Annotated in this window: 56 protein-coding genes, 1 riboswitch and 1 other annotated feature (2 of these 58 cut by a window edge); of the genes, 26 read left to right on the forward strand and 30 right to left on the reverse strand. The window is 46.3% G+C overall.

Translation table 11 applies throughout. The features are described from left to right. Positions 1-540: the 5' portion of a DUF2711 family protein gene (locus GYO_RS41720; RefSeq protein ID WP_014115637.1), read on the reverse strand. The gene continues 138 nt to the left of window position 1, outside the view; 540 of the gene's 678 nt are visible here — the first part of the coding sequence; its start codon is at positions 538-540; its stop codon lies off the left edge, out of view. Positions 541-620: 80 nt separating this feature from the next. Next, positions 621-1,943, reverse strand: a complete 1,323-nt coding sequence (gene celB / locus GYO_RS41725; RefSeq protein ID WP_014115638.1) for a PTS cellobiose transporter subunit IIC — start codon at positions 1,941-1,943, stop codon at positions 621-623. 227 nt (positions 1,944-2,170) lie between these two features. On the opposite strand from celB, the gene epr reads away from it, so the two are divergent. From epr to sacY, 3 genes are all read left to right on the forward strand, one after another. Then, complete coding sequence (epr, locus tag GYO_RS41735) at positions 2,171-4,108, forward strand: minor protease Epr (protein ID WP_014115640.1); 1,938 nt, start codon at positions 2,171-2,173, stop codon at positions 4,106-4,108. 447 nt (positions 4,109-4,555) lie between these two features. Then, positions 4,556-5,935, forward strand: coding sequence for a SacY negative regulator SacX (gene sacX / locus GYO_RS41740; protein ID WP_014115641.1), 1,380 nt, complete (start codon positions 4,556-4,558; stop codon positions 5,933-5,935). A gap of 53 nt (positions 5,936-5,988) precedes the next feature. Further along, positions 5,989-6,831, forward strand: a complete 843-nt coding sequence (gene sacY, locus GYO_RS41745; protein ID WP_014115642.1) for a transcription antiterminator SacY — start codon at positions 5,989-5,991, stop codon at positions 6,829-6,831. Positions 6,832-6,884: 53 nt separating this feature from the next. On the opposite strand, the gene GYO_RS41750 is transcribed toward sacY, so the two are convergent. Together GYO_RS41750 and GYO_RS41755 are read right to left on the reverse strand one after the other, a co-directional pair. Beyond that, the gene (locus GYO_RS41750; protein ID WP_014115643.1) at positions 6,885-7,745 is read right to left on the reverse strand and encodes a glycosyltransferase family 8 protein; all 861 of its coding nucleotides are present in this window, start codon (positions 7,743-7,745) and stop codon (positions 6,885-6,887) included. Positions 7,746-7,855: 110 nt separating this feature from the next. Next, the gene (locus tag GYO_RS41755; RefSeq protein WP_014115644.1) at positions 7,856-8,569 is read right to left on the reverse strand and encodes a YwaF family protein; all 714 of its coding nucleotides are present in this window, start codon (positions 8,567-8,569) and stop codon (positions 7,856-7,858) included. A gap of 151 nt (positions 8,570-8,720) precedes the next feature. Here GYO_RS41755 and ywaE point away from each other — a divergent pair, with 151 nt between their 5' ends. The 3 genes from ywaE to GYO_RS41770 all read left to right on the forward strand — a co-directional run bounded on the left by ywaE (position 8,721) and on the right by GYO_RS41770 (position 12,249). Continuing rightward, positions 8,721-9,236, forward strand: a complete 516-nt coding sequence (gene ywaE, locus GYO_RS41760; protein ID WP_014115645.1) for a tyrZ transcriptional regulator YwaE — start codon at positions 8,721-8,723, stop codon at positions 9,234-9,236. Continuing rightward, positions 9,231-9,443 (forward strand) — a binding site (T-box leader). (Overlaps the previous gene by 6 nt.) Before the next feature lie 44 nt (positions 9,444-9,487). Further along, entirely contained in the window at positions 9,488-10,726 is a 1,239-nt protein-coding gene (gene tyrS / locus GYO_RS41765; protein WP_014115646.1) for a tyrosine--tRNA ligase, read from the forward strand. A gap of 155 nt (positions 10,727-10,881) precedes the next feature. Then, positions 10,882-12,249 (forward strand): M28 family metallopeptidase, encoded by a 1,368-nt coding sequence (locus GYO_RS41770; protein ID WP_014115647.1) that lies wholly within the window; start codon positions 10,882-10,884, stop codon positions 12,247-12,249. A gap of 29 nt (positions 12,250-12,278) precedes the next feature. On the opposite strand, the gene ywaC is transcribed toward GYO_RS41770, so the two are convergent. Together ywaC and GYO_RS41780 are read right to left on the reverse strand one after the other, a co-directional pair. Next, a complete protein-coding gene (gene ywaC / locus GYO_RS41775) occupies positions 12,279-12,911 on the reverse strand; it encodes a GTP pyrophosphokinase YwaC (RefSeq protein WP_003222250.1) in 633 nt (210 codons plus the stop codon). Between the two features lie 141 nt (positions 12,912-13,052). Then, a complete protein-coding gene (locus tag GYO_RS41780) occupies positions 13,053-13,988 on the reverse strand; it encodes a 1,4-dihydroxy-2-naphthoate polyprenyltransferase (RefSeq protein WP_014115648.1) in 936 nt (311 codons plus the stop codon). A 431-nt stretch (positions 13,989-14,419) separates the two neighbouring features. Here GYO_RS41780 and GYO_RS41785 point away from each other — a divergent pair, with 431 nt between their 5' ends. From GYO_RS41785 to GYO_RS41815, 7 genes are all read left to right on the forward strand, one after another. Next, complete coding sequence (locus GYO_RS41785; protein WP_003227330.1) at positions 14,420-14,569, forward strand: teichoic acid D-Ala incorporation-associated protein DltX; 150 nt, start codon at positions 14,420-14,422, stop codon at positions 14,567-14,569. A 17-nt stretch (positions 14,570-14,586) separates the two neighbouring features. Then, entirely contained in the window at positions 14,587-16,098 is a 1,512-nt protein-coding gene (gene dltA / locus GYO_RS41790; protein ID WP_041521208.1) for a D-alanine--poly(phosphoribitol) ligase subunit DltA, read from the forward strand. Next, on the forward strand, positions 16,095-17,282 hold the full coding sequence (gene dltB / locus GYO_RS41795) for a D-alanyl-lipoteichoic acid biosynthesis protein DltB (protein WP_014115652.1): 1,188 nt from the start codon (positions 16,095-16,097) through the stop codon (positions 17,280-17,282). The genes dltA and dltB overlap by 4 nt, the downstream gene beginning before the upstream one ends. A gap of 16 nt (positions 17,283-17,298) precedes the next feature. Then, positions 17,299-17,535 carry a D-alanine--poly(phosphoribitol) ligase subunit 2 gene (dltC, locus tag GYO_RS41800; protein WP_003227325.1) on the forward strand — a complete coding sequence of 79 codons (237 nt, stop codon included), beginning with the start codon at positions 17,299-17,301 and terminating at the stop codon, positions 17,533-17,535. Further along, positions 17,535-18,713: a D-alanyl-lipoteichoic acid biosynthesis protein DltD gene (dltD, locus tag GYO_RS41805; RefSeq protein WP_014115653.1), complete on the forward strand. Its 1,179-nt coding sequence runs from the start codon at positions 17,535-17,537 to the stop codon at positions 18,711-18,713. Before dltC ends, dltD begins: the two co-directional genes overlap by 1 nt. Positions 18,714-18,800: 87 nt before the next feature. Beyond that, entirely contained in the window at positions 18,801-19,559 is a 759-nt protein-coding gene (locus GYO_RS41810; protein WP_014115654.1) for an SDR family oxidoreductase, read from the forward strand. Positions 19,560-19,700: 141 nt separating this feature from the next. After that, a complete protein-coding gene (locus GYO_RS41815) occupies positions 19,701-20,792 on the forward strand; it encodes a branched-chain amino acid aminotransferase (protein ID WP_014115655.1) in 1,092 nt (363 codons plus the stop codon). A 36-nt stretch (positions 20,793-20,828) separates the two neighbouring features. Here the strand turns inward: GYO_RS41815 and licH are convergent, their stop codons facing one another. The 7 genes from licH to GYO_RS41850 form a co-directional block, all read right to left on the reverse strand. Continuing rightward, positions 20,829-22,157: a 6-phospho-beta-glucosidase LicH gene (gene licH / locus GYO_RS41820; RefSeq protein WP_014115656.1), complete on the reverse strand. Its 1,329-nt coding sequence runs from the start codon at positions 22,155-22,157 to the stop codon at positions 20,829-20,831. Next, positions 22,154-22,486 (reverse strand): PTS lichenan transporter subunit IIA, encoded by a 333-nt coding sequence (gene licA, locus GYO_RS41825; protein ID WP_003218748.1) that lies wholly within the window; start codon positions 22,484-22,486, stop codon positions 22,154-22,156. Before licA ends, licH begins: the two co-directional genes overlap by 4 nt. Positions 22,487-22,504: 18 nt before the next feature. Continuing rightward, a complete protein-coding gene (licC, locus tag GYO_RS41830) occupies positions 22,505-23,863 on the reverse strand; it encodes a PTS lichenan transporter subunit IIC (RefSeq protein ID WP_014115657.1) in 1,359 nt (452 codons plus the stop codon). Between the two features lie 15 nt (positions 23,864-23,878). Further along, a complete protein-coding gene (gene licB / locus GYO_RS41835) occupies positions 23,879-24,187 on the reverse strand; it encodes a PTS lichenan transporter subunit IIB (protein ID WP_014115658.1) in 309 nt (102 codons plus the stop codon). A gap of 128 nt (positions 24,188-24,315) precedes the next feature. Then, entirely contained in the window at positions 24,316-26,241 is a 1,926-nt protein-coding gene (gene licR, locus GYO_RS41840; protein WP_014115659.1) for a transcriptional regulator LicR, read from the reverse strand. A gap of 160 nt (positions 26,242-26,401) precedes the next feature. Further along, a complete protein-coding gene (gene yxzF, locus GYO_RS41845) occupies positions 26,402-26,527 on the reverse strand; it encodes a small protein YxzF (protein ID WP_501040016.1) in 126 nt (41 codons plus the stop codon). A gap of 61 nt (positions 26,528-26,588) precedes the next feature. Continuing rightward, a complete protein-coding gene (locus tag GYO_RS41850; protein ID WP_014115661.1) occupies positions 26,589-27,179 on the reverse strand; it encodes a DNA-3-methyladenine glycosylase in 591 nt (196 codons plus the stop codon). A 128-nt stretch (positions 27,180-27,307) separates the two neighbouring features. Between GYO_RS41850 and katX the strand changes: the two genes are divergently transcribed. Beyond that, positions 27,308-28,951: a catalase KatX gene (gene katX, locus GYO_RS41855; protein WP_014115662.1), complete on the forward strand. Its 1,644-nt coding sequence runs from the start codon at positions 27,308-27,310 to the stop codon at positions 28,949-28,951. Between the two features lie 101 nt (positions 28,952-29,052). After that, positions 29,053-30,255 (forward strand): MFS transporter, encoded by a 1,203-nt coding sequence (locus GYO_RS41860; protein WP_014115663.1) that lies wholly within the window; start codon positions 29,053-29,055, stop codon positions 30,253-30,255. Here the strand turns inward: GYO_RS41860 and GYO_RS41865 are convergent. The 6 genes from GYO_RS41865 to sigY are packed head-to-tail and all read right to left on the reverse strand — an operon-like array spanning position 30,252 to position 33,156. Then, complete coding sequence (locus tag GYO_RS41865; RefSeq protein WP_014115664.1) at positions 30,252-31,028, reverse strand: ABC transporter permease; 777 nt, start codon at positions 31,026-31,028, stop codon at positions 30,252-30,254. The genes GYO_RS41860 and GYO_RS41865 overlap by 4 nt on opposite strands. Continuing rightward, positions 31,025-31,912, reverse strand: coding sequence for an ABC transporter ATP-binding protein (locus GYO_RS41870; protein WP_014115665.1), 888 nt, complete (start codon positions 31,910-31,912; stop codon positions 31,025-31,027). Before GYO_RS41870 ends, GYO_RS41865 begins: the two co-directional genes overlap by 4 nt. A gap of 6 nt (positions 31,913-31,918) precedes the next feature. After that, entirely contained in the window at positions 31,919-32,107 is a 189-nt protein-coding gene (gene yxlE / locus GYO_RS41875) for a sigma Y negative regulator YxlE (protein WP_003218770.1), read from the reverse strand. Next, positions 32,104-32,310, reverse strand: coding sequence for a sigma Y negative regulator YxlD (gene yxlD, locus GYO_RS41880; protein WP_014115666.1), 207 nt, complete (start codon positions 32,308-32,310; stop codon positions 32,104-32,106). The genes yxlE and yxlD overlap by 4 nt, the downstream gene beginning before the upstream one ends. After that, positions 32,307-32,627 carry a YxlC family protein gene (locus tag GYO_RS41885; RefSeq protein ID WP_014115667.1) on the reverse strand — a complete coding sequence of 107 codons (321 nt, stop codon included), beginning with the start codon at positions 32,625-32,627 and terminating at the stop codon, positions 32,307-32,309. The genes yxlD and GYO_RS41885 overlap by 4 nt, the downstream gene beginning before the upstream one ends. Further along, positions 32,620-33,156: an RNA polymerase sigma factor SigY gene (sigY, locus tag GYO_RS41890; RefSeq protein WP_014115668.1), complete on the reverse strand. Its 537-nt coding sequence runs from the start codon at positions 33,154-33,156 to the stop codon at positions 32,620-32,622. The genes GYO_RS41885 and sigY overlap by 8 nt, the downstream gene beginning before the upstream one ends. A gap of 211 nt (positions 33,157-33,367) precedes the next feature. Here sigY and GYO_RS41895 point away from each other — a divergent pair, with 211 nt between their 5' ends. After that, complete coding sequence (locus GYO_RS41895) at positions 33,368-34,738, forward strand: cytosine permease (RefSeq protein ID WP_014115669.1); 1,371 nt, start codon at positions 33,368-33,370, stop codon at positions 34,736-34,738. A gap of 13 nt (positions 34,739-34,751) precedes the next feature. On the opposite strand, the gene GYO_RS41900 is transcribed toward GYO_RS41895, so the two are convergent. From GYO_RS41900 to cydA, 5 genes are all read right to left on the reverse strand, one after another. Then, positions 34,752-35,582 (reverse strand): NAD(P)H-hydrate dehydratase, encoded by an 831-nt coding sequence (locus GYO_RS41900; protein WP_014115670.1) that lies wholly within the window; start codon positions 35,580-35,582, stop codon positions 34,752-34,754. Between the two features lie 85 nt (positions 35,583-35,667). Next, positions 35,668-37,395, reverse strand: a complete 1,728-nt coding sequence (gene cydC, locus GYO_RS41905) for a thiol reductant ABC exporter subunit CydC (RefSeq protein ID WP_014115671.1) — start codon at positions 37,393-37,395, stop codon at positions 35,668-35,670. Continuing rightward, entirely contained in the window at positions 37,392-39,095 is a 1,704-nt protein-coding gene (cydD, locus tag GYO_RS41910; RefSeq protein WP_014115672.1) for a thiol reductant ABC exporter subunit CydD, read from the reverse strand. The genes cydC and cydD overlap by 4 nt, the downstream gene beginning before the upstream one ends. Then, positions 39,095-40,111: a cytochrome d ubiquinol oxidase subunit II gene (gene cydB / locus GYO_RS41915; RefSeq protein ID WP_014115673.1), complete on the reverse strand. Its 1,017-nt coding sequence runs from the start codon at positions 40,109-40,111 to the stop codon at positions 39,095-39,097. The genes cydD and cydB overlap by 1 nt, the downstream gene beginning before the upstream one ends. Next, entirely contained in the window at positions 40,095-41,501 is a 1,407-nt protein-coding gene (gene cydA / locus GYO_RS41920; protein WP_014115674.1) for a cytochrome ubiquinol oxidase subunit I, read from the reverse strand. Before cydA ends, cydB begins: the two co-directional genes overlap by 17 nt. Before the next feature lie 556 nt (positions 41,502-42,057). Here cydA and cimH point away from each other — a divergent pair. The 3 genes from cimH (at position 42,058) to GYO_RS41935 (ending at position 45,478) form a co-directional block, all read left to right on the forward strand. After that, positions 42,058-43,410, forward strand: a complete 1,353-nt coding sequence (gene cimH / locus GYO_RS41925; RefSeq protein ID WP_014115675.1) for a citrate/malate transporter CimH — start codon at positions 42,058-42,060, stop codon at positions 43,408-43,410. 121 nt (positions 43,411-43,531) lie between these two features. Beyond that, entirely contained in the window at positions 43,532-45,220 is a 1,689-nt protein-coding gene (locus GYO_RS41930; protein WP_080010107.1) for a M56 family metallopeptidase, read from the forward strand. Between the two features lie 57 nt (positions 45,221-45,277). After that, positions 45,278-45,478: a YxzE family protein gene (locus GYO_RS41935; protein ID WP_014115677.1), complete on the forward strand. Its 201-nt coding sequence runs from the start codon at positions 45,278-45,280 to the stop codon at positions 45,476-45,478. A gap of 13 nt (positions 45,479-45,491) precedes the next feature. Here the strand turns inward: GYO_RS41935 and GYO_RS41940 are convergent, their stop codons facing one another. After that, positions 45,492-46,331 carry a polysaccharide deacetylase family protein gene (locus GYO_RS41940; RefSeq protein ID WP_041521103.1) on the reverse strand — a complete coding sequence of 280 codons (840 nt, stop codon included), beginning with the start codon at positions 46,329-46,331 and terminating at the stop codon, positions 45,492-45,494. Between the two features lie 179 nt (positions 46,332-46,510). Between GYO_RS41940 and GYO_RS41945 the strand changes: the two genes are divergently transcribed. Continuing rightward, positions 46,511-46,876: a hypothetical protein gene (locus tag GYO_RS41945; protein WP_014115680.1), complete on the forward strand. Its 366-nt coding sequence runs from the start codon at positions 46,511-46,513 to the stop codon at positions 46,874-46,876. Between the two features lie 59 nt (positions 46,877-46,935). Here the strand turns inward: GYO_RS41945 and GYO_RS41950 are convergent, their stop codons facing one another. The 3 genes from GYO_RS41950 to GYO_RS41960 form a co-directional block, all read right to left on the reverse strand. After that, entirely contained in the window at positions 46,936-47,664 is a 729-nt protein-coding gene (locus GYO_RS41950) for a ZIP family metal transporter (RefSeq protein ID WP_014115681.1), read from the reverse strand. Between the two features lie 105 nt (positions 47,665-47,769). Then, positions 47,770-48,867: a maltodextrin ABC transporter ATP-binding protein MsmX gene (gene msmX / locus GYO_RS41955; protein ID WP_014115682.1), complete on the reverse strand. Its 1,098-nt coding sequence runs from the start codon at positions 48,865-48,867 to the stop codon at positions 47,770-47,772. Between the two features lie 124 nt (positions 48,868-48,991). Continuing rightward, positions 48,992-49,879, reverse strand: coding sequence for a PucR family transcriptional regulator (locus tag GYO_RS41960; protein ID WP_014115683.1), 888 nt, complete (start codon positions 49,877-49,879; stop codon positions 48,992-48,994). Between the two features lie 185 nt (positions 49,880-50,064). Here GYO_RS41960 and GYO_RS41965 point away from each other — a divergent pair, with 185 nt between their 5' ends. Continuing rightward, positions 50,065-51,522: an aldehyde dehydrogenase family protein gene (locus tag GYO_RS41965; protein ID WP_014115684.1), complete on the forward strand. Its 1,458-nt coding sequence runs from the start codon at positions 50,065-50,067 to the stop codon at positions 51,520-51,522. Positions 51,523-51,562: 40 nt separating this feature from the next. Here the strand turns inward: GYO_RS41965 and GYO_RS41970 are convergent, their stop codons facing one another. Next, a complete protein-coding gene (locus tag GYO_RS41970) occupies positions 51,563-52,399 on the reverse strand; it encodes a YitT family protein (protein WP_014115685.1) in 837 nt (278 codons plus the stop codon). 69 nt (positions 52,400-52,468) lie between these two features. After that, positions 52,469-52,571, reverse strand: a riboswitch (guanidine-I (ykkC/yxkD leader). Between the two features lie 384 nt (positions 52,572-52,955). Here GYO_RS41970 and GYO_RS41975 point away from each other — a divergent pair. After that, entirely contained in the window at positions 52,956-53,498 is a 543-nt protein-coding gene (locus tag GYO_RS41975) for a DUF4352 domain-containing protein (protein WP_139372561.1), read from the forward strand. Positions 53,499-53,572: 74 nt separating this feature from the next. Here GYO_RS41975 and galE read toward each other — a convergent pair whose 3' ends face one another. Then, positions 53,573-54,592 carry a UDP-glucose 4-epimerase GalE gene (gene galE, locus GYO_RS41980; protein WP_014115687.1) on the reverse strand — a complete coding sequence of 340 codons (1,020 nt, stop codon included), beginning with the start codon at positions 54,590-54,592 and terminating at the stop codon, positions 53,573-53,575. 262 nt (positions 54,593-54,854) lie between these two features. On the opposite strand from galE, the gene GYO_RS41985 reads away from it, so the two are divergent. The 4 genes in view from GYO_RS41985 to pepT are tightly spaced (at most 49 nt apart) and all read left to right on the forward strand, a layout consistent with a single transcriptional unit that may run on beyond the window. Continuing rightward, entirely contained in the window at positions 54,855-55,328 is a 474-nt protein-coding gene (locus GYO_RS41985; RefSeq protein WP_014115689.1) for a DUF1453 family protein, read from the forward strand. Positions 55,329-55,345: 17 nt separating this feature from the next. Beyond that, positions 55,346-56,566 (forward strand): sensor histidine kinase, encoded by a 1,221-nt coding sequence (locus tag GYO_RS41990; RefSeq protein WP_014115690.1) that lies wholly within the window; start codon positions 55,346-55,348, stop codon positions 56,564-56,566. Beyond that, on the forward strand, positions 56,553-57,209 hold the full coding sequence (gene yxjL / locus GYO_RS41995) for a two-component system response regulator YxJL (RefSeq protein WP_014115691.1): 657 nt from the start codon (positions 56,553-56,555) through the stop codon (positions 57,207-57,209). Before GYO_RS41990 ends, yxjL begins: the two co-directional genes overlap by 14 nt. Positions 57,210-57,258: 49 nt before the next feature. Beyond that, positions 57,259-57,671: the beginning of a peptidase T gene (gene pepT, locus GYO_RS42000; protein WP_014115692.1), read on the forward strand. Its footprint extends 820 nt past the window's final position; 413 of the gene's 1,233 nt are visible here — the first part of the coding sequence; it begins with the start codon at positions 57,259-57,261; the stop codon falls past the right edge of the window.

Below are 57,671 nucleotides of genomic sequence, written 5' to 3' on the forward strand. Positions count from 1 at the left end.
GTCCATTTTCTTATCAGTTAAAATGAGCTCTGCGGCGGCATCATCAAGAACCGTCCGCAAGTTAGCCTCAGTTATGTCCAGAAAGCCGCTGTTTTCCCAAATCGGTTCTGAGTAATAAAACTGATTGGACCCGTTGTAACTAAGCACTTTCATCAAACTGGGAATATGAAAATTTGAAATATGGTCCTCGCTAGGATAAAAGAGATCTCCTTTTACGTTTGCATGTAAAAGTTCAGCCAAATCTCCTCTCGCGCACTCATCCCTTAAGGCGCCTATCGATGTCATTAACGCAAGCGCCAACTCAGCATGCGTTTGAAAGCCGCAAGAGGACATAACCTTCTTCCATGAAACGGCTTTGCCTTTTTCCCTTATTTCCTCATCATTTGGATAAATATGCTCATCATTATTTTTTCTCTTTGCTTTTTCCCATCCTTCAGGCATTTGAATAAAAGGAGAAAATAAAATAACAGCTGATGTATATTCAATTGGTATTTGTTTCAAGATTGGTGATTCGTCATCTAACCATAAATATTCTAGCATGTGCACCTCCTTTACATATTCTAACATTTACTTACCTTTAACAGCTGATGATCTATAACAGCTTACATCACGACACATTTTCATCCCCCGGATTCAACCGCACTCTCTTCCTTCCATTTCTGATGATCCCATATTCTGAAAAACGGATAGTAGATGGCACAGGTGATCAGCAGATTCACCAGCTGCATAACGGCGCCCGATACCTTTCCGCCTGTCGCCAGGTAGCCTGATATGAGCGGCGGCATCGTCCATGGCACGGCGATTCCGGCCGGCCTTGCTACCAGTCCAGTGCTCATGCCGATATAAGTTGCTGTAATCGTGAGGAGTGGTGCGATGATGAATGGAACAATGAGGAGCGGGTTCATGACAATCGGCATGCCGAAAATGATCGGCTCGTTGATATTAAATAGCGCAGGCCCAATCCCTAATCGGCCAAGCTGCTTCATTTGTTTGCTCCGGGAACGCACAAGCATCGTCAGGACAAGCGCCAGCGTCGCTCCGCTTCCGCCGACATTAATCCAAATTTGAAAAAACTGGGTTGTGAAAATACTTGGCAGCGCCTCTCCCGCTTGGAACGCGAGACGGTTGGCATCCATCGCGCCATACCAAATCGGCGCCATGATTCCGCCAATGATTGAAGCTCCGTGAATCCCGCACGACCAAAGCAGCATCTGCACAAATTCAGCAATCAGGCTCCCGCCGAGACTGCCGCCAAGAATGGAAAGCGGTGTGCCAAGCAGGTCTCCTACGACATTGTGCAGGCTCTGAAAAGGCGTCATTTCAATCAGAAGACGTGCCAGCCACACGAGAAACACAATGATAAAGCCGGGAATCAGCGCGACAAATGATTTACTTACCGCCGGCGGCACGCCGTCTGGCATTTTAAAGACGATATTTTTTTGAATAATGCACCGATACATTTCAGTTGAAAACAAAGCGATCAGCATGGCAACAAATAAACCCTTGCTGCCAAGCAGTGTAATCGGGATTCCGCCACCGACCAAGATGGATTCCGTTGAGCCATCCGGCGTAAACGGCACCTCGAACGGCGTTGCCAATAGAAATGCGGCAATTGATATCGCTCCGGCAGAAAGGGCATCGACACCATAGCTTTCCGCAAGACGATAGGCGATTCCAAAAGCGGCGATCATCGCCATAATATCAAATGAAGCATTAACGGGATAACCGAGCTTATCCGCCCACTCTTTCCCAAACACACTCGTCATGAAATCCGCATAACCGGGAATCGGCAGGCTCGTTAAAATCAAAAAGACAGACCCGATAATAATCAGCGGCATGGTCAGGATAATTCCGTCACGCAAAGCGCTGAGATGCCGCTGCCCGGCAATTTTCCCAGCGACAGGCATTATTTTTTCTTCCATCACCCGAGTGAATGCGCTCATCTGAAAAGCCCCCTTTTTTCATTGCTTTGTGAACAACCTTCGCAATGTTTTCTTTATCTTATTTTGAAAACGCTTACAAATTCATTTGGAAAATTTCCTCTTCCTGCGGAAAAAATCTACATGCTGCTGAACAATCCAGTCCATGAAAATATTTTTCCTCCTTACTGTCAAACTCTCTTTTTTCCTCCGATATATATATCAAACATCATAGAAAAAGGAGATGAATCATGAAAAACATGTCATGCAAGCTTGTTGTATCAGTCACTCTGTTTGTCAGTTTTCTCGCCATAGGCCCTCTCGCGCATGCGCAAAACAGCAGCGAAAAAGAGGTTATTGTGGTTTATAAAAACAAGGCCGGAAAGGAAACCGTCCTGGACAGCGATGCTGAGGTTGAACAGCAGTATACGCATCTTCCGGCGGTAGCGGTCACAGCAGATCAGGAGACAGTGAAAGAATTAAAACAGGATCCTGATATTTTGTATGTCGAAAACAATGTCTCATTCACCGCAGCAGGCAGTACGGATTTCAAAGTGCTGTCAGACGGCACTGACACCTCTGACAACTTCGAGCAATGGAACCTTGAGCCCATTCAGGCAAAACAGGCTTGGAAGGCAGGACTGACAGGCAAAAATGTCAAAATTGCAGTCATTGACAGCGGGATCTCCCCCCACGATGACCTGTCGATTGCCGGCGGGTATTCAGCTGTCAGTTATACCTCTTCTTACAAAGATGATAACGGCCACGGAACACATGTCGCAGGGATTATCGGAGCCAAGCATAACGGCTACGGAATTGACGGCATCGCACCGGAAGCACAAGTATACGCGGTTAAAGCGCTTGATCAGAACGGCTCGGGGGATCTTCAAAGCCTTCTCCAAGGAATCGACTGGTCAATCACCCACGGGATGGACATCGTCAATATGAGCCTTGGCACGACGTCAGACAGCAAAATCCTTCATGACGCCGTAGACAAAGCATATGAACAAGGCATTCTGCTCGTTGCCGCAAGCGGTAACGACGGGAACGGCAAGCCTGTGAACTATCCGGCAGCATACAACAGTGTCATTGCGGTTTCAGCGACAAACGAAAAGAATCAGCTTGCCTCCTTCTCAACAACTGGAGATGAAGTTGAATTTTCAGCGCCGGGAACAAATATCACGAGCACATATTTAAACCAATATTATGCAACTGGAAGCGGAACATCCCAAGCGACACCGCACGCCGCTGCCATGTTTGCTTTGTTAAAACAGCGGGATCCTGCCGAGACAAACGTGCAGCTTCGCGCAGATATGCAGAAACATATCGTTGATCTTGGAACCGCAGGCCGCGATCAGCAATTTGGCTACGGCTTAATCCAATATAAAGCGCAGGCAACAGATTCAGCGTACGCGACAGCAGAGCAAGCAGTGAAAAAAGCAGAACAAACACAAGCACAAACCGATATCGACAAAGCGAGAGAACTCGTCAGCCAGCTGCCGGATTCTGACGCCAAAACAGCCCTGAAAAAAAGACTGGATAAAGTACAGTCATACAGAAATGTAAAGGATGCGAAAGACAAAGTCGCAAAGGCAGAAAAGTATAAAACACAGCAAACTGTTGATACAGCACAAGCTGCCATTAACAAGCTGCCGAACGGAACAGACAAAAAGAACCTGCAAAAACGCTTAGACCAAGTAAAACGCTACATCGCATCAAAGCAGGCGAAAGAGAAAGTAGCGAAGGCGGAAAAAAGCAAAAAGAAAACAGATGTCGACAGCGCACAATCAGCAGTCAGCAAGCTGCCAGCAAGTTCAGAAAAAACGTCCCTGCAAAAACGCCTTAACAAAGTAAAAAGCACCAATTTGAAAACGGCGCAGCAATCCGTATCTGCAGCTGAAAAGAAATCAACTGATGCAAATGCGGCAAAAGCACAATCAGCAGTCAACCAGCTTCAATCAGGCAAGGACAAAACGGTATTGCAAAAACGGTTAGATAAAGTGAAGAAAAAAGTGGCGGCAGCCGAAGCAAAAAAAGTCGAAACTGCCAAAGCAAAAGTGAAAAAAGCGGAAAAAGACAAAACAAAAAAATCAAAGACATCCGCTCAGTCTGCAGTGAATCAATTAAAAGCATCCAATGAAAAAACAAAGCTGCAAAAACGGCTGATTGCCGTCAAACCGAAAAAGTAGCCAAAAAACCTGTAAGACTTGTATTCTGGGTCTCACAGGCTTTTTCCATTCCAAAAAACACCACATACAACCTTTTTCCCATTCAACGCACAGGCTTTTCCTACTATTGCTATCCGGCCATGAACAGCATAAAATGAACGTTATTACAGTTATCACCACATATGGAGGGATTGTGACTGGCAGGCAGGCAAGACCCAATGATGCAAAGGGAGTATTAGTGCCTAAAAAACAGGGCATTTTAACTCTTCTTTTCGTGTTGGGCTCATAACGGCGCCATGGACAACCCCCTATTCTAATGCTCCGTCACCGACGCGGGCATTTTTTGTTGTCCTTGCACGTTTTGTCATTTTCAGCCGGTATTTCTCACTTTTTTCATTTTGATTGTCAACTTTTCATTTGATACGATGAACAAGCCGACTTTTCTTCAGCAAAGGAGGTTTTGATTGCTTGCAAAAAGAGATTGCAAAAGAACTATTGCTCCTCGCAGGAGGAAAAAGCAATATTATCAGCATCAGCCATTGTACAACCCGTCTTCGTTTTGAGGTAAAGGACGAGACGAAAATCGATATACATGCTATTGAAAATCTGCAAGGTGTGCAGGGAACCTTTTTCCGATATGGGTTATTCCAGATTATCTTCGGAGCAGGCGTCGTTAACAAAATACATAAAGAAGTCGTTCACGTGTGGGAGGCCGCGCCTTCTGAAGAGCCTGTTCAGCAGACACAGGCCAGCCGGAAGCTGAGCCCTGTCGCCGTATTTGCGAAAACACTGTCCGATATTTTTGTGCCGATTATCCCGGCGATAACAGCAAGCGGCCTGCTTATGGGGCTGATCGGAATGATTAAGGTGTTTCACTGGTTCGCAGCCGACAGCCCATGGATCAAAGTGCTCGACCTCGTGTCCAGCACAGCCTTTATTTTGCTGCCGATTTTGGTCGGTTTCAGTGCCGCACGGCAATTTGGCAGCAACCCATATTTAGGGGCAGTCATAGCAGGGCTCCTGACGCATCCTGATCTGCTGGACCCGTCTATGCTCGGCAGCAAAACCCCCGCTTCCTTAGACATCTGGGGGCTGCATATTCCAATGATGGGCTATCAGGGCTCCATTATACCAATTCTTCTGTCCGTGTATGTCATGAGCCAAATCGAGAAGCTATTAAAATCAATTGTGCCGAAGTCGCTTGATGTCGTCATCATTCCTTTTATTACGGTCATGGTGACAGGGTGCCTCGCGCTGATTGTGATGAATCCCGCCGCGTCCATCATCGGCCAAATCATGACACAGTCGATTGTCTATATTTATGATCACGCCGGCATTGCTGCCGGAGCCCTGTTCGGCGGCATCTACTCCACTATCGTTCTATCCGGCTTGCATCATAGCTTTTATGCGATTGAAGCAACGCTGCTTGCAGATCCGCATGTCGGCGTGAACTTTTTAGTGCCGATATGGTCGATGGCGAATGTGGCCCAAGGCGGAGCGGGGCTTGCGGTTTTCTTCAAAACAAAACAATCAAGCCTGAAGAAAATTGCGCTCCCCGCTTCCCTGACCGCGTTTTTAGGCATTGTAGAGCCGATTGTATTCGGGGTTAATGTCAAACTGATCCGTCCCTTTATCGGAGCTGCCATCGGCGGCGCTATTGGCGGAGCATACGTGGTTGCGGTACATGTCGTGTCGAATTCCTACGGGCTGACAGGCATTCCGATGATTTCAATCGTACTGCCGTTCGGCGCCGCCAATTTTGTTCATTATATGATCGGTTTTTTGATCGCGGCCGTCTCTGCTTTTATAGCTACATTGTTTCTCGGGTTTAAAGAAGAGACAGAATAAATGGATTTATTCGTTTTCATTCATAAAACGGGGGATGAAAGGACAAAAAAGCTATGAAAATTAAAAGAATCTTAAATCATAATGCTATCGTCGTAAAGGATCAAAATGAAGAGAAGATTCTCTTAGGTGCAGGAATTGCGTTCGACAAAAAGAAGAATGATATTGTCGATCCATCAAAAATAGAAAAAACCTTTGTCAGAAAAGATACAGCTGACTATAAGCAATTCGAAGAGATTTTAGAAACATTGCCGGAAGACCATATTCAGATTTCTGAGCAAATTATCTCCCATGCCGAAAAAGAGCTGAACATTAAAATCAACGAGCGCATTCACGTCGCTTTTTCAGACCATCTATCTTTTGCGATTGAACGCCTGAGCAATGGGATGGTCATCAAAAATCCGCTGCTGAATGAGATCAAAGTCCTTTATCCGAAGGAATTCCAGATCGGCTTGTGGGCCAGAGCGCTGATTAAAGAGAAACTGGGGATTCACATTCCTGATGATGAAATCGGCAATATCGCCATGCACATCCACACAGCAAGAAACAATGCCGGTGATATGACACAGACGCTTGATATTACAACAATGATCCGTGATATTATCGAGATAATTGAAATTCAGCTGGCGATCAATATTGTTGAAGATACCATCTCTTATGAACGGCTTGTGACCCATCTCCGCTTTGCCATTCAGCATATCAAAGCGGGCGAATCCATTTACGAGCTGGATGCAGAAATGATCGACATTATTAAAGAGAAGTTTAAGGATGCCTTCCTGTGTGCCCTAAGCATCGGCACTTTTGTGAAGAAGGAATACGGCTTTGAGTTTCCTGATAAAGAATTGTGCTACATTGCCATGCATATTCAGCGGTTTTACCAGCGGTCAGTCGCACGCTGAGGCAAACAAAAAAAACGCTTTTGAGATGATCAAAAGCGTTTTTTATATTCAATTTATTGGTTGATGGCCGGGTTCCCGATCGTATTCCACTTCGTATAGGACATGTAATGGAAATACTCATCGCGATACGGATGTTTTGTATTGGAGTTCCAAGGCTTTTCTCCGCCGCAGAAGTGCACGATTGCCGGGTTTTCTCTCGTTTCATTATATTGCTTCCGTCCTAACAGTGTCGGAGGTGTTTTCAGTTTTAACATGATGTATGTTTGAGCGTTCCAGCGCGGGTGAAGCTCATACCACTTATCATATAAGATCGCATTCAGTGCATCTTGGTCGTGCAGCACAAGAAAGTCTTCAGACGGGTTTTCATTGATAAAGTTGATGACTTTTTCTGTGATGTTTTGCTTTCTCCAAGGTTCAAAATCAATAATCATGATACCTGAGTTAAAATACTTCCCTGTATCAGTGACGTTCATTTCTTTCAGGCGTTCATGCTGCCCAGCATCCTCAACAGCAGCAACCGTATATGGAGCAATATCCAAGTCCCACAGTTTCGAAATATCCTCAAGAATAATCGCATCACAATCGATATAAATCATTCGTTTGATGCTCTCATCCTTAATTAAGTCAGGAATCGAAATGCGGTAATACGCCGCTTTTGTAATATGGCTGCTCTCTACCGCATGTTCATACATATTGGTATCCACTTCTAAAAACTCAATCGGCACGCCGAATTTCAATGTGGTTTCTTCCAGTCTTTTTTTGTTATCAGGCTTAATTCCGCCATCAATGACGTATAATTTTATCTCTCTCTCCTGATCCATATTTGTCAATAAAGAAACGAACATCCCACCTAAATGACGAGCATAATTATCATCTGCGCATGATACGATATGCATAACTTCATCTTTCTTCAATGATATTCATCTCCCTTTGTGTTGTACAAATTACATTCCCGATTTCAGAAAATTAAACACTATTCTTCAATATTTTTTTAGACAGAATGTGCTATACAACAAAAAAGGTGTCACTTTTTGAACATGCGATATAGCCAATAAAGGACAAAAAAGCTTGCGATCGTAATGGCTTCAGCAGAAGCGATATACCACGGCCACGGCCCGAGAACATCCAGGAGAGAAGAGCCGCCCGGTTTTTTTGTCAAATACATATAATTCGCGCCAAGCCAGCGGTCAAGCAGATAAATGCAGACTCCGTACACATTGACAATCAGGACTGTCACCCATAAAGAGCGCTGGCCCATTCTGTAAGTGCCGACCACCGCCATCAGCAGGCAGGATAAAAACACAGACCCATGCGAAATAAAAAAGAGGATATATCGCACATGCGGAAATGAAAACATACCGAGGTCAGGTGTCAAAAGAGCCTGAATCGAGCTGCCGATGCCGACAAAATATAAAAATACAAACAGCCTCCTGCTTTTGGTCACCAGCATGATGGCTGACAAATACACCGACAGGTCACTAAGCTGGAGAGGCAATGAAGTGCGCACCGACCATCTGCCCGTGGCAATCATCCATATTTGATAGCCGATTTGCGAACCAAGCAACAGAAACACAAACAAATAACGCAAAAACTGGCTGACCTTAGGCCGCTTGACCGCCTCGCGGAACAGAAACAACAGAATGGCCAAAAGAGCAATGATTGCTAACGTCACCACATGCTCTGCTGAAAAAAGGTGAAACGGATCATGTTTATAGATGGATTGAACATATTTTTGCAAGATTGCACCCCCGTTTGCGGGTTTTTGTTTATTTTGGTGTAGTTAGGGCCTTTTTTATTCAACCGATATATAGGCTTGAAGTTCACATCAGACTCTGTTAGAATTCATTTCATAGCTAATGATTCTGATAATTTAAGGCAGGCTTAAAAAAATGGAACGTTCCTATCAACATCAGCAGCTTCGGAAAGAAGAACACGACACACTTTCTAAGCTTAAACAAATGCCCATTGAGTCACTGAACCTGGAAGCCATATCGATTGCGACGAATCTGTATCGGTCAGCGCAAAAGCTCCGTGTCAAAATGGAGACTGAGGTTCTTTCTTCCTATAGCCTTTCTTGGACAGCTTTCTCCATTCTTTATGATCTATGGGTATGGGGAGCGCTCGAAACGAGAAAAATTGCTGAGCTGTCAGGCATTTCAACAGCTACAGCAAGCAACGTGATCAAAACGCTCGAAAAAAAGAGCTTTTGCCGTAAAAGCATCGACACAAGAGATCGACGACTCGTGTTTGTCTCCATCACTGATTCCGGCAAACAAGCGATAGAAGAGCTTTATCCGGAGTTTCACAAAGGGGAAACAGAACTCATTGCGGGGATGACGAAAGACGAACAGAAAACACTGACAGAGCTGCTTAGAAAGGTAGCTGACAATCTTCATACAGCATAAGCTTTGACGGGAATCCAGTAGCGGTTTGTCTCCCTGTTTCAGAGAGCCGGCGGAAGGTGCGAGCCGGCGCACAGGCAAACGTGAATTACCTCCCCGAGCTTTCTTTGTGAACCTTAGTAGCAAAGAACGGGAAACCGTTATTCGAATGAGCGGAAGACGATGTCTTCAACCAGGGTGGTACCGCGTGCATTGAGCCACGTCCCTTATCGGGATGGGCTCTTTTTTGTGTTTTTAAAAAAGGAGGAAGAAAGATGAAAACATTTGAACAGCTCACAGCAGCACAGCAAAAAGAAGTCGAAAGACAGCTACAGCTATACATGACAGGCGCCCAAGAAGTCATACCGCCGGAGGAATTAAGGGCGAAGCTCGTTAAATCGATTTCGACAGGCACACCGCTTAAAATTAAGCTCGGATTAGATCCGTCTGCACCGGATGTACATTTGGGCCATACGGTTGTGTTAAACAAGCTTCGCCAATTTCAAGAAAACGGCCACATAGTCCAGCTGTTAATTGGGGATTTCACAGGAAAAATCGGTGATCCGACCGGAAAGTCAGCAGCCAGAAAGCAGCTGACTGATGAAGAAGTTCAGCACAACGCCAAAACATATTTTCAGCAATTCGGAAAAGTGCTGGATCCTGAAAAAGTCGAGCTTCACTACAACTCGAAATGGCTGAAAACATTGAATCTGGAGGATGTCATTGAATTGGCAGGCAAAATAACCGTAGCCCGCCTGATGGAGCGCGACGACTTTGAAGAACGCATCGCTATGCAAAAACCGATCTCGCTTCATGAATTCTTTTACCCATTGATGCAGGGATACGATTCCGTCGTTCTGGAAAGCGATATTGAACTTGGCGGAACAGACCAGCATTTCAATGTACTGATGGGACGGCACTTCCAAGAACGGTACAACAAAGAAAAACAAATCGTCATCCTGATGCCGCTATTAGAAGGCTTGGACGGTGTTGAGAAAATGTCGAAATCGAAACATAACTACATCGGCATTGACGAACATCCAAACGATATGTACGGGAAAACGATGTCACTGCCCGACAGCCTGATGAAAAAATACATCCACTTGGCAACAGACTTAGAGCTTGAAGAGAAAAAACAACTCGTGAAAGACTTAGAAACCGGCGCCGTTCATCCAAGGGATGCCAAAATGCTTTTAGCCAAAACGCTCGTCCGAATGTATCACGGAGCGGATGCCGCTGAAGCCGCCGAACACTCATTTAAAACAGTCTTTCAGGAAAACAGCCTGCCAGAGGATATTCCGGCTGTGAACTGGAAAGGCGAGAAAACGATAGCGATTATTGATCTGCTCGTCAAGCTAGAGCTCCTCTCTTCGAAGAGCGAGGCGCGCCGCATGATTCAAAACGGAGGTGTCCGAATTAACGGAGAGAAAATAACAGATATCCACGCTGATGCAGTGATAAAGGAAAATATGATTATCCAAGTCGGCAAACGCAAGTTTTTAAAACTCCAATAGTCTGATATCCCGAAGCGCTTATGACCTGTCTTTCATAAGCGTTTTTTTGCAGGTATAAAGCACTGTCTTTTCAAAAACGCTCTCCCTTTTGCAGGAAATTCTTTTAGCATCCCGAAATATTCCCCATCCATACATTTAGGGGAGGTTTAATTCTGATGAAAAAGCTTTTGACTGTAATGACGATGGCCGTTTTAACTGCTGGCACGATCATCATGCCGGCACAGAGCGTCACCCCTGCCGCGCGCGCTGTTCAAATATCAGATAGCGAGCGAGAGCTCCCATTCAAAGCAAAGCGTGCGTATTCAACCATTTCTCAGCTTAGTGAAACAATCGGTCCCAGAATAGCCGGAACTGCCGCTGAAAAAAAGAGTGCCCTGTTAATCGCTTCATCCTTGAGAAAATTAAAACTTGATGTGAAGGTTCAACGTTTCGGTATCCCTGACCGGCTTGAGGGAACGCTGTCTTCAGCAGGACGCGATATTCTTCTCCGAGCGGCATCCGGCTCTGCCCCGACTGAAGAACAAGGGCTGACGGCTCCGCTTTACAATGCCGGCTTGGGCTATCCAGAGGACTTCACCGCTGACGTTAAGGGCAAAATTGCCTTGATTTCCAGAGGAGATCTTACATTTTACGAGAAAGCCAAAAATGCCGAAGCCGCCGGAGCCAAGGCTGTCATCATTTATAACAACAAAGAAAGCCTCGTGCCTGTGACGCCAAACCTGTCGGGAAATAAAGTCGGCGTTCCTGTCGTCGGAATTAAGAAAGAAGACGGTGAAACCCTTACTCAGCAAAAAGAAGCAACTTTAAAACTAAACGCAATCACAAACCAAACCTCCCAGAACATCATCGGAATCAAAAAACCAAAGAACATCAAACATCCAGACATTGTGTACGTGACGGCCCATTACGACAGTGTTCCTTTTTCGCCCGGAGCAAATGACAACGGCTCTGGAACCTCTGTCATGCTGGAAATGGCGCGCGTCTTAAAAAGCATTCCTTCTGACAAAGAAATCCGCTTTATCGCTTTCGGCGCTGAAGAGCTCGGCCTGCTCGGCTCCTCTCATTATGTAGATCACCTATCGGATAAAGAGCTGAAACGAAGCGAAGTGAACTTTAACTTAGACATGGTAGGCACAAGCTGGGAGAATGCGTCTGAGCTGTATGTCAACACATTGGACGGCCAATCTAACTATGTTTGGGAATCCAGCCATACGGCCGCTGAAAAAATTGGGTTTGACAGCCTGTCTCTCACACAGGGAGGATCATCTGATCATGTGCCGTTCCACGAAGCCGGCATTGATTCCGCCAACTTTATTTGGGGAGACCCAGAAACAGAAGAAGTTGAGCCGTGGTACCACACCCCTGAAGACTCGATCGAACATATCAGCAAAGAACGCCTTCAGCAAGCCGGTGATCTTATAACCGCCGCTGTCTATCAAGCTGCGAAAAAAGAGAAGAAACCGAAAGCCATTAAGAAACAAATGAAGGCCAAAGCCTCCGACATTTATGAAGATATCAAATAAAAAAGACGGCGCATTGCTGCCGTCTTTTTTTAATCCACTTCTTTCTTAATCCCCAGCATTTTCTCATCTAGATAATGGGCAATCTCCGCCGCTTCCTTCAGCTCATCTGTTAATTGCTTAGGAACGTCATTGTTCAATTTATAGTAAATTTTATGTTCAAGGCTCGCCCAGAAATCCATCGCGATCGTCCGGATTTGAATTTCTGCTTTGACGTATTCCACACGGTTCGTTAAATTCACAGGCATCTCAATGATTAAATGCAGACTTCGGTAGCCGTTCGGTTTTGGCGTCTGGATATAATCCTTCACTTTTACAATTCTCAAATCTTCATGCTGCTTTAGCACGTTAACGACATTATAAATATCAGAAATAAAGGAACAAATGATACGCACACCGGCAATGTCATTGATGTGCTCCTTCATTTCCTTCGTCGTAATTTCGCAGCCCTTTCTCATTAACTTATTCACGATGCTTTCAAAGCTTTTAACACGGGATTTCGTATGTTCAATCGGGTTGTGTCCGTGAATGAGGTTATATTCCTGGCTGATAATTGAGAATTTTGTATCCAAGGCATCGAGCGCAAATTTATAAACTAATAATTCATTTTTCCAATCTTCCATTACTGTTTTTAAATCGTCCATATGTGTTACAGATAAATCCATTTTCGTCATCTCCTTTAACGGATCTTTATCCGCTGTCCATGTACTAGACGTGCCTGCCTGCAGCATGGTTTTATGAATTTTTTTACAAAATGCGGTCGAATGTAACAAAAAAAGACCGCAAGAAATAAGCGGTCTTTCTTTTTATCGGAAATAGCTGATCAATAATCCGATCGAGAGCAGGAATCCGAAAAATGTATTCGTTTGGGCTGTTGATTTCATTGCGACAATCATATTCATCGGCATTTCTTTTTGGACGAAGCCCTTCACTGCCTGAACCGGCTTAGGCACGCTCAAAAAGACGACAAACAGCCACGGGCTTACAGCACCGGTAATAACCAGGCCGACAACCCAGATATAAGCGACGGCAAACGACGCAGCTAACAGAGTGACAGCACCCTTATGCCCCATCAAAATCGCCAATGTTTTGCGTCCGCCTTTTTTGTCCTCTTCAATATCGCGAATGTTGTTCGACAGGTTAATCGCGCCGACAAGAATCGCAATCGGGATCGAAATCAAAATGCTTTGCAAATTGATCTTATCTGTCTGAATGAAAAACGAAATCAGCACAAACACCGAACCCATGCAAATGCCTGAGAATAACTCACCGAACGGCGTGTACGCAATCGGCAGCGGCCCGCCTGTATACAGGTATCCGATCGCCATGCCGACAAGGCCGATTAGAGCGAGCCACCAGCTGCTGCTTGCACAAATATAGACGCCGAGCAAAATGGCAATCCCGTATGATGCGAGAGCTAATTGCAAAATCGTCTTAGGCTTCATTCCGTGGCGTACAATCGCACCTCCGATTCCAACAGATTCTGCTGTATCTAACCCGCGTTTAAAATCATAGTATTCATTAAATAAGTTCGTCGCGATCTGGATCCATAGGCAAGAAAACAGCATAGCCAGAAACAGCAGCAGATCAACCTTCACATAAAACATCGCCAAAACCGTTCCGAGCAGCACAGGCACAAACGATGCGGTTAACGTATGAGGACGGGTTAACTGCCAAAGGATCTGCCCCATGCTTTCTTTTTCCGGCGCTGTCTGACCCTCACCCTTATTTGTTTGGTTCATCTTCCCTCTTCCTTTCTATTAAAAGGCTTACTTTTTTTCAGCCGGCAGCTTGATAAAAACTCCTTTTGCTTCCTTATCTATCATAATGACTTCTCCCTCATTTCACAAGATACCGCAAGAAGGCGTTTTCTTTCTTATTATACGCTTTCTGCCCCGATTTCATGAGGTTTCTGCTTTTACCTGAACAAACAGCTACAGAAAAATTTTTTTAAGTGCAATACGCTTTTTAAAAGTTAAGAAAGATCTTTTGTCTCCATAGATCTTTACCTTTTATGAATCAGCCCAAGCTCTTGCAGGTATAAAGATTCATTTTCAAAAGAAGACGCCGATATATTAATCTGAGGGAGATTAGGGAAAAAATGAAACTTTTTGAGCATCTAATCGTCAAATACTCATGTGATTGTCGAAAAAACGGGAAGGGAATTTTTGATATGCTGCAATTGATGAAACAGCTGTATGAAAAGCCCGCTGTCAAGTGGACATGTCATACAGGATTTTATTTGATGATACTGCTTGTTTTGTTTTTTATGTATGGTTTTCACACCGCGAATACCGGTTCATATATTTATAACGATTTCTAATTGGAGAGAGAATAATGATGAAACTTTTACATGCTATTCAAACACATGCGGAATCTTATCCGCAAACCGATGCCTTCCGCTCTCAAGGCCAGTCGCTCACGTATCAGGAATTATGGGAGCAGTCTGACCGCGCGGCTGCCGCGATTCAAAAACGCATTTCCGGAGAAAAGAAATCTCCTATCCTTGTGTACGGCCATATGGAGCCGCACATGATCGTTTCCTTCTTAGGGAGCGTCAAAGCGGGTCATCCTTATATTCCGGTTGATCTGTCCATTCCGTCCGAGCGGATTGCGAAAATTATCGAAAGCTCTGGAGCAGAATTGCTGATCCATACAGCCGGACATCCAATTGACGCAGTCAGCCAGCAGATTCAGACGGTATCAGCAGAAGAACTGCTGGAAAACGCAGACGGCTCTGTCAGCCAAGATCAATGGGTCAAGGAACACGAGACGTTTTATATCATTTACACTTCCGGAAGCACAGGAAATCCGAAAGGCGTGCAGATTTCCGCTGCGAATCTTCAAAGCTTTACAGACTGGATTTGTGCAGACTTTCCAGTCAACGGAGGAAAAACATTTTTAAATCAAGCGCCGTTTTCATTTGATTTATCAGTCATGGATCTTTATCCGTGCCTTCAATCAGGCGGGACTTTACACTGCGTGACAAAGGATGCGGTGAATAAGCCGAAAATCTTATTCGAAGAGCTGAAAAAGTCCGGGCTGAATGTGTGGACATCAACACCTTCCTTTGTGCAGATGTGCCTGATGGACCCGGGTTTTTCACAGGACCTGCTGCCTGAAGCGGACACATTTATGTTTTGCGGAGAGGTTCTTCCGGTTTCTGTTGCAAAAGCGCTGCTTGAGCGTTTTCCGAAAGCAAAAATCTTTAATACGTACGGTCCGACTGAAGCGACAGTGGCTGTCACATCCGTTGAAATTACAAGTGACGTCATCAGCCGCAGTGAATCGCTTCCAGTGGGCTTTGCCAAACCTGATATGAACATTTTCATTATGGATGAACAGGGACAGCCGCTTCCTGAAGGAGAAAAAGGAGAAATCGTCATCGCAGGGCCGAGCGTAAGCCGAGGCTACCTTGGTGAACCTGAGCTGACGGAAAAAGCGTTTTTCTCTTATGAAGGCCAGTGGGCATACCGGACGGGTGATGCTGGTTATATGCAAGATGGTCAGATTTTCTGCCAAGGGCGTTTGGATTTCCAAATTAAACTTCACGGCTACCGAATGGAGCTGGAGGAAATTGAGGTCCATGTCAGACAGTCTCAGTACGTTCGCTCTGCTGTCGTGATCCCGTATCAGCCAAACGGAACAGTTGAGTACCTGATCGCTGCTATTGTGCCTGAGGAGCATGAGTTCCAGAAGGAATTCCAGCTGACAAGCGCCATTAAAAAAGAGCTTGCCGCTTCCCTTCCGGCGTATATGATCCCGAGAAAATTCATTTATCAGGATCACATTCAAATGACGGCTAACGGCAAAATCGACCGGAAACGCATCGGCGAAGAGGTTCTTGTATGACGCCTTACAGCTCGTTTTTATTCTTTATACTGCTTGGCATTCTTCTTCTGCCGACGATCATTCTCGGCCTGAACGGAAAAAGATTTCAAGCATACAACATGTTCATATCTATCATTATATTGGCTTTAATTTTTTCGCACGACTTACACGGGGTCATCGCACTGTGTCTGTTTACGATATGGCAGGTGCTTTTGATCAGCGGCTATCTGGCGTACCGGCAGAAAGCGAACAGCGGCTTTGTCTTTTGCGGAGCTGTTATCGCTTCGATTCTGCCTTTATTTCTGTCAAAAATATGGCCGTTCCTTTCACACCCGCAGCCGCATCATCCGCCAGATAACCTGATCAGCTTTTTAGGGATTTCGTATTTAACCTTTAAAGGCGTTCAGCTGATTATGGAAGCAAGAGACGGCCTGCTGAAAGAACAGCTGCCGCTGCACCGCCTGCTGTATTTCATCCTGTTTTTCCCGACGATTTCCTCCGGTCCGATCGACAGATACCGCCGATTCGTCAAGGATGAACAGAAGGCTTGGACGAAAGAAGAATACGCCGACCTATTGTATACAGGGATTCATAAGATCTTTATCGGTTTCCTGTACAAGTTTATTATCGGCTATGCAATCAATACGTACTTCATCATGAATCTTCCCGCGATCACGCACAATAAGATTCTTGGGAACCTGCTGTACATGTACGGCTACAGCATGTATTTATTCTTTGATTTCGCCGGCTACACGATGTTTGCCGTCGGGGTCAGCTATATTATGGGGATTAAATCACCGGAAAACTTTAATAAACCGTTTATCAGTAAAAATATTAAAGATTTCTGGAATCGCTGGCATATGTCTCTGTCATTCTGGTTCAGAGATTATGTGTTCATGAGATTCGTATTTTGGATGACAAAGAAAAAGTGGATCAAAAACCGTATGGCCGTTTCAAACATCGGGTATTTCCTGCTGTTTATGCTGATGGGGGTTTGGCACGGGCTCGCGCCGCAATATATCATCTACGGCCTCTATCACGCCGTGCTGATGACGTGTTACAACTTTTTCGAGAAGTGGAATAAGAAATACAAATGGCTTCCGTCCAATCGCTGGACAACAATTCTTGCGATTGTGATCACGTTCCACTTCGTTTGCTTCGGGTTTTATATTTTCTCAGGAAAACTATTTCATCACCACCATTAAAGGAGATTAGAAAGCTATGGATTTTAAACAAGAGGTATTAGACGTTTTAGCAGAGGTTTGTCAGGATGACATCGTAAAGGAAAATCCTGATATTGAAATTTTTGAAGAAGGTTTGCTTGATTCTTTTGGAACAGTAGAATTGCTGCTTGCGATTGAAAACCGTTTTGATATTTTAGTGCCGATCACTGAGTTTGATCGGGATGTTTGGAATACGCCTAACAACATTGTAAATCAGCTGTCTGAGTTGAAATAATGAAAAAGCGTTTTTTCGGTCCAATTATTTTGGCGTTTATTCTATTCGCAGGCGCCATCGCAATTCCATCTTCATGGCTGACAGGCTTCATCACTGATAAGCAGGTGAAAGAGTCAGCAACCGCCTTGAACCCGAGTATGTTTCAAGGGCTATATTTACAAGATCAAATGCTCAAAGATCCGGCATATCTTCCGATTTACGGGTCTTCTGAGCTTTCCCGGCTGGACGAGTTCCACCCATCTAATTATTTTCAGGTAAACAATGAGGGGTTCACGCCATACCTTGTCGGCAAAGGCGGGTCCCAGTCATTGATTCATTCCTTAAACTTCGCTGCCCATATGGATCAGCTGAAGGGCAAAAAAATCGTATTCATCGTGTCTCCGCAATGGTTTATTAAGCGCGGGTCTGATGAACAGCATTTCGCGCCGAACTATTCTGCGCTGCAAGGGCTTGATTTGGCATTTAACGAGCAGATCGACCCTGATGTGAAAAAGAAAATGATGAAACGCATGCTGCGCTTTAAGGCCGTACAAAATGATGCGATTCTTTGCGAGCTGTATAAAGCAATCGTAAACGGCCAGACGTGGAAAGTGAACGCGCTGAAGCCGGCCGCAAAAGTATATTACAGCATGCTCGAAAAGAAAGACCTGTATTATTCAACGACGGAATCATCCGGGCCAAAGCGTTATATCTCTCAGTCTGTAAAAGGTAAGTCATGGTCTGAATTGAATAAACTCGCAGATCAATCAGGCAAACGCCACTCCGGGTCTAACGATTTTCACATTGACAATCCTGTTTATAAAAAGCTGAAGCCGAAAGTGCCTAAGCTGAAAGGGAAAAACAAAGGAAAATCGTATGCGGTGTCACCGGAATACGGCGACTTTGAAATGATGCTTGATATCCTGAAGGATGCGGGTGCAGAGCCTATGTTTGTCACCATCCCTGTCAACGGAAAATGGTACGACTACACTGGCTTCCCGAAAAAAGGCCGCACTGCTTATTACAAAAAAGTAAATAAGCAGATTAGAGCGAAGGGCTTCCAGGTTGCTGATTTTTCAGGACATGAATATGACCCGTATTTCATGAAAGATACCATCCACATCGGCTGGAAAGGCTGGGTGTATGTCGATAAAGCAATTGACGAGTTTTATAAAACCGGAAAAGTGACGTCATCCTGAGCATCTCATAGGACGCGGCTGCATATTTCCTGCTAAGATTTGAAATAGTAAAGGAATCACAGCCAACTAGTAAGAGGTGGTACATCAATGAAGATGACAGGCAATACGGTTTTAATCACAGGGGGGTCCGCTGGCATCGGGCTTGAACTGGCCAAGCGCCTGCTGGAACTTGGCAATGAAGTTATCATTTGCGGACGCAGCGAAGCGCGTCTTACAGAAGCGAAGCAGCAGCTCCCAAACATCTATACAAAGCAATGTGATGTTGCAGACCGTTCGCAGCGGGAAGCATTGTATGAATGGGCTTTAAAGGAATTTCCGAACCTGAATGTTCTCGTCAACAACGCTGGCATTCAAAAGGAAATTGACTTCAAAAAAGGGACGGAAGAGCTTTTTGTGGACGGAGATGAAATTGAACTTAATTTTCAAGCGCCTGTCCATTTATCAGCCCTTTTCACGCCTCATTTGATGAAGCAGCCCGAGGCAGCAATCGTTCAGGTCACATCCGGGCTTGCATTTAACCCGTTAGCTGTTTATCCGGTGTACTGCGCAACGAAAGCGGCGCTTCACTCGTTCTCGCTTACGCTGAGACACCAGCTCCGCGACACGAGCGTGGAAGTGATTGAAATGGCACCGCCTATGGTTGACACGGGCTTAAACCAAAAATCACGCGATAAACAAGGCCTGACGTACCGCGGCATTTCAGCTGAAGAATATGTTCAGTATTTCTTGGACGGCTTGAAGGAAGGCAAACAAGAGATTACAAATGAACGTGTTGAAGGTCTTCGAAATGCCACTCGGGCCGATTATGACAGAGTGTTCGAGCAAATGAACACGCAGGAGAATTAATTTCTCCTGCTTTTTTCTTATGAATTTCTTACAAATTTGAGCAAACCTATTGCGAATATTTGTTGAAGGTATACAATAGAATATAAATTATTTTCAAATAAGTTTGATAATATAAACAATTTAACAGCAGGGAGATTGACCATGACTAAACAAACGATTCGCGTTGAATTGACATCAACAAAAAAACCAAAACCAGATCCAAATCAGCTTTCGTTCGGGAGAGTGTTTACAGACCACATGTTTGTAATGGACTATGCGGCGGATAAAGGATGGTACGATCCAAGAATCATTCCTTACCAACCCATTCCAATGGACCCGGCCGCAATGGTCTATCACTACGGCCAAACCGTGTTTGAAGGGTTAAAGGCCTACGTGTCAGAGGATGACCATGTCCTGCTTTTTAGACCGGAAAAAAATATGGAGCGTCTGAATCAATCAAACGACCGCCTCTGCATCCCGCAAATTGATGAAGAACAGGTTCTGGAAGGCTTAAAACAACTTGTCGCGATCGATAAAGACTGGATTCCGAATGCGGAGGGCACGTCCCTTTATATCCGTCCGTTCATCATCGCAACCGAGCCTTTCCTCGGTGTTGCGGCATCTCATACGTATAAGCTCTTTATCATTCTTTCTCCGGTCGGCTCTTATTACAAAGAAGGCATCAAGCCGGTCAAAATCGCTGTTGAAAGTGAATTTGTCCGTGCGGTAAAAGGCGGAACGGGAAATGCCAAAACCGCAGGGAACTATGCTTCAAGCTTAAAAGCTCAGCAGGTAGCCGAAGAGAAAGGATTTTCTCAAGTACTCTGGCTGGACGGCATTGAGAAGAAATACATCGAAGAAGTCGGAAGCATGAACATCTTCTTCAAAATCAACGGTGAAATCGTAACGCCGATGCTGAACGGAAGCATACTGGAAGGCATTACGCGCAATTCAGTCATCGCCTTGCTTAAGCATTGGGGCCTTCAAGTTTCAGAACGGAAAATTGCGATCGATGAGGTCATCCAAGCCCATAAAGACGGCATCCTGGAAGAAGCCTTCGGAACTGGTACAGCAGCTGTTATTTCCCCAGTCGGCGAGCTGATCTGGCAGGATGAAACACTTTCGATCAACAACGGTGAAACAGGTGAAATCGCCAAAAAACTATATGACACGATTACAGGCATTCAAAAAGGCGCTGTCGCAGACGAATTCGGATGGACGACCGAAGTTGCAGCGCTGACTGAAAGCAAATAAGTAAGAAAAAAGCCGGCCTTCAATGGCCGGCTTTTTTTACGCTTCAATTTTGTTAAAGAACTGCGGCAGATACGCTTTGTGCGCCTCCAGCATTTCGTCTAAAATCTGTTTAGCCACAGTGTCGGACGGAACGAGCGGGTTAATCGTCATGGCGAGGAGCGCTGTTTGGTAGTCGCCTGTGACCGCCGCTTCTGCCGCGACACGTTCAAAGGATTTGATTTGCTGAACGAGGCCCCGGACAGACACCGGCAAGTCGCCGACAGCAATTGGCTGAGGGCCGTTTTTCGTCATCACGCAGTTCACTTCAACCGCGGAATCGTCTGGAATGCTGGCGATTGCCCCGTTATTCATCGTGTTCACCGGCTGAATGTCGTGTTTATCATTGTAAATAGAGCTGATTAAATTACACGCTGCATCGCTGTAATACGCACCGCCCCGTTTTTCCAGCTGCGGCGGTTTGATCGCAAGGTTCGGATCTTTATAGAGCTCGAACAGTTCTTTTTCAACCTTCTGCACAACTTCAGCGCGGGTGCCCTCCGTTTGTGATGCTTCCAGTTCGTGCTCCAGCATCTCTTTTGTTTTGAAATAGTAACGGTGGTAGCCGCAAGGGATGATATCGAGTGCTTTTAAAAATTCCGGCTCCCACTCTGCGCCTGAGATGTTTTTCATCGTCATCGCGTTTTTCGGGTCACCCATCGCTTCGATGACTTGATCCTTCACACTTACGCCATCCAAGAAAACATCCAGCCCGAACACCATATGATTCAGTCCGGCGAATTGGACTTCTACGCGGTCCACATCTACATCAAGCGCTTTGGCTACGCCCATTTTGATGCCGATCGGAACGTTACAGAGACCGACGACTTTCTTCAGGTTGGAGTAGCGAAGCAAAGCTTCTGTCACCATGCCGGCAGGGTTTGTGAAGTTAACGAGCCACGCGTTCGGGCAGAGTTCTTCAATGTCCTTTGCAATCTCCAGGATAACTGGAATCGTGCGCAATCCTTTAAACAGGCCTCCCGGGCCGTTCGTTTCTTGGCCGATGACGCCGTATTTTAATGGGATGCGCTCATCCTTGGCTCTTGCCTGCAGAAGCCCGACACGGAACTGAGTCGTGACAAAGTCTGCGTCTTTTAGCGCTTTTCTCCGGTCGAGCGTAAGGTGAATATCGATCGGGACGCCGGCTTTTTCAACCATCCGTTTGGCGAGCGTGCCGACAATATTCAGCTTTTCTTCGCCCTCAGGGATATCGACGAGCCATAATTCACGGACAGGCAGCTCATCATACCGTTTAATCAACCCTTCCACTAACTCGGGCGTATAACTTGAACCTCCGCCAATCGTTACAATCTTTAATCCTTTTGTCATATGCTTGCTCCCCTTTGCTCGGTGATTTTTTCATATAACTCAATGATCTCCGCCGCCAGATCCTTCACTGTCATTGCATTCATTAAATGATCCTGTGCATGCACCATCAGAAGCGTCATTTCTGTTTTTTCTCCGCCAGCTTCATTTTGGATCAGCTCTGTCTGATAATGATGGGCTTTTGATAATTCTTCTGCCGCGTCTTGAAGCTTTTTCCGCGCTTCTTCTGCGTCACCGCTTTTGGCAGCGGCAATGGCCTCCATTGCGGAGCTCCTTCCGTTTCCTCCGTGAAGGATAATTTGAAAAATGATTTGCTCCATTTTTTCATTCACGCGATTCACTTCCTTTCTCTACAAAGCCGCTTCTTTGTCATCTGATGCTGCAGGCGTTTGGACCAGTTCCAAATCGTTTTCTTCTTTCAGCTTCTGTTTATCCCACATTCTGAAGAACGGATAGTAGACAACAAAGGATACGGCGATATTAATGGCTTGCATGACCGCGCCTGAAACTTTCCCCCCTGTCGCCAAATAGCCTGAAAAGATTGGCGGCATGGTCCACGGCACTGCGATCCCCGCCGGTTTGGCGACAAGGCCGGTACTCATTCCGATGTAAGTGAGTGTCAGTGTGATAAGCGGCGTGATGATAAACGGAAGTAAAAGCATCGGGTTCATGACGATCGGCATTCCGAAAATAATCGGTTCGTTAATATTGAAGATGGCCGGGCCGATCGCAAGCTTCCCGAGCTGCTTCATTTGTTTGCTTCGGGCGCGCAGGAACATCGTGACAACCAGCGCCAATGTGGCGCCGCTTCCGCCGATATTGACCCAGATATCGAAAAATTGCTGGGTGAAAATCTTAGGAAGCTCCTCACCGGCTTGGAATGCGATCCGGTTGGCATCCATTGCGCCATACCAAATCGGTGCCATGACGCCGCCGACAATGTTGGCGCCGTGAAGGCCGCAGGCCCATAAAAGCATTTTCACGGCTTCTGCGACAAGGCTTCCCCCGAGGCTTCCTCCCAGAATGGAAAGCGGGGTTCCCAGTAAAACGCTTACAATATTATGAAGGCTTTCAAACGGCGTCGCTTCAACTATCAGCCGGGCTGCCCAAATCAGAAAGATGACGGCAAAGCCGGGGATTAACGCGACAAATGACTTGCTGACTGCCGGCGGAACACCATCCGGCATTTTGAAGACCAAATTGCGCTGGATAATGAGACGGTAAATCTCTGTTGACACCATCGCGATAATCATAGCGACAAACAGGCCTTTGCTTCCCATCAGCGAGAGCGGAATTCCGCCGCCGACCATAATCTCTTTCGTCGAACCATCAGGCGTGAACGGCACTTGATAAGGTGTTGCTAACAAAAATGCCGCAAGTGAAATGGCTCCAGCCGACAAGGCATCAACGCCGTATTTCTCGGCGAGCCGGTAGGCGATGCCGAACGCGGCGACCAAACCCATAATTTCAAAGGTGGCGTCAACTGGATAGGCCAGCTTTTCAGACCAGGAGCTGCCAAACGTTTTTGCCATAAACTCAGCGTATCCCGGGATCGGGAGGTTGCCGATGATGAGGAAAAAGGAACCGATGATAATCAGCGGCATCGTGAGGATGATACCGTCACGCAACGCCTGCAAATGACGCTGCCCCGCAATTCTTCCCGCTATAGGCATGACCTTTTCTTCTAAGATCTGATTGACTTTATTCACATAGCCCGCCCCTCTCTATGACACATGTCCAAGCTGTTCAGCTGATTTCAGCACTTCCGCCCCGTTGCATGTGCCATAATGGACGGTATTAATGACGTCTACTGGTACCCCCTTTGACTCTCCTAATTTTTTCAGCTGCGGAAGCATATAACGTACTTGCGGGCCGAGAAGCAATACATCCGCTTTATCAATATGACTTTGTACAGAATCGCCTGAAACTGCCCAAATGGTATAGTCTTTTCCTTGTTCCTGCGCACTTTTTTCCATCTTGCTCACCAATAAGCTAGTAGACATGCCTGCTGCACATACGAGTAATATATTCATGTAAAAGACCCCCTAGAGTTTGATCAATTTTGTAATGTCCTGCTGTTGATATCATCATATTATGAAATCGCTTTCATAAACACTCAAGGTTTTTCCGCAGGAAACGGAAAAAAGGTATATACAGGCTGTCAGCTCAGCATTTTTTGGTCAAACACGTCCGAAAGCTCTTGATACGAACGGCATTTGATCAGCTGGTTCACCGCTGCCGGGTCATCCAAAATGCTGCCAAGCAGTTTATACATGCTTTGCAAATCCGCTTTGTTCTCCTTTTCGACACAAAGCAAACAGACAAATTGAACACGCTGGTCCTCCCAATCTATCGGTTTTTTGAGCGTACAGACGGCCCAAAACGTTGTTTTTGTCTGCGGAACGAGCGGGTGCGGGATGGCAACCAGATTGCCAAAGCACGTTGGCGACATGTCTTCTCTTTCAAAAATGGAATCTATGATTTCTTTGTCGGCATAGCCGCAATCAACCGCTTTCTGCCCTAAAAATTGAATCACTTCTTCTTTTGAGCGCAGATCCTCCTGGAAAAAAACGAGTTCTTTTTTCAGATAGCGGGCGGCTTTTTCTTTTTCATCACTCAGAATGGATTCGATTTTTGTAAAGTCAGTCCCGCCTAAGAGTGTGTTGACCTTTAGCACTGGTACAGGGAGCTCTTTTTTTATCGGGATGGTGCTGATGACAAAATCAATGGATTCATAGGACATTTGGTCAAGACTGTAATACTCAGCCGTTCCAAGAATATCGAGCCGCTTGCCGAAATGGGAGCGGAGTTTTTCACGCAGTAGCTGGGCGCTTCCGGCACCTGATGCGCACACAATGATACAGCGTTTCGGCGGGCTTTCTGTTTTTTTCCGTTCAATCGCAGCGCCAAAGTGGAGAGCCAGATACCCAATTTCGTTTTCATGAATATCGATGCCCGTCTGTTCCTTTATGACCATCCCCGCAATGATCCCGGCTTCAAAAGCGAGAGGATAATGTTCCTTGATCGCTGTCAGCATCGGATTTCGAAGGTTCATGCCGTATCGGTTGCGGCTGACCGCCGGCTTCACATGTAGCGCCAAGCCGATTTTCAGCTCTTTGTCATGCAGGATGCCGAGCTTCATTTCGCGATCAACGGCTTCAATCATCGCAAATGTCAGCTGATCGGTTTCCTCGTCTATTGAAAATGTGTCCTCCCCGCATTGTGGTTGTGTCATTCGTTTTGTGCCGAGGAGATGCATGGCGATATAGGCCGTCTCGTCTTTCGGAAATGTAACGGCAAGTGCTGATTCCAGCTCTTTTACAATGGCTTCGGCAGCCTGATATTCTTTTTGATGCAGGATGTGATCCATATCTTCCGGGAAAAGAGATACATAGTTTTCCGTTCTGATCCGTTTACAGGCAATGGCGATATGGATGATGAGGTTATTCAGTCCCAAGTTGGACAGAGGGATGCGGTCGTTTTTCATTTTTTTCAGGATGGCGGAACGGATGATCTCGATTTCTTCATTTGGCAAAATATCAGCCTTTTCATTCAAAATATCAATCTCCGTTTCTCTTTCATCGACAATGTACTCCGCCATACAGTACCTCATCTGCACCTCGTCCCCGCGCAGCTTGAAGCCGTAATTTGGGCGTGTTTCCATGACGATGCGGTACGGCAGCAGCCGTTTCTTTACTTCTTTTAAATCCGTTTGGAGTGTAGATTTTGAGATAAATAGTTCTTCAGCCAGTTCATCGAGCTTGAGGTAATGCTCCGCCAGCAGCAGCCGTTTTGTGAGATAGGCCATTCTCTCCTCCGGCAATACCGGCAGGCTTTTTTTTTGCTGAAACACATCTTGCAGCAGCGTTCTGAATGTCTGCTCGTCATGAATGCGGAGTTTGTAACCTGAGCCTCTTACCGATTGGACATAGGCGCCATAGCCGCTTAGCGCACCTTGCAGTTCCTTTATATCATTGCGGACCGTCCGCGTCGTCACATTTAATTGCGCGGCAAAAAACGAGCTTGTCACCGGGGCTTCAGCCGCCATCAGCAAGCGCAGAATATCACGAAGTCGCCCATGAAGCATGAGAAAAACCTCCTATCAAGTAGATGCAGGGATAAGTGAATAGGCAGAAAGGATGATGAAGGAATGCGAAATGTATATAAATTCTATAATGGCGGGAATGGCAAGTCAATGAACATCGGGAGGGCTAGAGGGAAAACTGACCTATAAAAAACAGCCGGGGTCAGCCGGCTGTTCGGGATGCGGACATATTCTTTCGTTTAGACGCCTTGCGATCCTTCATGATTTTTCGCACAATCGGGTAAATGACCGGCGCCCATTTGATAACGGATTTGATCATCTTTTTCAAAGCTCCGATTCTCCCTTCTTTTTTCTCAACCATTCCCCTGATTGCCTTTTGCTTAAACATGCTACCGCGACACGTACCTGTTTCCCGTCACCCAGAAACGCCACGGATAATCGCGCGCCTCTCCGCTGTTGTCGATGCCGATACGCGGGCCGGTTGAAATTTCTTCCGGTGTATACCCGCCTTCGATGTAAAGCGGCTGTTCCGTGATCCAGCGTCCGTAGTCATTCATCGTGACGCCAAGCGCTTTCGTCAGCTTTCCGGGCCCGTTTGTCCATTCCCTCGGATGCCGGCCCGTCCTCCTCTCCTCCATTAACAGCTGGCCTTCATGAGGCTCAATGGCCCTGATTAAGACCGCTTGCGGGACATCTGCTTCTGCGGCAACGACATTCAGCAATGTATGGGTGTGCATCACGTATGTATACACCCGCCCAGCTTCTGCAAACATAATCTCAGTCCGTTTCGTCCGGCGGTTATTAAAGCTGTGGGCCGCTCTGTCTCCGGCGCCCATATAGGCTTCTGTTTCCACAATATAGCCTGACGCTGTGCCTTCGTCTGTTTCTTTTACCAGAAGGCAGCCGAGAAGCGCCGGGGCAAGCTCAAGGGCGGTTCTTTGGTAAAACGTGATGGGCAGCGGATTTTTTTCTCTCGTCACGAATCGACCTCTCCTTTTACCGATTTTTGTACATTGTACCATTCCCGACCCCGATAAAAAAAAACGGCTGTTTTAAAATCTTTCCATTAAGGGAATATTGTTACCGTTCTAAAAAGGAGGGTCAACCAATGAAAGATAATCATCAAAACAAACATCACGGAACAAATGCCCAAAGCAGCGAGGATGCGCTTTCTCATAAGACATCCGGGGAAAACGAATCAGAGGATACCTTAACGAATAGACAGGGGCACCCTGTCACTGACAACCAAAATGTGAGAACTGTCGGGAACAGAGGACCTACAACACTTGAGAACTACGATTTTCTCGAAAAAATCAGCCACTTTGACCGTGAACGCATCCCTGAGCGGGTTGTTCATGCCAGAGGAGCGGGTGCACACGGGTATTTTGAAGCTTACGGAAGCTTTGGAGACGAGCCGATTTCAAAGTACACCCGGGCCAAGCTTTTTCAGGAAAAAGGCAAGAAAACGCCGGCATTTGTCCGTTTTTCTACGGTAAATCATGGAAAACACTCACCAGAAACATTGAGAGACCCGCGCGGTTTTGCCCTTAAGCTTTATACCGAAGACGGAAACTGGGATTTGGTCGGGAACAATCTGAAAATCTTTTTTATCCGCGACCCGCTTAAATTTCCGGATCTTGTGCACGCGTTTCAGCCTGACCCAGTGACCAATATCCAAGATGGTGAACGTATTTTCGACTTCATTTCTCAGTCTCCTGAAGCGACACATATGATCACCTTCTTGTTTTCGCCTTGGGGCATCCCAGCCAACTACCGGCAAATGCAGGGTTCGGGCGTACACGCCTATAAATGGGTGAATGAGGAAGGCAAAGCCGTTCTCGTGAAATACCATTTCGAACCGAAGCAGGGCATCCGCAACCTGACACAGAAGGAAGCGGAAGAGATTCAAGGGAAAAACTTTAACCATGCTACACAGGATTTGTATGAAGCGATTGAAAATGGAGATTATCCGGAATGGGAAGTGTATGCTCAAATCATGAGCGATGATGAGCATCCTGAACTGGACTTTGATCCACTCGATCCGACAAAGCTATGGTATAAAGACGATTTCCCATGGAAACCGATCGGCAAATTGGTGCTTAACAAAAACCCGGAAAACTACCATGCAGAAGTGGAACAAGCTTCATTCGGAACGGGAGTGCTTGTTGACGGACTTGATTTCTCAGATGATAAGCTGCTTCAGGGGCGGACGTTTGCCTACTCAGATACGCAGCGCTACCGTGTAGGTGCAAATTACCTGCAGCTTCCGATCAACTCGCCGAAAAAGCATGTTGCCACCAACCAGGAAGGCGGGCAAATGCAATATCGGGTCGATAGAGCAGAAGGCCAAAATCCGCACGTCAACTATGAGCCATCGATTATGGGCGGGCTAAAGGAAGCGAAGCAGGATGGAAAAGATCATACTCCGCATGTCGAAGGTGATGTAAAACGTGAAGCGATCGACAGAACGAACAACTTCGGACAGGCCGGAGAAACGTACCGGAGATTTACCGAATTTGAACGGAACGAATTGATCACGAATCTAGTTAATACGCTTTCTACATGCCGAAAAGAAATCCAGGATCAGATGATTGAAAATTTCACAAAAGCTGATCCGGACTATGGAAAACGCGTGGCGGAAGGTCTGAAAAAAGTCTCAGAAAACAACAGCAACGGACCGATCGGCACAACAGAGACTGAACAGGCTGCAAGGCAGGCTGAACAGGAAAGCCATCCGTCTGATCCGTATTAAAAACAACAAACAGGGCTTTTTTGAAGTCCTGTTTTTTTGTTTTTCTATTGAAACGCTTTCAGCAATTGTGTTGTACTGGAAGGAAAGGGGTGGAGAGAACGATGGAATTACAGCAGGACATGATTCCTCAGAAAAAAACAATCGGCGCTTTAGATCACGCCGTTTTTTTATGTATGGTATTTTGCTTTTGGTTCTCAGGTTATATTTATGTTCCTGTATTCAGCCTGTATTTGGAGGATCTGCACTTTTCATACGGCGCAATCGGCATCATTCTCGGCAGCTACGGCGTTACGCAAATCCTTCTGCGATTCCCGCTCGGCCTTCTGTCAGACATCCTGTTTTCTCTGCGCAAGCAATTGTTAATTGCCGGGTTTGGGTTTTCTGTCCTCAGCAGCCTGCTTTTTCTGATGTTTGATTCTTTCTTCTTCGTGCTGGCCGCCCGGCTGTTTGCAGGGATAACCGCTTCCATGTGGGTAATGGCGACCATTTTATACGCGCATTATTTCAACAATGACAATGCATCAAAAGCAATGGGCATCATGCAGTTTTTCACCGTCATGCCTCAGTTTGTCAGTATTGTGTTCTGCGGGCTTGCGGCAGCCCACTTAGGCAGGCAGGTTCCATTTTGGATGGCGCTCGCAGCCTCTGCCGCCGGTCTAGTGATCTGCTGTTTTATTAAAGATCCGTCGGCTCCTCCCGCGAACCGTGATACAATCCGTGTGCCGCAATACCTCAAAGACACATTCCAGCTGCCGAAGCTGAAGCTTTTCACCATTCTATCCATGACGGCCCATGCGGTATTATTTATGACAGTGTTTGGATTTACGCCGCTTTTCATTAATCAGCTCGGAATGGGCGACGCGGAGATGCTTTGGGTGATGAGCGCCTTTTTCCTCCCTCACGCAGCCGCCACATTAAGCTTCGTGTTTCTGCGTTTCACAAGCCGAATCGCTTACTCGGTGATGCTCATCAGTTTTGCTGTCATCGGAGTCTGTTTGCTATTCGTTCCTTTTTCAGCTACATTGTTCACAGTTTGCATCACACACGCCTGCATCGGGCTGGCGCTCGGTTTCGTATTTCCTCTGCTGCTAAGCCTTGTCGTCGATATCAGTTCTGCCCGTTTGAAAATGTCGGTTATGGGGTTTTATCAATCGTTTTATGCGCTGGGTATCTTCCTCGGTCCCCTTCTTGCAGGAAAAACCGCACAGCTTTTCGGGCTGTCCGAGGTTTTTTATGGAGCCGGGTCGCTGGCATTGGCCGCCTTTCTTGTAATGCTTGTGCAAAAGCGCAACATGATCAATTAATAGCTTTCATACCGCCGGAAGCGCCATACTGAAAACATGGCCAGAAGCACGATGCACAAAATGGAGAATGTGAGCGACCATCCGAAAAAATCCGCCCGCTCTCCATGAAGAAGGATATGCTCCGCCTGCTTGCAAAGCGCAGCCGGAAGCCATTTCGCACCATCAGGAAATAGCGAAACAGCAAAGGAAACTGCAGCTGTCAGCCCGATCCCGACAGCCGCGGCTGCTCCGAGAGACCGAAACATCGTGCTTCCGGCAAGGCCGGCTGTCACAATAAACATGATCCAAAGAGCGTAGAGGCCAAGACTTACGGCAAAACGGCTGAATGATGTGTCCTCAAACAGCAGCCGGACGTAATAATAAGCAAGCCCGTATCCAGCTGCAAATGACGCAATGCCGATCACGCTTTGGGTGAGCCATTTGCTCACGATATAATGGGCTGCCGTCACAGGCCGTGACATGATCAGCGACGTTACGCCTTGATTTCTTTCATTCGCCACGCTGCCCATGACGCTGAAGATGACCAGAGCCATGCCAAGCGTGTTGAATTGAGAAAGCGTGCTGACCATCACTTCAGACCCAGAAGGCATCGTAAAACTGATTTTCATGCCGTCAGGAAGGTTTCCTCCGTGTTCAATGATTTCCGGCATATAATAAATGGTCAGCGGCTGTGTCAACCCGACAATCATCATTGCGATCGGCAGCCAGATCAGCTTGCCGCTTTTCCACCCATCGAGCCATTCTTTCTGCAATAGCGTTATCATCACCTTCATGCGTGCACCACCTTTAGATAGACGTCTTCAAGCGACTCCGTTTTCTGTTCAAAATGAGTGACAGTCAAGCCCGTTCGGATACAATCACTCAGCAATGTCCGGCCAGCCTGTATATCAGGCAGCTCGAAAACAGCTTGAGACGGATTCATATAGACAATAGCTGAGACGTAAGGCTTCTCTTCAAGCCAGCCCTTCAGCTTCTCTTTCACTGTAAGGGTGAAAACGTTCGTTTGATGCTGTTTCTTCAGCTGCTGTAATTCGCCTTTCCATGAAATCTCCCCGTTTTTCATGATCACCACCTGATCACACACCTGCTCCGCATCGTGCAAAACGTGTGTAGAAAACAGGACAGCCATATGCTTCTTCAGCTCCCGCATCATGTCCAGCACCTCGAACCGTCCTGATGGATCAAGAGCAGACACCGGTTCATCCAATATCAACAGCTTCGGTTTATGGAGCAGCGCCTGTGCCAGCCCGAGTCTTTGCTTCATGCCGCCTGAATAGCCGCCGATTCTTTTGTGCGCGGATTCCTGCAAGCCGACAAATTCCAGCATCCCGCCGATCTCCTCTTGGCATTTTTTCTTCGAAAGCCCGGACAGTCTCCCGGCAAAGGTTAAAAATTCATTTGCGGTCATCCACGAATAAAAAGCAGGATACTGCGGGAGGTACCCAATCAAACGCCGGTCGGGTTTTTTCTCCCCTAACAGCTTGATGGTTCCAGAGGTTGGCGAAAGCAGCCCGGCCAGCATTTGCAGCGTTGTGGTTTTACCGGCTCCATTGGGACCTAAAAGTGCAACACACTCGTTTTCATTCACGTGAAAACTGACATTCTTTACAGCTTGATGATGCCGATACGATTTGCATAATGACTCAATAGACAGCATGCCCTCTCACCTTTGCTTTCTGCCGACGGTAAAAAATAAAATCGGCCCGATAATATTGATACATACAATAATTGCAGCCCACATCCACTTTGGCCCGTTTGTCCGCTCTTCCTTTATACAGCTGATGAGAGCGAACACCGCCAGCACAAGCTGCAATACAATTAGCGGCAAAATCATTTCCCAAGAAATATTCATTGCTTGATCCCCCTTTTCTTCCGGTCCGGCCTAATAACAAAAAAGTAATAGCAAACCAGAGGAATCGGTGCTTGAATCAGTCCGACAATTCCCCATACCCATGCCAAACGATCTCGTTTTTTCGCATCAATAAATAAAAAGATTCCCTGCGCCAATACGATGAGATAAGCAACCACCGCCACGACAATTTCTGATTGTGTCATCGGCGCTCCACCTCCCATTCACCAAGATGTCTTTTTTTCTCAGCCGCAATCAAAATCGGCAGCACCGCGAACACACAAACCTGAAGTACGATAAATACAGCGGGAGCTTGAGTGAATGCCAGGATTGCCGCACTCACAACCATCAGCGCGCAGAATACAAATAAGATGATCTCTTTCAGCAGTTTTTTTCTGCGTTCAGCTTTCATTTGTAACAGCTGGTAAAGCAGTTCTTTTTGATCTGGTATAGAGGGATTGGCTGTTTGATCAATTTTCTGCAATTCTGATTTTAAATGAATAGAAAGCTTTTCTTTATTCATCGTCCCACTCCTTTCTGATTTGCTGGAGCCCTTTATGGACTCTAGACTTTACCGTTCCTTCTCTGATCTGCAGCATCAGCCCGATTTCAGCATAGGTATAGCCGTAGTAATGCCTTAATAAAACTGGCGTGCGCAGTTTAGGGTCCAGCTTTGAAAACAGATCAAGCGCTTCGCTCCATTCTTCCGCTTTCGCTGACACGTCCCACTTGATCTTGCGGATTGCTTCCTCCGTAACCGCCTGATTCCGTTTCCATTCTCTCTTTCTCTTTTTCTGGTGATCGAGATAGAGCCTCGAAGCAATAGAAATCAGCCACGTGGAGAATTTGGAACGGCCTTGGAAGCTTCTTAAATGAATGTATCCTTTGAGAAAGGTTTCCTGAACAAGTTCCTCGCTGAGATCAGGGTGAAGAGAGAGCTTCAACAAATATTTATATAAAAAAGAATAATGATAGTGGAAAAGGGCTGTAAACGCCTCGTCGTCTCCCTCTTTTGCCTGTTGAATCAGCTGGTGTTCTTCATGTGTATCCAATAGCCGCGATCCCCCCTTTTTTGTTTTTCTGCCTTATGAGACGACACCGGATTCAAAAGCGTTCATTTTTTTTATAATTCTTTTGATCTATTGACTTCACTGGCTTCTCATCGGTTTTCGTGAACATCTAAATTTGTAAAGCGAGGTACAGTCTGTTAAGCTATGTTTTTATGTCAATTTCAAAATTTCATTATATATGGAGGACGATGCATTGAAAGTAGAAAGGCGAACGATTGAATATATTCCGAATGAAGAAAGACATGGTAAAGCGAAAGATTTATTTCCCGTATGGTTCGGGGCTAATATGCATATCACCACGTTAGTGACTGGCACGATTCCCGTTGCAATGGGACTTAATCTGTTTTGGAGTGTTGCCGCTATTATTTGCGGAACCTTAATCGGTGCCATATTTATGGCGTCTCATTCCGCGCAAGGCCCTCAGCTTGGCATCCCGCAAATGATTCAAAGCCGTGCCCAATTCGGCGTAATTGGAGCGATTCTTCCCCTCTTCTTAGTTATGTTTATCTACCTTGGTTTCTTCGCAAGCAGCACGATTCTGGCGGCTGGAACCTTAAGCAGCTTTGTTCCCATCCCGGGATCATGGAGCATTATAGGCTTAAGCGCCGTATGTTTTTTACTCACCATTTTCGGCCATGATTTGATTCACAAAATGCAAAAAATCCTTTCTTGGACCTCTTTTGCTGTATTTTTTGCTGCAACGATACTCATTTTCCAATTGCCGATTCCGGCAGGCAGCTGGATTCCCGGAGCGGTTGATCTGCCAATTTTCTTGGTGGCGGTCAGCGCAGTCGCGACGTGGCAGCTTGCATACGCACCGTATGTTGCCGATTATTCTAGATATCTGCCAGTTAAAACACCGGCTTCTCAAACATTTTGGTACAGCTATGCAGGTACATCTGTCAGCTCCATCTGGATGATGCTGCTCGGCGCTTTGCTGACGACAGCACTTCCTGACTTTACGGCAAACTCAGGCAGCCAGATTGTCCAATTGTTTGGCCCCTTCTCGTTTATTATGCTAATCATTGTGTTATTTGGGCAAATGGCGATCAATGTCTTTAACCTGTATGGAGCTTTCATGTCTACAACAACAACGCTTGAGCCGTTTCTGAAGTTAAAAGTCACGCCCAAAGTCAGAATCATCATGATCCTCGGCGTCACGCTTGTCGGCACAGTCTTAAGCCTTCTCGGGCAAAGCAATTTTATGGAGCTGTTTTTGAATTTTATCTTTTTCATCAGTTATTTCTTAATACCTTGGACGGCAATCAATTTAGTCGATTACTACTTCGTCCGCCACGGAAACTATCAAGTCAAAGCCATGTTTGATGTGAACGGGCCGTATGGAAAAATCAATTGGATTACCACGATTGCGTTCGTCCTGTCCATCTTGCTTGAAATCCCGTTTATCAATACGTCCTTTTACATTGGACCGCTTGCCAAAATGTTTGGAGGCGGAGATATCGCATGGATTGTCGGCTTGGCCGTGCCTTCTGTTCTTTATTATGTATTGATGAAACCGCGTCTGAAAAAACGGAGTTATCAAGAAAAGCTGTCTTCTCTATGAAGACAGCTTTTTATCATTCAAATCGCTTCCACACACGAGGCAGCACATCAGAAAGCTCGTGAGCGAGCAGCGTATGAGCGGAGTGCTCGTCCGTCCAGAGCTCAGCGCACGCACCGTGCAGATAGACTGCGTTTAATATGGCATGCTTCGGGTCTTCGTGGCAGCAAAGCATGCCTAATATCATGCCCGTCAGCGTGTCACCGGTTCCGCCTTTGGCGAGTGCCCCGTTTCCGGTTGGGTTGCGCCAGCAGTCACCATCGGGAAATGCGGTAACGGTTTGATTCCCTTTTAACACAATGACAGCCTGCAGCTGAGCCGCCCATTCCTTTGCATATTCCGCTCTTTTGTTTTGCAATTCCTTCACCGGTACCCCTGTCATGCGGGAAAACTCGCCCGGGTGCGGCGTGAGGATGACGGGCGCCTCCCGTTTCGGATATGTACGCTTCGCCAGCGCTCCGGCATCCAAAATAACGGGGCAATCCGCCGCCAGCACATGATCAACTGCCTGCTGAACACTTTCGGTTTGCGGAAGCCCCGGTCCGATGGCAATGGCCCGGTACGTCTCTTCAAGCTGAGCGTCAGCCGCTTTTTTCCAGCCGTCACGCCAATAGGTCGCCTCCGGCAGAACAGGAACAATCAGCGGGATCACGCTTTCAGACGTACCGATGACAAGCTTTCCAAGCCCGCTCCGCATGGCCCCAAGCCCCGCAAGAAGCGCTGCGCCCGGCATGTCGTCGCTTCCCGCCAGCAGCAATGCAGTACCGTACGTGCCTTTATGGCTTTCCGTCTCTCTTTCAGGGAGTGAGGCCCTCACATGCTCCTCCGTCCAAATTGGAATATTCATCTCTATCCCTCCTCTGCTTTCTCTTCCTATTTTTCCTGCACCTTTTCTATTTCAAACAAAAAAAGACAGCCTTAGGGGCTGTCTTCTATTTTACAGGAACGTCAAGATGATACAGTCGGCGATATCGTTCGTTTGCCGCCAGCAGTTCTTCATGGGTTCCTTCCATTTCTGTTTTGCCATTTTCGAGAAACACGATTTTATCGGCCGCTTCCACTCCCGCAAGGTGGTGCGTAATCCATAGAATCGTTTTTCCTTTCAGCACCTCAAACACCGTTTCCATCAATTCACGCTCAGTGATGGGATCGAGGCCGACTGTCGGCTCATCAAGGATGATGATCGGCGTATCCTGCAGCAAAATCCGCGCAAGTGCGATCCGCTGGCGCTCTCCTCCGGAAAACCTAATCCCGGTTTCCTGAACAGAAGTATGATATCCGTCAGGCAGTGACTCAATGTAGTCATGCAGCTTTACCTGTTTTGCGGCGCGGCGCACATCCTCGTCACTTGCTTCTCCGTTTCCAAGCCTGATGTTGTTCAGAATGCTTGTATCGAACAGGTGCGGTTTTTGGTTTAACACGGCCACCGCATCAGCAATCTGATCCTTTAACAGCGATGTCTCCACACCGTTTAACGTCACAGATCCTGAGCCCGGTTTCAAAGCGCCCTCGATTAATGCGAGCGATGTAGATTTCCCGGACCCGCTCCTGCCGAGCAGCGCCATCTTTTCTCCTTGGCGCAACGTAAAGGAAAAGTTGTGCAGCACTTGGCTGCTGTTGTCATAAGAAAACGCCACATCACGAAATGACAGTGTGACATCATGGAGATCGAGCGTTTCAGCCGCTGATTCTGTTTGTGACGCCTCCGGTTGAGGAACCACCTTGTTCATGCGTCTGATGGAATCCTGATAGCCAGGCACTTCGCCCAAAGCATCTGAAAGCGGCAGAAAGGCTTCCGTCAGCGGGAACACCACAAGGACAAAAGCCGCAATCATCGTTTTGGCGAGTTCGCCGTCTGCATGCTGCCCCGCCGTCCAAAACAGCATCAGCAAAATTAGGCCGGCGACAAGGCATTGCGCAGCAAAGTCCCGCCATCTTGTAAAGCGTTGTTTTTTCCGTTCAAGCTCAAACCAATCATGTTCCTCTTTTTCATAGGAATCAATAAACGCATGCCGGCGTCCGCTGAACATCCAGTCGCTGACACCCATCACAGCATCTGTCAGACGGCTGTACAGCACATTCCGTCCACTTTTCAGCTTCGCATTCTTCGCTCTCGTCACGAGCAAAGACACAACCGGAAACAGTACAACAAGAACAAACAAATAAAGCGCAAGCAATATGGCAAACGGCCAAGAGAAGAAGCCGAGCGCAATCACTGAAACAGCATACAGGAGCAAGGCCGAGATGGCAGGAAAAATTGTTTTTAAGAAGGCATCCTGCAAATGCTCAATATCCTCAGACAAAATGCCGAGCATATCCCCCGTGCGAAAACGGGAACGCAGCAGCAAGGCACCCGGCTCAAGCATGTTGTAGAGGCGGACGCGCATGTCGGACACGATTTTCAAAATGATGTGATGGCCGACGAGGCGTTCCACATACCGTGACACAGACCGTGCAATCCCAAAGGTGCGCACAGCGACAATCGGCACATAAATAAGCAGGATGTTTTCCGGTCTTGTCGCCGCCTTAGAGATCAAAAACCCTGAGGTGAACATAAGAAAAGCAGCAGAAAAAATTGTCACCGCGCCCAAAAAGATAACCAGAACGAACAGGCGGGCATTTTGCTTGATATACGGCAGAATCCATTCTTCTTTCTTCATGCTCTTTCCCCCAGTTGTGCCTCCACGAGTTTGGTGTACACACCGTTTTTCTCCAGCAATTCATCGTGAGTCCCGATTTCCGCAATCCTGCCCCCGTCCAGCACGATAATTTCATCCATATCGAGCATCCAGTGAAGGCGGTGAGTCGCGAGAAAGACGAGCTTATCCTCAAATAAATCCAACATCGTTTCTTTTATTTCATATTCTGTTTCGATATCTAGATGGGCGGTCGGCTCATCCAGCAGCAGGATCGGGCGGTTTCCCAAGAAGGCGCGGGCCAACGCGACACGCTGGGCTTGGCCGCCGCTGAGCGCCCGGCCGCCTTCCCCGATCCGTCCCTCTAATCCGTCCGGAAGGTTGTCCACCAGCTCCGCCAGTCCCGCCGCGGCAGCTGCGCGGGCAGTATCCTCAGCCGAAGCGCTTGGATGATAGAAGCGAATGTTGTTCGCCAGTGTATCATCAAAAATGTACGGATGCTGCGGGATATAAAGGAGGTTTTTCTGCCAGCTGCCGTCCTGCAAGTGGGACCGTTCTGAACCATTGACCTCTATCGTACCGCCATTCGGCTCCAAAAAACCGCCGAGGATATCAATTAAAGTTGATTTTCCCGCACCGCTTGCACCAATGATGCCGATTTTTTTCTTGCCTTTGAATGACAGATCAATATCGGACACCGACCGGCCGACTGACACACCTGACAGCTTCAGCTCATCCTGATCGGACCAAGCCTCAAGCTGAAGCGGCGCCTCTTCTTTAAAACCAGGCTGCGACAAAATCTCTTGAATGGTTTTGCCTGCTTCCTGTCCGTTCAGCGTTGCATGATAATCATTCCCCACTTCCCGCACCGGCAGAAAATATTCAGGTGCGAGAATAAGCGCCGTTAAAGCCGGGCCAAGCAAAATATCGCCGTCAATGAGGCGCAGGCCCAGAAACACTGCGACTGTCGCCACCGACAGCATCGTGAAAAAATCAAGGGCGAATGAAGATAAAAATGCCACCCGAAGCGTGCTCATCGTTGCTTTCCGATACCGCTCACTAACATAGAAAATATTTTTGCTGTGCGACTTGCTCAAACCTAGGAAACGCAATGTCTCCAGCCCGCGAAGAGAATCAACAAAATGATTGGAAAGTCTCTGATAGGATTTCCACTGACGATCCGCTTTTCTCTGTGCGACAAGGCCGAGGAGAACCATAAAGATGATCAGAATCGGCATAGCAGCAACTAAAATGACGGCTGATGTGCGATCCTGAAAAAACACATAAATGACAACCGCCGCAGGCACAATCGCCATACTGACCATTTTCGGCAGAAACAGCTCAAGGTAGCGGCGGAACTGGCTGATGCCTTCCATCGCTAGGGTCACCATTTGCCCCGTCCCCTCTTTCTTTGCAAAGCGGGGGCCTAATCGGAACAGCTGATCAAGAAAACTTTTTCTCAAATCTGCCCCTGTCCGGGCGGCATATTGATAGACGATTTTCTGGCGCGCCACCGTCACCCCGTGCCGGGCGACAAAAGCGATAAGGAAAAAGCCGATCACCGGAAACAGGGAGGCAATGCTCTTCCCGTTGAACAGTCCGGTTACGGCTTCACTCAGCCACTCTGCCTGCATAATAATAGCGGCTGTCTGAATCAGCGTTAAACAAGTAATCACGGTGAGAATCCGCTTCATTCCTTTATATCGAAACAGGTCTTTTCCCATTAATAAGTCATAGGCTCCTTATGGCTGACGCGCTTCCGGAAGACATAATAGCTCCAGATCTGACTGCCGATGACAAACGGCAATAGCGTTAATGCTGCAATTGACATGACTTTAAGCGAATAATCACCGGAAGAAGCGTTAGCTACTGTTAAATCGTACGCGCTTTGAAGCGAGCTGACCATCACCCGAGGGAATAATGAAATAAAGATCATTCCTACAGTCAGCGCCAGCCCCGCGCCTGTCATCCCAAATGTCCAGCCGTCTTTTTTCTTACGGATAAATACAGCCGCGAGCATAAAGCAGATGACAATCAAAACAACGAGCGGAATGGTAATCTCGCCGCGGCGAGTAAACATGTCTGTCTGATAGGCAGAAAGGGCCGCGAAGGCAAGAACCGCTACAAAAACAACACCCATTATCTTTTGCGCCATTTTCCGGGCGCGATTTTGCAAATCACCAATCGTACGCAGCGTGATAAACATTAATCCATGCTGGAAGCAAAGAAGTGTTACAGTCACACCGCCAAGTACAGAGTATACATTGATATAATCGGATAGATGTGCGTGAATGTTCATATCGGCATCAATCGGCATCCCGCGGAATAATGTCGTGAACAGCACACCAAGCACAAATGGAGGAATCAGACTGCCGAAGAAAACGACCCAGTCCCAAACCTTTACCCATTTTAAATGATCAACCTTGCCGCGAAACTCAAACGCAACCCCGCGGCCCATTAACGCAAGCAGCACAATGACAAACGGAATGTAATAACCGCTCAGCATCGTTGCATACCAGTTCGGAAACGCCGCGAAAATGGCGCCTGCACCAGTCAAAAGCCATACTTCATTCGCGTCCCAAAACGGCCCGATCGTGTTGATCAGCACTCTGCGTTCTAACTCATTATGGCCAAGAAAACGGGTCGCCATGCCGACCCCGAAATCAAAGCCTTCCAAAAAGAAAAATCCTACAAACAATACAGCAACGAGTATAAACCAAAGATCATGAAGAGATGCCATGGTATACCTCCTGACTAAATGGATCTGTTGTTACAGGAACATCGTGATGATCACTATGCTCCGCACCTTTTTTGATCTCACGGATGAACAAGAAGACAAGCAGTGCACCCAGAATCAAGTACATCACACCAAATGCGATGATTGAGAATAACAGGGAGCCCGCCGTTACGTTAGGCGACACGGATTGAGCAGTTGTCATCAAGCCCATGACCGTCCACGGCTGACGCCCGATTTCTGTCATAATCCAGCCCGCGGAGTTCGCAAGAAACGGGAAGGAAATCAATGCGATCATAATGCGCAAATACCATTTGCTGTTTTCAAGCTTTTTGCGCCGGTTTAACCAAAGGCCGCCTAACGCAGCAAGAATCATGACAACACCTGCGCCAACCATGATGCGGAAGCTCCAGAAAGTCGTTTTGACAGGCGGAATGTAGTCGCCTTTTCCGTATATTTTTTCGTACTCAGCCTGAAGTGTTTTCATCCCTTTGACACTTCCGCTGAATTTCTGATAAGCCAAGTAGCTCAATGCATAAGGAACTTTGATTTCGTTTGAGCTTTTTTCATTTTTTGTATCAATCGTAGCAAAAGCCGTCCAAGCAGCAGGGTCGCCGCTGTCTTCCCAAAGTCCTTCACTGGCAGCCATTTTCATCGGCTGTGATTCCATCAAGTGCTCAGCCTGCATGTGTCCGCTAAGGCCGACGCCAAGACCGGCACAAAGGCCGACGATCATTGCGAGTTTAAAAGATTGTTTAAAGAACGGCACTTCTTTTTTCTTCAATAGTTTAAAAGCACTCACTCCGGCAATAAAGAAAGCCCCGGTGGCAAGCGCACCAAAAATGACGTGCGGGAATTCAACCCAAAGCTGAGGATTTGTAATCAGCGCGGCAAAGTCGTTCATTTCCGCGCGGCCGTTTTTGATCGTAAAGCCGACCGGCTCCTGCATAAAGGAGTTCGCTGTTAAAATCCAGAAAGATGACATAATCGTTCCGAATGACACGAGCCAAATGCAGAGAGCGTGAATTTTTTTCGGCAGGCGGTCCCAGCCGAAAATCCATAATCCGATAAAGATAGATTCCATGAAAAACGCCAATAATGCTTCAATCGCAAGCGGAGCGCCAAATACATCTCCGACAAAACGGGAGTAATCAGACCAGTTCAACCCAAACTGGAATTCTTGCAAAATCCCCGTTACAACACCGACTGCGAAATTTATTAAGAATAAGTGCCCCCAAAACTTTGCCATTTTGAGGTACAGCTCATTTTTCTTCACAAGATAAAGAGTCTCCATCAACGCAACCATAAACACAAGCCCGATAGACATCGGCACAAACAAGAAGTGAAACAACGTTGTTGATGCAAATTGTATACGGGCTAATACCAATTCACTCATGCTTTCTCCTCCATTTCCGGTTAAAACTGTTAATTTGCTCACTACTTCACAAATAGAACCGAGACTTTGATCAGTAATTCACAAAATAGACGAAAAAAATATTGTTCAATATTTCACAAATGTGTCAATAAGTCGTTCAATATGATGCTAGATTGCCAGACTGACCAAATGACACATTCTCTGACTGGTTCATATTAAGTACTTTACAACGATTCATTTTAAAAATAAAGCCTAAAATACCTAAAAAGCCCCACACTATGTGACGAATTATTGTCTATTTTGTTGCTGATTTATGACGGCCTCCTAGGATAAATGACCCTTTATTATCGTACATCAACACATCGTTCCTTGCGAATAAAATGCTTGTCCGGCACCAACACCCGTTTCTCGGCACTCCGTCATAGACCGTTTTTAGTCAGAATGCCTCTTTCCATTTGAACCGGGAAAATTCGAAAAGCTGAATAGTAAATTTTTAATATATTAATAATTTCAATTTTTTAGTATACTTAACGTAGTGAATAATTTCACTGCATCAAGAATAGGGGGAGGTTTTTCAATGGGAGAGCTTCAAACACAAATGCAATTGCAAACGGATACAATTCACGAAGGGGTTCGAAAAGAGAATTGGTTTGCGAAAGCCATGAATATAAAAGTAGGCATCATACCGCTTCCTGTGTATGTCTTGCTGTTTATATTAATCACTGTTTTTGTTATGCATCACGATGTAAAAAGTGACATCTTGACATCCATTGCCGTCATGGCGTTTTTCGGGTTCACCTTTGCCCAAATCGGCAAATCGGTACCGATTGTTCGTTCTATCGGCGGCCCGGCCATCCTAGCTACTTTTATTCCGTCCGCTGTCGTCTACTATCACCTGCTGCCTAATGATATCGTCAAATCCACCACAGAATTTACAGAAAACTCAAACTTTCTATACTTATTTATCGCTGGGATTGTCGTCGGAAGCATCCTTGGCATGAAAAGAGAAACACTCATAAAAGCATTCATGAAAATCTTTATTCCGCTTATTGCCGGTTCTGTCGCAGCCGCTATTGTCGGACTGGCTGTCGGCACTTTGCTCGGGCTCGGATTTCAGCATACATTGCTGTACATTGTCATCCCGATCATGGCAGGGGGAGTCGGAGAAGGCGCTATTCCGCTGTCCATCGGTTATTCTGACATCATGCCCATGTCTCAAGGGGAAGCGTTTGCACTTGTTCTGCCGTCTATCATGCTGGGCAGCCTGTGCGCGATCATTCTAGCGGGATTGCTGAACAGAATCGGAAAGAAAAAACCGGAATGGACAGGCAACGGCAAAGTGGACCGCTCTGAAGAGGAGTCCCCTGCGCTGGAGGAATCGCAAAGCGGACAGCAAATGTTCAACCTTTCCTTATTTGCTTCAGGCGGTATCCTTGCTGTTTCTTTATATTTAGTCGGCATGCTCGCTCACGACTTTTTTGGATTTCCGGCACCCGTTGCCATGCTGTTACTGGCTGTTCTGATTAAGCTGTTCAAATTGGCGCCTGCCTCAATTGAAAATGGCGCGTTTGGGGTGTCCCGCTTCTTTTCAACCGCTGTGACTTACCCGCTGCTCTTTGCGATCGGGGTGTCCATGACCCCGTGGGACAAGCTTATCGCTGCCTTTAACCTCAGCAATATCATTACGATCCTGTCTGTCGTTGTGACCATGATGGCCGTCGGCTTCTTCACTGGAAAGTGGCTGAACATGTATCCGATTGAGACCGCCATTATCAATGCGTGCCACTCAGGACAAGGCGGCACCGGAGACGTCGCCATTTTAAGCGCCGCAGAAAGGCTTGAGTTAATGCCATTCGCCCAGGTGTCTACCCGAATCGGGGGAGCGATTACAGTGTCCTTAACCTTATTGCTGCTTCACCAGTTTTATTGATACACCGCAAGCAAGTTCTTCTAAAACGAAAGAGCTTGCTTTTTTGCATGTCCGTGTTTTTGCAAGTTCCCGCAACATGCTATAGTAATAGTTGGAAATACCAGATAGAAAGGACTCTAGCATGCCTATGGGAACAGATCTATTTCTCTTTATGATTCTCGGGCTGGGACTTTATTTTATATCAGCCCTGGCAGCAAAACTCATTCCGGCCATAGATTTCTGGATTGATATCGTTCTTTGGGTCGGCGCAGCTGTTTACATCTTCTCTCATCAATCATTCATAGACGGCATTGTCTCGATCGCGACAATGTTCTACTGCTATTGGACTGCAATGGATCTCACTGTCTCCGAACGTGCGGTAAAACCTTCGGGAGACTGGCAGGAAATCGAGCTTGCCAGAAACAAAACACGCCTCCTGTCAGACATCACGCTGACCGCCGTTGTGTTTGCGGGCGCCGTCATCTTTTTGATCTATGGACCTGACCCAAGCCCCCTCAAATATGTGATCCTTTTCGGCATGATCTCCGGCGGAGGGGCAATGGTGAAACGAATATTGAATGTTTTCAGCGTGAACGTTTTGTATTCAGCATCCTTAGAAAAATTGCACATCAGCTCACGTTATGAAACCCGTACATACCCACTTTCTGATTTGAAAGATATTCAGCTTGAATCAACGGCTGATCTCTTAAAGCTTCATCCGCTTCTGACGATGTATTCGTCCCGTTTAGATCTGACAACAAGCTTTCAGCAAGTCATCAAACTGTCTCTTCCCGGTGAAACGCTGTTTCTGACGGTGAAGGAACCGCAAAGATGGAAAGCGATCCTCCGTGAATACACAGAATCGGAAAACAACGATGACACTGTGATTTTTGTTTTACCGTTTTATCATAGAAAAAATCTGAAGCGGCTGCTTGGGAAGCTATATTTTGCCGCCAGCGTAAAGGGCGTATCAGCTTACGCCTTATTGGTGCTCGCGTTATATGCATTACATGCCTCTCCATGGGCCATGGCCGTTGCCGTGATGCTGTACTGGATACTCAACATGTATCTGTCAGACCGTGTTTTGCGGGCGGCAATGGATGCCAAGCCTTGTCATCATCCGCATGTACAGGCAGCGGCCGACAAGATTTTCCGCAAGGCCGGCATTTCCCATGTCCGCATATACGAAACGGAAAGTGATGATTACAACGGAATGGCAGTCGGCATGAATGTCGGAAGGTCGATGGTCATTCTGACAAGTGCCACACTAACCCTTCCGCTGCGTGTCATCGAAGGCATTCTGGCTCATGAGGCGATTCACATTAAAAAACGTGATGTTCTGTCATCACAGTTTTTACGTTTTCTATATCTTGGAGCCGTCGTTGGGGTCATCCTCTTATTTGAACAGCATATCGTCCATTCCGGGGCCCACAAAATTGTGCTTTGGGTCTTCATCATGGCGATCATCATCCTGTTTCAGCTCTATCAATCCTTTTGTTCACAATGGATGGAGGTGCGCGCTGACAACCTTGGCGCATCACTGCTGGAAGGCGGGTACAAACAAATGGCCGAAGCTTTGAGGATCTTGGCGGTTCGGCAGGATGAGGACATACAGAAACAAAGTGCCTACAGTTCCGAAGCAGATGAAGACGAGCTTCAAATTGACTCTCTCACCCGCGATAAAAGCTGGCTTTTCAGATTGATTGATTTTCAGTTCGCTCCTCATCCCCCTATGTATTGGCGTGTTAGCACTCTATTGTCAAACAAAGGACACGGGGTACTGAAACGCTGGCTCAGAGACCGTCTGAAAGAATCGATCTCTTTGAAGTGAAACCGATCTGCGTTTCACCCGTATAACAGATATGGTGAAAAAAGGGAGTGATCAGAAGTGATTGTGATCATCTTATTGATTATAGCTATTATTGTTTTTCTTTCAGTCATTCAGCCGCAGCCGCCGGAAAACAAAAGCCGCCAGCATGCGGACAGCGGTTTTTTCGGTTATTCAGATCATGGCTCGCACCATGATGGATGCGGCAGTGACGGAGGTTTCAGCGATTCCGGCTGTGGCGGCGGAGGGGGCGGCGATTGAGCGCCGCCTTTTTTTATTTCATTGATTCGATGTACGCGCCAAAAGCCGAGCCTGACATGCCCGGGGACACGCGCACGCGATGGAGGGCGTACATTCCCTGGTCTCTCGATGCCGCGCCCAGTTCTGTCGTCACGCCCATTTGATAGCCCGTTTCTTTGGCAGCCTTCAGCGTCTCCTCATTGTAGCGTCCTACCGGATAGCTGATGATAGAGGTTTGCTGATGAAACATGCCGTCAAACAGCTTTTTCGAATCAGCCATCTCACTGTGCTGCTGTTCAGGCGTTAACCCGTTCAGCTCAAGGTGGTCAATCGTATGGCTTTCAATGGATATGCCATGCTTCGCCATTTCTTTCATTTGGTCCTCTGTCAGATGGTGTTTATGTCCGATCGATTTGCCGATCATAAAAATCGTCGCCTTCATCCCGTACTTTTTTAGCACTGGATACGCGTCTTGATAATTGTCGGTGTATCCGTCATCAAACGTAATCAGCACGCATTTCTCACTCGGCTTTTTATCCTGCGTCAGCATGAGATGCGCCTCTTTCGGCGTTAATGTCTGATAGCCGTTTTCGTGCAGCCACTTCATATGCGCTTCGAATTCTTCCTTCGGGACACGGAGGCTGTTTCCAGAGGAAATGCTGTGGTACATCAAAATTGGCAGCTTTGCCGGTTTCTCTGTTTTGATCCATGCGGATGTATCGTTTTCTTTTTTCTGAACATGTACTGTCTTTTCTTCCGGTTTCTTTTGTTCGGCTTTCGGCATCTGCTGCTCCGCGTTCGCCTCTTTATCAGCGCAAGCCGCGAGAGCCAAGCAGCTTCCCAAAAGAAAAATGCTTAGGATAAAACGTTTCATCAGTTCCCTGCTTTCTGTCTATTTCTTCCTCCTTTTTCATCGGTTGATTTGTAGGTTTTTCAAGTACAAAAAACCACTTCCAAAAGTTCATAAATAATTTACATATATTTACAAGGGTAATTAATTATGTAAATCGAATAGTTTACTTGCAATAAAAAATGATATTAGGAGGAATTGATATGAAAATGAAGAAAACGATTGTTTCTTTACTTTCTGTTTCAGCTGTTGTTTTATCAATCGGAGGTCAAGCTTCTGCTAAAGAGGCAACTCAGAATTCTGTAATGGTTCCAGAAAGTCAAACTGCTCCTGCATCACTCGCTCCTATTGAGGCGAAATTAGCCGACTTTAACATACAGGTGGGTCATGCAAAACCACTACCAAGCCATTTATTGGGATCAGGATTTTCATATCATAGTGACAACAAAGCTGTTTTTACTGTAGATGCTTATGGGATCGTAACAGGTCAAAGTGTTGGTCAGGGGAAACTTACTGTTTTTAAAAATGGTTCACTTTATGGACAATTAAGTGTTTCAGTTTATCGATAATGCGAACAAAAAGAGAGTGGATAAGCCACTCTCTTTTCAATACATTTAATAAAAATAACTTAAGAAAACTGATTCAAAACCAGCGAGGTTAACAGGCCAAGTGCAGCGATCAAACCTGTCATTGGACCGCTGTCTTCGTACGCCTCAGGCATCATCGTCGAAGCAACCATCGCAATGATCCCCCCGCCTGCAAATGCTGCAATCGCTGACATCACTTCTTCTGGAGCACCGTCGAGAAGGAAGTATCCTGACCATGATGCGAGAATTGATATCACGAGTACCGCAGCCCAAAGCAGTACAATTTTCGTTCTCGAATATCCGCTGTTTTTCATTCCTGTTGTACTGGACAGCCCTTCAGGTATGTTGCTGATAAAAATGGCGATCACCAAAAGGAAGCTGACCGATTGTTCTTCGAGAAGGCTTGCGCCAATCATAATCGATTCCGGAACAGCATCCATAATGGTGCCGATAAAAATGGCTATTCCTCCGCCGCCGGCAGCTGCTTGTCCCGATCTTTTTCTTTGCGACGCGCCTCTTTTGGAAACAGCATAATCAAAAACCGTAAACACGACAGCTCCCGCAATAAATCCGGCGCCTGTTGCTACAATTCCGCCTTCTGCCACTGCATCCCCGAGAAGTTCGTAAGCAGCCGCGCCAATTAATACCCCTGTGCCAAAAGCCATAATATAGCCGATGATCTGTTTGCGAATCGAAAAAAACATGGACGCCAGCGCGCCCAGCAATACAGCAGAGCCTGAGATCCCGCCCCACATTGCCGCATGCCACATCTCTATCTCCCCTTCCTTACCAACCACTACCCGCTGCGTTTTTTTCTGTAAACCTTAAAAAGAACACAAAAAAACCGGACATGTCTCCATGTCCGGCTTTTGTGCTTAACGAATTCTCACTTCTGTCTCACTGTCAAAGAAATGGCCTTTATTCATATCAAACGCAACCGTCAGCTCATCACCTGATTGAATATCGAGACGGGCGTCGATCCGCGCAATAAAGTCTTGATTATCAATCTGCGAATAAATCATGATTTCAGAACCGAGCAGCTCTGCGACATTGATTTTCGCTTTAATCGAAGAATTCTTATATGACTCCACGACAATCAATTCATCATGAATATCCTCAGGACGGATGCCGAAGATGACCTCTTTGCCGATGTAGCCCTTTTCACGCAGCACCTTCATTTTTCCTTCCGGCACGGTTAATGCCGCAGAACCAATTTTGATGAGACCGTCCGTCAGCTTTCCTTTGAAAAAATTCATCGCCGGTGAGCCGATAAAACCGCCGACAAAGACGTTTTCAGGGAATTCGTATACATCCTTCGGCGTCCCGATCTGCTGGATTTTTCCGTCTTTCATGACCACGATCCGTGTCGCCATCGTCAGCGCTTCTGTCTGGTCATGCGTCACGTAAATTGTTGTGGTTTGCAATCTCTGGTGGAGCTTAATGATTTCCGCCCGCATTTGCACCCTCAGCTTCGCGTCCAGGTTTGACAAAGGCTCATCCATCAGGAACACTTTTGCATCCCGCACGATTGCCCGTCCAAGCGCGACCCGCTGTCTCTGCCCGCCTGACAGCGCTTTCGGTTTACGGTGCAAATATTCCTCCAGCCCGAGAATTTTAGCGGCTTCCTCTACCCTTTTTTTGATTTCAGGCTTCGGCATTTTCCGAAGCTTCAGCCCGAATGCAATATTATCGTAGACAGTCATATGCGGATAGAGCGCGTAGTTTTGAAATACCATCGCGATATCCCTGTCCTTTGGCGCTACATCATTTACACGTTTTCCCTCAATATAAAAATCGCCTTTCGAAATTTCCTCAAGCCCTGCGACCATCCGCAGCGTCGTTGATTTCCCGCAGCCAGACGGGCCTACGAATACGATAAATTCCTTATCGTCAATGTGAAGGTTAAAGTCATCAACAGCCGCTTCCTTCTGATCATAATATTTATAAATGTGCTCCATCCGCAATTCAGCCATGTAATTTCCCCCTTTGTCTTGTAAACGCTTTCTTAAATTGAGTGTAACAGCATTTCCCTATCGCTGAAATGGGCAGCGTTCATAAAATCAGCAACCATTTTTCGTGCATATTTCCAATTTATTCTTAAACTTCGCTTTGCAGGCAGATAAAATAGGCGAGCAGCGCGCCTTTATACGTTTTAATGTCTATCCCTGACCGCTCAATAAATTTATCAATTCGATATTGCAGGCTGTTGCGGTGCAGATGCAGCGTTTTCGCCGTTAACGTCACGTTTGAGTTGTTTTCAATAAAGAGCTTGATTGTCTTCCTCAGCTCAGATTCATCTCCGAATAAAAGCTCAGCTTCTTCAGATAGCAGCGTTTCAAGCTTTTCTTTTTCTGCTTCTAATAATAAAAAAGGAAAGATCATCTCAAAGGTCACACTCTGCATCTGAGGCAGCCGTTTTTCAGCAAAGAGGAAATACGTCTGTTCACGGGCATAATGTGTTCGCAGACTCTCATCGGGCTCGTAAAATCTCCCGGCGTAAAAACGGACACTGAAGTAGAAATCACTTTCAAGAACCTTGGCGAGTGATTCCAGTTCGTCCTTCCCCGCCGCCGCTTCACTTTCCTGCTCAACAATCACGCCTCTGTCTTCATGCATCCACACAATCACAAAAGGCACCGGCCAGAAATGGCGAACCGCTTCCGCAAAAGACGCACGCTCTATTTTACCGAGCAAATGAAAATGAACAAATCTCGTTCGCTTCTTTATGCTCGCCGGCACTTCCCCTCTCGAAAAAAGAAACGCAAACCACTTGTTCTCCTCCGGCGACTTCAAAGACATTTGATTGGCCTCATCTGCAGGTGTCAAAAATGACCGCAGCAGCAACGTCTCTTTTTCGCTAATCTCCGTTTTCGGAATGGTGATATATCTCTGACTGTTCTCATCAAAAAAGCATAGACAGCCTTCCTTTACGCAAAGCTCCTCAGACACAATCGAACCGGGATAAATAGCCAGCAGCGATTTCATAGGGTCTCCTCTCTCATGTAAGGATCTGTATATTCAGTATAAGGCGAAATGCACATGTTCTCCAATAAAAAAGAGTATATCCGGCATAGATAGACGAGAAACTGAAAGGGAAACCTCGTTCGTTTACATATTGGCTTCAGCGGAAATAGAAGAGGATATGCACGACCAAAGGAGGACGATCATTAATGGGTTTAGAAGCGTTAAACAAAAGTTTTATCAACGGAAAATGGACAGAAGGGGAAAGCGGACGTACGGAGGACATTTTGAATCCGTATGACCAGTCTGTGATAACAACCGCATCTTTGGCAACAAACAAACAGCTTGAGGATGCATTTGACATTGCACAGCAGGCGCAAAAAGAGTGGGCCAAGAGCACAGCAGAAGAACGAAAAGCAGTCCTGCAAAAAGCACGCGACTACCTACAGGAAAACCGTGATGACATCATCATGATGATCTCCCGCGAAACCGGCGGAACCATCATTAAAGCAACGATCGAGCTTGAACAAACAATTGCGATTTTAGATGAAGCCATGACATATACCGGAGAATTAGGCGGCGTCAAAGAGGTTCCATCCGACATTGAAGGGAAAATCAATAAGATTTACCGCCTTCCGCTCGGTGTTATTTCATCGATTTCTCCATTTAATTTTCCGATGAACTTATCAATGAGAACGATTGCGCCTGCGATTGCGCTGGGAAACAGTGTTGTTCACAAGCCTGATATTCAAACCGCTCTTTCCGGCGGAACCATCATTGCAAAAGCATTTGAACACGCCGGTCTTCCTGCGGGTGTCCTCAACGTCATGTTGACGGACCTAAAGGAAATCGGGGACGGCATGCTGACCAATCCAATTCCGAAATTAATCAGCTTTACGGGATCAACCGCAGTCGGGCGCCATATTGGTGAAATCGCCGGGCGTGACTTTAAGCGAATGGCCCTTGAGCTCGGCGGCAACAACCCCTTTGCCGTCCTTTCAGACGCGGATGTCGATCGTGCTGTAGACGCCGCGATTTTCGGGAAATTTATTCACCAGGGACAAATCTGCATGATTATCAACAGAATCATCGTTCATCAAGATGTGTACGATGCGTTTGTTGAAAAATTCACCGCACGTGTCAAACAGCTTCCGTACGGCGATCAAACTGATCCGAAAACCGTTGTCGGCCCGCTGATCAACGAGTGCCAAATCGAAAAAGCGCTGGAGATCATTGAGCAGGCAAAGGCAGACGGCATTGAGCTTGCGGTTGAAGGAAAACGCGTCGGAAACGTGCTCACACCTTATGTCTTTGTAGGTGCAGACAACAACAGCAAAATTGCCCAAACGGAGCTGTTTGCCCCGATTGCCACCATTATCAAAGCCTCCAGTGATCAGGAAGCGATCGACATGGCTAATGATACCGAATACGGCCTCAGCTCAGCGGTTTTCACTTCTGATTTAGAAAAAGGCGAAACGTTTGCCCTGCAAATTGACAGCGGCATGACCCATGTCAACGACCAGTCCGTTAATGACTCGCCGAATATCGCCTTTGGCGGAAACAAAGCCAGCGGTGTCGGCCGCTTCGGAAATCCATGGGTGGTCGAGGAATTTACTGTGACGAAATGGATATCAATCCAGAAACAATACCGCAAATATCCGTTCTAAACGAACAAATCCCTCTGCTTTAAGTGCAGAGGGAATTTCATTATTTAGATATATCAACAAAGCCTTCGCCAAACACATCGCGTACGTCATGAACGATCACAAACGCTTTTTTGTCACAGCTTCTGATGATTTTCTTCAGCATGGACAGTTCCTGTTTGTTAATGACGATATACAAAATCTCTTTTGACTGGCCCGTATAGTTTCCCTTCCCTGATAAAATCGTCACGCCCCGATCCATCAAGGTATTTACCTGCTCTGCAATCTCACTCTTATTTTCTGAAATGACGGTAATCGCTTTTTTCGTGTTCAAGCCTTCAATAATGAAGTCCATCACCTTCGTTCCGATATACAGCATCACGATCGTAAACATCATTTTTTCCGCACCAATAATAAAATAAGAGCTAAATACCACGATTAAATCAAAAAACAAGAGCGCGTAGCTGATATTCCAGTCTAAATATTTATTAGCAATTCTGGCCAGAATCGCAGAACCGGCTGTCGTTCCGCCGACACGAATAATCATGCCAATACCGACTCCCGCAAATACACCCGCGAAAATCGTATTAATGATCAATTCATCAGACGGAGTGCTCCACCCGTGTGTCAGGTGGAGGAAAAGCGAATTCGCCGCTACGGCAATGATGGTATAGACAGTGGTCTTACCGTCTAGAAACTTGTAGCCGATTAAAAGCAGAAATGCATTTAAGATAAAGTTCGTTACCCCGGGAGACCATTGAAACAGATAATACAAAATCAGCGTAATCCCAGTGACCCCGCCTTCCCCAAGGTCATTGGGAATCGCAAACAAATTCACTGCAAGCGCAAAGAAAAAAGCGCCAATCACAAGCATCAGCACATCAAGCATTTTCTTTTTCATCACAAAACACTCCTTCTCCAGATAGTATCAACAAAAAAACCCAGGAGTACGCTCTCGCAAAAGAGCAGAAACTCCTGGGCTTTTATCCCACCGTGTCATAACAGCCGGGCTGCTATGTGTTTTCTCTCGGTCACAGTCCAATTTGCATTGCGGAACCCTAGAAAACCACTGTTTTTATCATATCATTTTTACTTTCCAATATTAGCATTATAAGGGACGGTTTGAATTGGTTCAAGAGGTATTTGCGGAGATTCAGATGAGCTACAAGAAAAAAAGATTTATCTATTAAAAAATAGTAGATATGACCGATAAGAAAAAAAGCATATATTTCACAAGTAAAATTAACTATAAATGATAATAATTATAAAAAATTCATAATTTTATATTGACTAAGTGAAATAATATAGGCATTATAGTACATATGTTTTGTACATTTAATTACATAGGAGGAAATAGAATGGCAGGAAAACTAGTACCCTGTAAAGCTTGCGGTCAAGAAATTGCAAAGGGTGTAAAAAAATGTCCTAACTGCGGTAAGGATCAACGTAACTTTTTTATGCGACATAAAATCATTACGTTTATTCTCGCAGTTGTAGTCATCATTATTATTGGTAATGTTATTGGCGGTGGAGGCGGTTCAGAAGCCACTTCCAAAACATCAAGCAGCAGCAAAGCAGAAACTGAAAAAACATACAATATCGGTGATACTGTAAAAACTGAAAAAACTGAAGTGACAGTTACGAAGGTAGAGGACAGAGATACTGTCGGTACTCAATATGTTGAAAAGAAAGCATCTGATGGAGGTACTATTGTAGCTGTTCAATATACAATTAAAAACGTATCTAAAAAGCCAATAAGTTCTTTTTCAATTCCAACTGTTAAATTAGTTGATGCTGATGGCACTTCTTATGATTCTGATATTGATGCTTCTGTAAACTATGCAACTGAGACAAAAGTTGATAACTCTAAAATTTTGAGTGATCTAAATCCTAATATTAAAGTAACAGGTGTGAAAGCATTTGAAGTTGACAAGGAAGCTTATGCAAAAGGAACTTGGAAACTCAAATTCAGTAATGATGTTATTGTGAAAATCAAATAATAACTGAAAAGGGTGCCCTTAACAGGCACCCTTTTTCTCTAAAAAAGCCTTCTCTGTTGAGAAGGCCTCCATTCTTATTCCGCACTCTTATACCCATTCACATTAGAAGACTGCCATCTCCAGGAATCAGCACACATTTCCTCGAGGCCTCGTTTTGCTTCCCAGCCTAGTTCCCGCTTGGCTTTTGCAGGATCTGCAAAGCATGTGGCGATGTCTCCCGGGCGGCGGTCCGCAAAACGGTACGGAACCTCTTTCCCTGACACTTTTTCAAAGGCTTTGACCATTTCAAGCACGCTGTAGCCTGTGCCTGTTCCGAGGTTGTATGCATCTGCTCCTGTGGAGTTCAATACTTTTTCCAGCGCCTTGACGTGGCCTTCTGCGAGATCAACAACGTGAATATAATCGCGTACGCCTGTCCCGTCTTTTGTCGGATAGTCATTGCCGAATACGCTTAACTGTTCCAGCTTGCCGACGGCGACTTGCGCCACATATGGCATAAGGTTATTCGGAATGCCATTCGGGTCTTCACCGATCCGTCCGCTTGGATGCGCGCCGAATGGATTAAAGTAGCGCAGCAGGGCAACGCTCCACTCATTATCGGCCGTATGCAAGTCACGCAATATTTGTTCAAGCATGAGTTTCGTCTGCCCATAAGGGTTAGTCGCACCTAATGGAAAGTCCTCCGTGATCGGTGACGTTTCCGGAACGCCGTATACCGTCGCAGAAGAACTGAATACGATTTTTTTGACGCCGTATTTCTCCATGACCTCACATAAAATAAACGTTCCTGTGAGATTATTATGATAATATTTGAGCGGAATCGCAACAGACTCACCGACTGCTTTTAACCCCGCAAAATGAATCACAGCTTCAATCTCGTTTTCTGCAAAAACCGAATCTACCGCTTCCCGATCCAATAGATCCGCTTCATAGAACGTTAAATCTTTTCCCGTAATCTCCTTGACGCGGTTCAGTGCCTCAGCTGAACTGTTGGACAAATTATCAAGAACGACAATCTCATAGCCGCTGTTCAATAATTCAACACATGTGTGGCTTCCGATGTACCCGGCACCGCCAGTAACAAGTATTGCCATGATGTAAACCCTCCTAAAAAATGACCTGCTATTATTATATAGTGTTTGGAACCGGGCTACATCCATTTTTAAGAAGTTTAATAGTTTATTAATGGTTTTTTCATATTTTTGCGGGCTATCCGATACAGGTTTTCAGCATTTTCACGCCATATTACATGACTTTATGCACCGCAAACAAGTATGGCAGCTGAAAAATCAATCTGCCGGTTGACGTTTTCTTTTCCAATTTTCGCTATGCTTAATGCTGAAAGGATTTGATGACATGGCGATGAGCCCCTACATTTTTATTGTATTTATTCTTATTATTTTATCGATGTATCGAGAAAGAACGGTAAAGCCCGCGAAATTGCTGATCATTCCGCTGCTGCTCTTATGGGGTGTATCAGCATCATTTCAGCCGGTGTATTTTCATTCTGTTTTACATGTGGCGATCAGCTGCATTTTATTACTGATCGGGCTGGCCTGCGGGTTTGGCATTGGGAAGATGGTAAACGTGCGGATTCACCCGGAAACCGGAAAGGTCACTTCACGCGGCTCCCTTGGAAGTGTTATCCTCATTCTAGTGATACTTTCTTTGCGTATGGCTGCGAGAACATGGCTGCCTGAGAGCAACGAGATTTTTATTGCCATTATACATTCTATGTTCTTCATTCCCCTCGGCACTATCACAGCCCGTAACATCATGCTTTACAAAGCATACAGACGGCTGGCCTCTGGCAAAGTAACCATTCAATAACTGAAAGAAGGACCAGCGTGAACCAACAATCTCCGGCTCGGCACTACAAGAAGCTTGTGCCGAGCCTTATTCTCATTTTGAATTGCATACAATTTTTATCTCACCCAGCCAAAGCTGACCCCATTTTGTTAGCGTTTGTATTTGCGGTGTATCTAGCATTCATTTGGATCATTCCCTTTGTGGCATCCGCTGCTGTCAATTTGGGCATATTCATCGGGCTTTGGCTCCTGACCGTTTTCCTTTGGGCTATTTCCGGCCAAGAGCAGGGAGCCGCCTTTTTCTTAATCGTATTTTTAATGGTTTTCGCAGCCATAAAGCTTCCTGCACGGCTGTCCTTGATTTTTACAATATGCCTAATTGGGGGCAACGTTTTCTTTCTATACACCCTTTTTGACAGCAGCTTGGATGATATCATTAGTAACATCTCTATCATGATCGGACTGTACGTCTTCTTCTCCTCCATGCGTTTCAGGCGAGAAGCGAGAAGAGAGGCTGAACGAAATCATGCTGAATTGGCAAAAATGCACTTGCAGCTGGAGCAAGCCCACGAAGAACTCCAGAAAGCACATGCAGAGCTGCAGGAGGCTTCTGTTCTTTCTTTAAGGTACGCGGTCCTTGAGGAGCGTACAAGAATTGCCCGAGACATTCATGACAGTATCGGCCACGAGCTGACTTCTGTGATTGTTCAGCTTCAATCTCTTCCCTATATCCTGAAAAGCAGCAAGGATGATTCAGAAAAAGTCATTCAAAATGTACTGACTGTCGCCAGAGAATGTCTTCAGGAAGTACGGTCTGTCGTTCACCAAATGGGCCGAAGTGAATCGATGGTTGGCCTTACCGCTTTGCGGGGGCTTATCCACCAAGTGGAGGAACGAAGCGGCTTGCACGTTTCTTTAGACACTGCCGGCCTTTCAGAAGAGTCTTGGCCTCAAAACGTAAGTGAAACGATCTACCGCACCTTGCAAGAAGCGCTGACCAATATCATCCGTCACGCTCACGCTACCCATGCGGCTGCCGTCATTTCTAACGACGAGACCCACCTCTATGTCACAATCACCGACAACGGACATTTCACCGGCAATCTTACTTGCGGATTTGGGCTGACAGGAATGAAAGAGCGCGCTGAAAAAGCAGGCGGTTCCCTTTCTTTCAGCGCCGTGCAGCCGAGCGGCCTGCAAATTGAGCTGGCATTGCCGCTCACGACAACGAATAAGGAGCAAAAAGATGAACAAAGATAAAATACGCGTCGCACTTGCCGATGATCAGCCGCTTGTGCGTGAAGGCTTCCGCTATGTCATCAACGCACAGCCGGATATGGCCGTATCTGGTGAGGCAGGCGACGGGCACGGCATTATTGCACTGGCAAAGCAAACAAAACCCCACGTCATCCTGATGGATGTCCAAATGCCACATTGCTCAGGTATCGAAGCGGCAAAAGACATTATGTCCGCACTGCCAGATACAAAGATTGTCATTTTAACTACCTTTGATACCGAGGAATATGTATTTGAAGGCATTCGCGCGGGCGCAGTCGGCTATCTGCTGAAAGATACGCTTCCTGAAGAATTGATTGACGCCATTCGCGCCGCGGCCAGAGGCGAAGCGATTTTCCGTACAGCCACAGCTGCTAAAATTATCAGCGAGACATTTCGCTCAAAGCAACAAACTCAAGCCGAAAAACTGGCAGATCCGTTTACAAAAAGAGAGCTCGAAGTTCTTCAGCAAATGGCCTATGGGTTGAGAAATGAAGACATTGCTGAAAAGCTTTTCGTCAGCGAAAGCACTGTGAAAACTCACGTGCACCGCATTCTGCAAAAATGCAATGCCCAAGACCGGACACAAGCAGTCGTTTTTGCTATTCGAAACGGTATTGTGCAATAGAAAACTCTCATCCCGTCATGATAAAATAAGACAAAGGAGATGATTGGAAATGAAAGAAGAAATCATTGAACGGTTTACTACATATGTAAAAGTGGACACACAGTCCGATGAATCCGTCGACACCTGCCCTTCCACACCCGGCCAATTGACGTTAGGAAACATGCTCGTTGATGAATTGAAATCCATTGGCATGCAGGATGTAGCCATTGATGAGAACGGCTATGTCATGGCGACTCTTCCCTCCAATACTGAAAAAGACGTGCCGACTATCGGCTTTCTCGCTCATGTCGATACTGCCACAGACTTTACCGGCAAAAACGTGAATCCGCAAATCATTGAAAGCTACGATGGAAAAGACATTGTTCTTAATGAACAGCTGCAGGTCATCCTGTCACCTGATCAATTCCCTGAACTGCCCGGCTATAAGGGCCATACACTCATCACCACAGACGGCACAACCCT

The organism is Bacillus spizizenii TU-B-10 (assembly GCF_000227465.1).
GTDB lineage: Bacteria > Bacillota > Bacilli > Bacillales > Bacillaceae > Bacillus > Bacillus spizizenii.

Bases quoted from the DNA above. Each gene is read 5' to 3' on its own strand.
- celB (WP_014115638.1), bottom strand. From the start codon at position 1,943: ATGAGCGCATTCACTCGGGTGATGGAAGAAAAAATAATGCCTGTCGCT.
- epr (WP_014115640.1), top strand. From the start codon at position 2,171: ATGAAAAACATGTCATGCAAGCTTGTTGTATCAGTCACTCTGTTTGTC.
- sacY (WP_014115642.1), top strand. From the start codon at position 5,989: ATGAAAATTAAAAGAATCTTAAATCATAATGCTATCGTCGTAAAGGAT.
- ywaE (WP_014115645.1), top strand. From the start codon at position 8,721: ATGGAACGTTCCTATCAACATCAGCAGCTTCGGAAAGAAGAACACGAC.
- tyrS (WP_014115646.1), top strand. From the start codon at position 9,488: ATGAAAACATTTGAACAGCTCACAGCAGCACAGCAAAAAGAAGTCGAA.
- GYO_RS41770 (WP_014115647.1), top strand. From the start codon at position 10,882: ATGAAAAAGCTTTTGACTGTAATGACGATGGCCGTTTTAACTGCTGGC.
- ywaC (WP_003222250.1), bottom strand. From the start codon at position 12,911: ATGGATTTATCTGTAACACATATGGACGATTTAAAAACAGTAATGGAA.
- GYO_RS41780 (WP_014115648.1), bottom strand. From the start codon at position 13,988: ATGAACCAAACAAATAAGGGTGAGGGTCAGACAGCGCCGGAAAAAGAA.
- GYO_RS41785 (WP_003227330.1), top strand. From the start codon at position 14,420: ATGCTGCAATTGATGAAACAGCTGTATGAAAAGCCCGCTGTCAAGTGG.
- dltA (WP_041521208.1), top strand. From the start codon at position 14,587: ATGAAACTTTTACATGCTATTCAAACACATGCGGAATCTTATCCGCAA.
- dltB (WP_014115652.1), top strand. From the start codon at position 16,095: ATGACGCCTTACAGCTCGTTTTTATTCTTTATACTGCTTGGCATTCTT.
- dltC (WP_003227325.1), top strand. From the start codon at position 17,299: ATGGATTTTAAACAAGAGGTATTAGACGTTTTAGCAGAGGTTTGTCAG.
- dltD (WP_014115653.1), top strand. From the start codon at position 17,535: ATGAAAAAGCGTTTTTTCGGTCCAATTATTTTGGCGTTTATTCTATTC.
- GYO_RS41810 (WP_014115654.1), top strand. From the start codon at position 18,801: ATGAAGATGACAGGCAATACGGTTTTAATCACAGGGGGGTCCGCTGGC.
- GYO_RS41815 (WP_014115655.1), top strand. From the start codon at position 19,701: ATGACTAAACAAACGATTCGCGTTGAATTGACATCAACAAAAAAACCA.
- licH (WP_014115656.1), bottom strand. From the start codon at position 22,157: ATGACAAAAGGATTAAAGATTGTAACGATTGGCGGAGGTTCAAGTTAT.
- licB (WP_014115658.1), bottom strand. From the start codon at position 24,187: ATGAATATATTACTCGTATGTGCAGCAGGCATGTCTACTAGCTTATTG.
- licR (WP_014115659.1), bottom strand. From the start codon at position 26,241: ATGCTTCATGGGCGACTTCGTGATATTCTGCGCTTGCTGATGGCGGCT.
- katX (WP_014115662.1), top strand. From the start codon at position 27,308: ATGAAAGATAATCATCAAAACAAACATCACGGAACAAATGCCCAAAGC.
- GYO_RS41860 (WP_014115663.1), top strand. From the start codon at position 29,053: ATGGAATTACAGCAGGACATGATTCCTCAGAAAAAAACAATCGGCGCT.
- GYO_RS41865 (WP_014115664.1), bottom strand. From the start codon at position 31,028: ATGAAGGTGATGATAACGCTATTGCAGAAAGAATGGCTCGATGGGTGG.
- GYO_RS41870 (WP_014115665.1), bottom strand. From the start codon at position 31,912: ATGCTGTCTATTGAGTCATTATGCAAATCGTATCGGCATCATCAAGCT.
- yxlE (WP_003218770.1), bottom strand. From the start codon at position 32,107: ATGAATATTTCTTGGGAAATGATTTTGCCGCTAATTGTATTGCAGCTT.
- yxlD (WP_014115666.1), bottom strand. From the start codon at position 32,310: ATGACACAATCAGAAATTGTCGTGGCGGTGGTTGCTTATCTCATCGTA.
- GYO_RS41885 (WP_014115667.1), bottom strand. From the start codon at position 32,627: ATGAATAAAGAAAAGCTTTCTATTCATTTAAAATCAGAATTGCAGAAA.
- GYO_RS41900 (WP_014115670.1), bottom strand. From the start codon at position 35,582: ATGAATATTCCAATTTGGACGGAGGAGCATGTGAGGGCCTCACTCCCT.
- cydC (WP_014115671.1), bottom strand. From the start codon at position 37,395: ATGAAGAAAGAAGAATGGATTCTGCCGTATATCAAGCAAAATGCCCGC.
- cydD (WP_014115672.1), bottom strand. From the start codon at position 39,095: ATGGGAAAAGACCTGTTTCGATATAAAGGAATGAAGCGGATTCTCACC.
- cydB (WP_014115673.1), bottom strand. From the start codon at position 40,111: ATGGCATCTCTTCATGATCTTTGGTTTATACTCGTTGCTGTATTGTTT.
- cydA (WP_014115674.1), bottom strand. From the start codon at position 41,501: ATGAGTGAATTGGTATTAGCCCGTATACAATTTGCATCAACAACGTTG.
- cimH (WP_014115675.1), top strand. From the start codon at position 42,058: ATGGGAGAGCTTCAAACACAAATGCAATTGCAAACGGATACAATTCAC.
- GYO_RS41930 (WP_080010107.1), top strand. From the start codon at position 43,532: ATGCCTATGGGAACAGATCTATTTCTCTTTATGATTCTCGGGCTGGGA.
- GYO_RS41940 (WP_041521103.1), bottom strand. From the start codon at position 46,331: ATGAAACGTTTTATCCTAAGCATTTTTCTTTTGGGAAGCTGCTTGGCT.
- GYO_RS41945 (WP_014115680.1), top strand. From the start codon at position 46,511: ATGAAAATGAAGAAAACGATTGTTTCTTTACTTTCTGTTTCAGCTGTT.
- GYO_RS41950 (WP_014115681.1), bottom strand. From the start codon at position 47,664: ATGTGGCATGCGGCAATGTGGGGCGGGATCTCAGGCTCTGCTGTATTG.
- msmX (WP_014115682.1), bottom strand. From the start codon at position 48,867: ATGGCTGAATTGCGGATGGAGCACATTTATAAATATTATGATCAGAAG.
- GYO_RS41960 (WP_014115683.1), bottom strand. From the start codon at position 49,879: ATGAAATCGCTGCTGGCTATTTATCCCGGTTCGATTGTGTCTGAGGAG.
- GYO_RS41965 (WP_014115684.1), top strand. From the start codon at position 50,065: ATGGGTTTAGAAGCGTTAAACAAAAGTTTTATCAACGGAAAATGGACA.
- GYO_RS41970 (WP_014115685.1), bottom strand. From the start codon at position 52,399: ATGAAAAAGAAAATGCTTGATGTGCTGATGCTTGTGATTGGCGCTTTT.
- GYO_RS41975 (WP_139372561.1), top strand. From the start codon at position 52,956: ATGCGACATAAAATCATTACGTTTATTCTCGCAGTTGTAGTCATCATT.
- galE (WP_014115687.1), bottom strand. From the start codon at position 54,592: ATGGCAATACTTGTTACTGGCGGTGCCGGGTACATCGGAAGCCACACA.
- GYO_RS41985 (WP_014115689.1), top strand. From the start codon at position 54,855: ATGGCGATGAGCCCCTACATTTTTATTGTATTTATTCTTATTATTTTA.
- yxjL (WP_014115691.1), top strand. From the start codon at position 56,553: ATGAACAAAGATAAAATACGCGTCGCACTTGCCGATGATCAGCCGCTT.